Raw genomic sequence first — 57,671 nt, forward strand, 5'->3', positions numbered from 1 at the left:
CATAAAAATAAAACATCGCTAAGCGACTATAAAATTTGTGAATCAATTTTAAATATGAAAACAATAATTACGATCATTTTCACCAGACCAAGCATATTACAAGCTTATAGTCAAGACATTAAAGACTCAGTTGTAAATTTTTTAAAACAACTAAAGATAATGGAAGTCCCTTTTTCTTTAAATAATAATGTATTTAAAACAACATATTCTGCATTGTATCCTTGTACATGGCACAACGATACTTTAAAACATTTGAGCACACCATTTTTATTACAAATTCAAATTTTAAAGCAATCATAGTTTGGTTAACTTAATAAAGTTTAAAATGAAACATCTATACTGTCCTAAATTAAAAACACCTTCCATACTACAGTTAACCCTCGTGTTAATCATGGCACTAAGTATGGTTAGCTTTAACGCTTCTAGTCAAGTTTTAATCCCAAGAAACAAAAAGCCTTCAAAACTACAACAAGTACCTTCTGAGGATCTTAGTTTAACAAATGCTCGTTTTACTAACATTAATAGTTCAAGTTATAATGATTTAGAACAAATGCTCACAGGAGATGCTAATGAAACTTTCGATTGTGCAGACGGTTTTGGATATATACTAACAAATGTTAATAGCTCCAATGGTAATGTCACGGGGTTATATTCATTTGATTTATCTACAAACACGTTTGCTTTAATTAAAGACCCTATACTTGCTGACACATCAACATCTCAATTTATTAATGCTATTGGTTACAATATTGTTGACAATTATATATATGGCTTATTACAAGGCAGTAATAAAGTTGTTAAAATTGATAGCAATGGTGATATAGAACTAATGACGGTCACTGGTTTAATTGGAAATAATTATGCTTCAGGCGATGTTGATGCTAATGGCATTCTATATTTATATGGACAAAATCGGTTTGTTGCCATTGATTTAAATCCAACCAGCCCCGATTATTTAGTTGCTAATGTTGTATTACAATATTCATTAAATATTAATGATATGACTTTTAGCCCTGTTGATAATAATATTTACATGTTAACCAGCACAAGTACACGGTCATTGTTGAAATTTGATACAACGACAAATACCATAACTACTATAGGGCAAGTATCTGGTTTGGAATCAGAAAGCACCGATTCATTTGGTACAGCCTACATGGATGCTTTAGGTAATATGTATGTGGCAAATAATGTTTCAGGAAACACATATAAAATAGAAACCCCTCATTTAGGTGGTTTAACAGCAACTTACTATAGTAATTTACCAGGTGTTAGTCCAGGAGATGGTGCACGTTGCCCATCGCAACCTACCAAACCTATGGCTAATCCAGATGATATTTGTTATAGTACCGATATGGCAAATGTTGTAATAAATGTCGCTGCCAATGATTCTGAAGGAACTTACTCAATAGATATAACATCTGTTCAACTTATTGATCCTATAACTTCGGCACCTTCAAATTCAGTTACAGTTGCTGGTCAAGGAACATTTACTTTAGGAGCTAATGGAGACGTTACATTTGAACCATTATCAACATTTACAGGGACCTCTATAGCATATACCATTTTAGATATTATTGGGTATTCCTCTAATTTAGGTAGCATAACTATTAATTTAAATAATACTGAAGCACCAACAGGTGAGACTACTCAAGAATTTTGTGAAAACGAAAACACCACAATAGCAGATCTAAATGTTTCTGGAAATAACATAACATGGTATTCAAGTCCTAACAACAATACAGTACTTAATTCTAATACGGCTATACATAATGGGACTACTTATTATGCTTCACAAACAAGTACGGAAGGATGTGAAAGTACAGAACGATTAGCCGTTACGGTTCAATTTAATGATGAAATTTCTTTGGTGGATCCTGAGGAAACTAATTGTGTTGTTGTCCACGGAGCACTTTATACCATTGAAGCTTCGTTTACAGGTACGGCCCCCTTTACAGCTTCTGGAGTTGGACAACCTGGGGTTTTTACAAGCAATAATGATGGTACTACCACATGGGTTTCTAGCCCTATTGAAAGTACGGTTGAAACTTATAATGTTACAATATCTGATAAATGCGGATCAATTGACCTCATAGGTTCTTCACCAGCTGAATGTTTAAATACTCCTTTTGATTGTGAGAACGGTTTTGCTTACATTATTGTTAACGACAGAGATGATGAAAACAACTTTGTTTCAGGGTTATACTCTTATGATTTAGCTACACATGCCCAAACCCTAATAAAAGCGCCTTTAATTGAAGACAGTTCAATTTCTCAGTTTGTGAACGGTATTGGTTACAACATTTTAGATAATAATATCTATGGAATACAACAATTCACTAATAATATTGTAAAAATTGACTCCTCTGGAAATATAGAGTTTTTACCCATCCTTGGGCCATTTACTATTGGTGACTACAGTTCAGGTGATATTAATGAAAACGGTATCTTGTTCTTATATGGGGAAAACAAATTTATTTCTATCGATTTAAACCCAACAAGTCCTAACTATTTAAAATCAACAACATTATTAAACTACCCTGTTAGCATTAATGACATAACAGTTAGCCCAGTAGATGGTAACATTTATATGGTAACAAGTACTACTAACAGAAAGTTATTGCGTTTTAATGTTACTACAAATACAGTAGACGATCTTGGTTTAGTTACCGGACTAAATTCTGAAATCACTAATGCGTTTGGAACTGCATATATGGATGCACTTGGAAACATGTACATAGCAAATAATGCATCGGGAAATGTCTATAGGATTGCAACACCAAATACGGGAAATTTAGCAGCGACTCCTTATAATCAATTAATTAATATACTACCAGGTGACGGTGCACGCTGTCCTTCTCAGTTAATTGTTCCTATGGCTGAAGATGATTCTGTTTGTATTACGTCTAATGAAACAGAAATAAATATAAATGTTTTAGAAAATGATTCCGCCGGAACTTATAATATCGATGTAACTTCGGTACAACTGATTGACCCTTTAACATTGTTACCTACTAACACCGTAACGATTTCTAATCAAGGAACATTTACAGTAAATAGTGATGGTAATATACTATTTGAGGCCTTACCTGGTTTTTCTGGAGCTTCTATAGATTATATAATTTCGGATATCATTGGAATCTCATCGATACCAGCAACTATTACGATAAGCTTAAATGAAACTTCAATACCTACAGGGAATGCTATTCAAGAATTTTGTGCGTCTACTGCTCCTACCATTGCTAACCTAAATGCTACTGGCGAAAATATACAATGGTATGCTGATGAAACTGGTGCATCTTCTTTAGATTCGTCTGAATCATTAATAGATGGAGTTACTTATTACGCAACTCAAATTACCGCTGAAGGCTGTGAGAGTCAAGAAAGATTAGCTGTAACAGTTAATTTTACAGCTGACATTACTTTAGTAACTACAGAAACTTTAGAATGTTCAGATGATGGTTCTACTTATGTCTTGATTGCCACCTTTACAGGAACACCACCTTTTACTGTAAATGGTACAGGTCAACCAGGCAGCTGGGTTACAAATAATAACGATACATTTACTTGGACTTCTGATGCAATTTCAAGTAATGAATCCTATAATATTGAAATACACGATGTCAATTCTTGTAATACAATTACCCTAACAGGAGAAGCTGCTAAATGCTGTGAGTTTGAAGTAACATGCCCTACTTTCGAAACAACTACAGTAGCTTGTTACGCAGATTTACCTTCTCAAACAACTTATACTATCGAAGAATTTGAAGCTTTAGGTAATCAAGATGGTATTATAAGCAATAACACTTGTGGCGTTATTAGAATTACAGCTCAGAATGGTAGTGCTCAAAATAATTGTGACCAAATTATTACTCGTACCTATACAATCACATCATATGACGATACAAATGGAAACGGAATTTATGATGAAGATGACACAACGGTTTTAAATAGCACCGAATGCATTCAGCTCATTACTGTCCACGACACTATTCCACCAACGTTTAGTGCCCCTGCTGACATTACTATTGAATGTGATATAGACGCTACAGATCTAACAATTACTGGTGATGTTACTGATGAATCAGACAATTGTTCTACTAATCTTGAAGCGACATTTTCAGACCGTATAACTAATGGTTTATGTTTTGAGTCATACATTATCACACGAACTTGGTCTTTAACTGATGATTGTAATAACACAACCTCATTAATTCAAACGATAACTGTTGAAGATACAACTCCTCCAACATTTACAGTACCTGCTGATATTACGATTGAATGTGATGTGGATGCAACAGATTTAACAATTACTGGTAATATAACTGATAAAGCAGATAACTGCTCAACCGCTCTTATTACTTCTTATTCTGATAGTGTAGCTAATGGAGATTGCCCCAATACTTCTATAATTACCAGAACTTGGTATTTAACGGATGATTGTAAAAACACAACATCTCAAACCCAAACGATTACTGTTCAAGATACAACAGCACCTACATTTAGTGTTCCTGCAGATATTACTATTGAATGTGATGTAGATGTTACTGATTTAACCATCACTGGTGAGGTTACTGATGAAGCTGACAACTGTTCTAGCGATCTTGAAGCGACCTTTAGTGATAGTGTGATTGATGGCTCTTGTCCTAACGCTTCAATTATTACCAGAACGTGGACCTTAACTGATGATTGTGACAATACAACAACAGCTATTCAAACGATTACTGTTCAAGATACAACAGCACCTACATTTAGTGTTCCTGCAGATATTACTATTGAATGTGATGTAGATGTTACTGATTTAACCATTACTGGTGAGGTTACTGATGAAGCTGACAACTGTTCTAGCGATCTTGAAGCGACCTTTAGTGATAGTGCGGTTGATGGCTCTTGTCCTAACGCTTCAATTATTACCAGAACGTGGACCTTAACTGATGATTGTGACAATACAACAACAGCTATTCAAACGATTACTGTTCAAGATACAACAGCACCTACATTTAGCGTTCCTGCAGATATTACTATTGAATGTGATGTAGATGTTACTGATTTAACCATTACTGGTGAGGTTACTGATGAAGCTGACAACTGTTCTAGCGATCTTGAAGCGACCTTTAGTGATAGTGTGGTTGATGGCTCTTGTCCTAACGCTTCAATTATTACCAGAACGTGGACCTTAACTGATGATTGTGACAATACAACAACAGCTATTCAAACGATTACTGTTCAAGATACAACAGCACCTACATTTAGCGTTCCTGCAGATATTACTATTGAATGTGATGTAGATGTTACTGATTTAACCATTACTGGTGAGGTTACTGATGAAGCTGACAACTGTTCTAGCGATCTTGAAGCGACCTTTAGTGATAGTGTGGTTGATGGCTCTTGTCCTAACGCTTCAATTATTACCAGAACGTGGACCTTAACTGATGATTGTGACAATTCAACAACAGCTGTTCAAACGATTACTGTTCAAGATACAACAGCACCGATATTTAATGAAACTTTACCTATGGATCTTGATGCTGAATGTGATGCTGTTCCTACTGCTGAAACATTAACAGCAACTGATAGCTGTGGTACTGCTGAAGTGACATTTGAAGAAGAAATTACAAATGGTACTTGTATGGGCGATTATATCATTGAACGTACATGGACCGCTACTGATAGCTGTGGAAATGAAGCCGTACATACACAAATAATTACAGTGCAAGATAACACTGCACCAACTTTGGTTAGTGCTTTTGAGGACTCAATAAATGTGACATGTGATAGTATTCCTGAAGTTCCAAGTTTGGTATTTGAAGATTCTTGTTCAAATGACATAGAAGTTTCGTTTAACGAAGACTCTAATGCAACTGTTGATTCAAACAACTACGATATTCTTAGAACTTGGACTGTTACAGATGATTGCGGAAATCAGGCTGTATTTACACAAACAATTACAGTAGATATCAGTAATGTCTTTGATGCCATTGATACAACACGTTGTATTTTAGATTCTGAATTTGATTTATTTGAATTATTGACTGGTGATTTCAGTACCGATGGAACATGGACTGTAGTCTCTGGAGATGCAACCCTTAACGGAAGTCTCTTTGACCCGTCTTCTGCGGAAGTTGGTGTTTACACATTTAAATATGAAATTGTTGACGGATCTTGTTCTGTTTCAAAAGAAGTCACTGTAACTTTAGATGATGATTGTGTGGTATTAGCATGTGGTGAGGATGATGTTGTAATATCAAAAACAGTAACGGCTAATGGTGATGCTTATAACGAATTCTTTACCATAACTGGTATTGAAGATTGTGGATTTGTAATAGAACTACAGATATTCAACCGTTGGGGAGCTGAGATTTATAAATCTAACAACTACTTAAACGATTGGAATGGGGAAGCTCATAGTTCTTCTGTCGGAAGTTCTGGAAAAGTCCCAACTGGTACATATTATTATATTATTAACTTAAAAAATAGTGGTTTAGCACCTTTTGCAGGTCCTATCTACGTAGCTACAAATTAATTAAAACTTAACCAATGAAGTTATCAAAAATCATAAGTATTGCGATACTATTTTTGAGTGTTTCTTCTGCCTTTGCCCAGCAGTTACCTCAGTTTACGCAATATATGTTTAACACTATTTCTATTAACCCTGCTTATGCTGGTAGTAGAGAAACGCTAAGTGTTGTTGGATTACATAGAAGTCAATGGGTTGGTTTAGAAGGTGGACCAGAAACACAAACGTTATCTGTTCACTCTCCTTTACGTAACGAAAACATGGGATTAGGTATTTCCTTTATTAATGATAAGTTAGGTTATGAAAACTTCTCATACCTCTATGCAGATTATTCATATACCATTCAAACAAGCGAAACTACCAAATTGGCCTTTGGTATAAAGGGTGGTTTTACGCATTATACTTTAGATGAAGAATTACTTAACGATCCTTCTGTGACTAGTGATCCATTTTTTAATGATGTATCTAACCGTTGGAGTCCAAATATTGGTGCTGGTTTATATTTACATTCCTCACGTTGGTATGTTGGATTATCAGCTCCAAGAATCTTAAATACCGATTATAATAAAGGGAAAAATGGCACTCTTGATTATGTTGCCTTAGAAAGAATAAGTTATTACGTCACGGGTGGTTATGTGTTTGACCTTAGCGAAAACACAAAATTAAAACCTTCTGCTTTGTTAAAAGCAACAAACGGTGCACCTTTATCTTTCGATATTTCAGCAAACTTCCTATTCCATGACAAACTTTGGTTAGGTGGCGCTTATAGAGTTAATCAAAATACAGCTGCACTTGGAGGTATTGCCGATTTTCAAATATCAAAACAATTAAGAATTGGTTATGCTTATGAGTATCCCCTTTCTGATATCAGACCTTACACTAGTGGTACGCACGAAGTATTATTAATGTTTGAAGTCTTTAAAAGTAAACGTATTAAATCGCCTAGATATTTCTAAAAAGCCCTTATTATGAAAATCAAAATATTAGCGCTCCTTATAATTTTATACAGTTCATTCTCTTTTGCCCAAACGAAATTAGCAGATAAATTCTTTGATAATTATGGCTATGTGAAAGCCATAGAATTATATGAAAAAGCTGTTGAAAAAGGAGAAAATACGGCACACGTCTTAACACGATTAGGCGACGCATATTACAATAATTCTAATTCTGAAAAAGCTGTTTACTGGTATGGAAAGGCATTGTCTGAACATAAAAACATTGAAGCTGAATTCATATATAAATACATTCAATCGTTAAGAAGTATTGGAAAATATGAAGAAGCTGATGTTTGGTTTAAAAAGCTTAGTGAAGCACAACAAGGAGATAGTCGCCTAAATGGTTACAATCCTGATGAAGTTGATTTATTTGATAAATTAACCTCTAAGAATAATGATCTTATAGTCACTATTGAAAATTTAGAATTCAATTCTGAAAACTCCGATTTTGGATCTTATATGTTTAACAACACTTTATACTTTGCCTCAGGACGAGGTGATGCAAAAAAAGTGTACAATTGGAACAAAGAACCTTTTTTAGATATCTTTCAAATTGAAGTTAAGGATGACGAAAATGGTACCCGAACTTACGGCTCACCTTCTCAAATTAATGCAGCTAACGTAAATACAGACTATCATGAAGCTTCTATGGCTATCACAAACGACGGTAAAACTATGTATTTCACTAGAGATAACACTAGTAAACGCAATAGACTAAAATATGATAAACAAGGAACTACACATCTTAAAATTTATAAAGCAACATTAGTTGATGATGAATGGACCGCGGTTGAAGAACTACCTTTTAATGACGATTTATATTCTACTGGTCATCCTGCTTTAAGTCCAGATAACACAACTTTATACTTTGTATCCGATCGTGAAGGAGGCATTGGACAAACAGATATTTATTCTGTGACCATAAATGATGATGGTACTTATGGAACCCCTGAAAATTTAGGTGATGATATTAATACAGAAGGTCGCGAAATGTTTCCTTTTGTAAGTAAAGACAACACCTTCTACTTTTCTTCAGATGGGCATTTAAATTTAGGATTATTAGATATTTTTCAATCTAATATCTTAAAGGAAGAAGCCACAACGGATCCTGTAAATATTGGTGCCCCTTTTAATAGTGGCTATGACGATTTTGCATATTTTATTGATAGCGAAACTCAAAGAGGTTACTTTTCGTCTAACAGACCTGAAGGAAAAGGAAGTGACGATATCTATAGCTACAACATTACTGAATGTAAACAACAACTTACAGGTGTAGCTAGAGAGCAAAGAACAGATATTATATTACCAGGTGTTACAGTACAACTGATTGATGAAACTGGTAAAATTATAGAGGAAGTTGTAACTAAAGGCGATGGTGCTTATACATTTGACGTAGAATGTGATAAAACGTATACGATTTTAGGATCAAAACCAGACTATAAAGATGATAAAGGATCTATTACAACCAATAATGAAAATGAAAAAGTTAATACATTAGACTTATCATTAAGACCATTAATTCAAGATAATCAGATTGTTATTAATCCTATATTCTTTGATTTTGATAAATCAAATATAAGAACTGATGCGGAATACGAATTAGAGAATATTGTTGATGTTCTACGCAAACACCCTGAAATGATTATTAAAATTGAATCACATACCGATAGTCGAGGTCGCGATAAATACAATATGAAATTATCAGATAGACGTGCAAAATCTACTAGAGATTATATCTTATCTAGAGGTATTAGTGCAAATCGAATAGAAAGTGCAATAGGTTATGGTGAAACACAACTTTTAAATGATTGCGGAAATAATTCTAAATGTTCAGAAGAAGAGCACCAATTAAATAGACGTTCTTATTTCTATATTTTGGATAGAGATAAGGAATAAATCCAAATAACATCAATTAAAAAAGAGTAAGCTTGTAATAAGTTTGCTCTTTTTTTGTTAGTACTTTTAAGGCCTGTATTTGATTAAACAAAGCACCATAATGACATATGTATTATCATTATTCATACTATTCATAAACTTACCTTCCCATTCTCAAACCTTAAAAGGGAGTATCTCCAATAGCATCGCAAATAAAACATTAGCTTACGTCAATTTTGTTATTAAAAATAAAAATATGGTAAGTTATGTAATGAAGATGGTGGACACGTCTTAGACATCGCTAAAATAATTATTACAGACATATCTTAGTCATTATATTTAATCTTTAATTTTAAGTAGAAGAAAATCATATGATACTCATAAGACAAGTATTTCAACAAGCCCTAGAAAGCAGGTGTTTCCGGTATCTATTCCTTTTGGTTATGAAACGACCACTTTAATAGAAAACACTAAGCAACGCAACGCAGAGGAAAATTAATTCAACTCAAATTAAAATTTAAAGGTTCAAGTCGCGATACGAACAAAACGCACCAAACCTATTATAGATTTGCTTTTTATAAGCTAAATGACCTAGGATTTCCTGGTGAGCTTATGCATTATGAAAACCTTATTATTAAGCCACAAAAAAATGCTAAGAATTATAAATTAGATTTAGAGGATAAAATTATTCCGTTTGGTGAAAGTGGAATTTTTGTTGGTATAGAAACCATACAACAAGAACATATTGAACTCACAAATTCAATGTACTTAACTACACCAAGTATTCTGCATACACACAGCGTAAAACAATTAAAATATACACCTTTTCATTGAAATAATTGGTCTAAGCATTCTCGAAAATCTGTTTTTAAAAAGAGCTATTATGCAGTGCCTTTTATAAAAGTTAAAGTCGGGTATAAAAGCCAGTGAATACGGTCTACAAGTGAAGCAAACTATCGTTTAATAAATATATTAGTAAAGTACCACTTACCTTCACTATTCTGCTCTGCAGAGACATCAAAATCGGTATAATCACCTTGAATATTATCTCTATGGCTTGGACTCGCTAACCATGCATTTACAACCGATTCTGCAGAACTAAAACCATAAGCTACATTTTCTGTAACGATATTAGCATTAGCATTGGCCTGTAAACTTTGTTTTCTTAAATAGAAATGATCATGAGAGACATTATTAACTTCAATCATATAATCCGTGTGTGTAGAAGCTACAGCTTTAACTGTATTGTGATTATTTAAAGGATTTAATCCTTCAGTAATGCGATAAGCATTAATAAGCTCCATAATTTCAATCTCTATGGATTTGGCTTGAGGGGCCACTGGAATTTCAATTGAATTTAACGCTTCATCATCGGTAGTGTCTTTTGCACAAGAAGTGAAACTAAAAAGGGCAACAATAGCCAAAATTGGCAAGAGTCTAGCTGCATTCATAATGTAGGGTCTTTAGATTTGGGACTACTAAATTAACCGTACAGCTAAGCTAGACTGTTAAGAAAATGTTAAAATCGATAAACGACATACGGTTTATCGGTTTTTAATGTAAATCATCGATGAAATACACTTTAAAAAACAAAAAAACGACATTTAAACCTGTGATTATTGTATTTCATCGGCAATTAAACCCAGTCTGTTTGCTGTGAATTTTAGCTTTACAAAATCGGCTAAATAACTACAATCAGTATCACAATCGTTTTAAGGAGCTAGACGTTCCATTTTCCAATTATAATCCTCTCGAAGTTGATATCGGATTCTATCGTGTAGTCTATTGGGTCTACCCTGCCAAAATTCAAGCTCTACGGGTTTAATAATAAACCCGCCCCAATACTGAGGTCGTTCAATCTCTACTCCTTCAAATTTAGCTTCAAGGTCTTTTAGTTTATTATCTAATTCTTGTCTATTTGCAATCACTTCGCTTTGATTAGAAACAACAGCTCCTAATTGACTCCCTCTTGGTCGCGATTCAAAATACCCATCACTAAGGTTTTCTGAAATCTTTTCAGCTTTACCCTTAATAATAATTTGTCGTTCTGCTGCATGCCAAAAGAACGATAAACAGACATTAGGATTCTCTGCAATAGCTTTACCTTTTTCACTGTTGTAATTGGTATAGAATATAAATCCTTCGTGTGTATATTTTTTAAGTAACACTACTCTACTTTTAGGGTAACCATCTAAGCCAATCGTTGAGATGGTCATAGCATTTGTTTCATCCACATTAAAATGCGTATCAACTTCTATAAACCAATCTCTAAATAACTCCATTGGGTTTTCGGATATCGTGTCTAATAATAGCTGCCCCTTTTCGTAAGATTTTCTATAATCACCTAAGTCTGTTTCCATTACGTTTTTATTTTAATTTTTCTTCTTCTATTATTTTTTACATCGCAATTTTCCCTATAAATTTAAGGATTAAAATACAAAAATGAAGTTTGAGGACAGTAAATATTCTACACAATTAAAGTACACAAAAGAAGAATTTTCATTTGGCACCATATACGTAACAGAACATTTTTTATTATCTGAATTTAACGAAGGTATACATGTGGATTATACTATTGCTAGCGAATTAATTTCTAGATTTAGTGAATTAATCTCTGCCAATACTAAAATAGGTTATATTGCCAATCGTTATAACTCATATTCTTTTGACCCACAACTTTGGGTTGATTTTAACAAAGACTATGATGTCTTTGTAGCTTCGGCCATTGTAACTTATTCTAATTTTAGTTACCTCAATGCTTCTTTAGAAAAGCAATTTTTTAATAAAAGTCTAAAACGCTGCAAAAGTTTAGAAGAAGCCATAGAATGGACTATGAATTTAGAAGAATTTAAGACTGATGTTAATCAAAATTAAATGTTTTACCATCTTTAGATAGTAGTACATTGTCGAACACCATTTTAGCTTCCGTTTTAAATGCTTCGTAACCATTGTAACGTGTTGAGTAATGTCCTAAGATTAAAGTTCCTACATTAGCTTTCTTAGCTATCGTAGCAGCTTGTTTAGCTGTACTATGTTTTGTAGGAATGCAAAGGGCTTCATTTTTCTCTAAAAATGTAGACTCATGATACAATACGGTACAGTTCTTTATAATTGGAATAATGTCTTCATTATAGATGGTATCACTACAAAAGGCATAACTTTTTGCAGGAATTGGATCTTTAGTCACTTTTGCATTACTAATTAAAACTCCATCTTCGTTTTCAACATCAACCCCTTGTTTTAACTTTCTGAAATAGGCCTTATCAATATTAGCTTCATTAACTAAATTAATATCTATTTTACGTTCATTTTCTTTCTCTTTAAATAGAAAGCCATTAGTGTAAATACGATGCTTTAAAGGAATCGTATGTACTTCAACTTTATCATCTTCATATATTAATTCGGACTCTTTTGAACGTAACTCATGAAAAATCAGAGGATAGTTTGTCCAACTTTCTGATAATTTCATTTGAAGCGTTATCACCTCTTTTAAGCCTTTAGGTGCATATATATGAAGTTCCGTTTCTCGTGTCAACAATCCAAAAGTGCTCACCAATCCTGTTAAACCTAAATAATGGTCACCATGAAGATGCGAGATAAAAATATGCTTAATCCTTGAAAACTTTACCTTATTTTTTCTCAGTTGCACTTGTGTCCCCTCTCCGCAATCAATCAAAAACATATGGTTATTAATCTCTAAAACTTGTGCAGTTGGATTGATGTTAATACTTGGAGTGGCACTATGGCAGCCGAGAATGGTTAATTTCATTAATTATTTTTTGTGAAGTTCTTAAACTGCTAAATCGTTAGTTGTTAACGATGAACATCTTAAAAACCAACACTATTATTACAATTCTAAATCGCGTTCAATATCTTCCATTTCGATTATATCATAAGCTTCTTGTAGTGTTGGCACCACAACTATTTCATCTGGCATTTGCTCCAAATCTACATTTTCAGATACAATAACAAAACTCTTTTTATCTCCCCTATGATTATTACTCAATCGTAAAAACTCAATTATATCTTCTAATGAAACCTTATCTAAACTCGTTAAATTTACGATAAGGTGATCATTTTTATAAGTTTCATAAGCTTGTTCAATATTTTGAACTAACGTTTTTACAGCTGCTGCTTCTTGTGTAATTATGGTAATGTTACCGTCTCTATCTATTATCATAATTTATTGTTTTATTTTAGACGCTAAAAGATAAATCACGGCCATCCTAACCGCTACTCCATTTTCTACTTGATTTAAAATTATAGCTTGTTTAGAATCTGCAACATCACTTGTAATTTCTACTCCCCGGTTTATTGGTCCAGGGTGCATAATCACAATCTCTTTATCTAAGCTGTCTAATAGTTCTTTATTAACTCCAAATTGTTGTGTATATTCTCTTGTAGAAGGAAAATAACTAATATCCATACGCTCATTCTGTACGCGTAGCATATTAGCAACATCGCACCACTCCAACGCTTTTTTAAGATTGGTTTCTACTTTAACCCCTAAATCTTTAATATATTTTGGAAGCAAAGTTTTAGGTCCACACACCATAACATTAGCTCCTTGTAATTGTAAGGCATAAATATTTGAAAGGGCAACACGACTGTGTAAAATATCACCAACAATAACGACGTTCTTCCCTTTAACGCTTCCTAATTTCTCTCGAATTGAATACGAATCTAACAAAGCTTGTGTAGGATGCTCATGTGCTCCATCTCCTGCATTAATAATACTAGCGTTAACATGTTTTGAAAGAAAGACACCAGCTCCAGGATTGGGATGGCGCATAACCACCATATCCACTTTCATTGAAAGTATATTATTAACCGTATCTATAAGCGTTTCTCCTTTTTTAACTGAAGATTGCGAAGCTGAAAAATTAATCACATCTGCCGACAATCGTTTTTCGGCCAACTCAAAAGACAATTTTGTTCGTGTTGAATTTTCAAAAAATAAATTGGCAATAGTAATATCTCTAAGTGATGGTACTTTTTTAATAGGTCTATTTATAACCTCTTTAAACTGATCTGCAGTTTCAAAAATAAGGTCGATATCTCCTTTAGTGAGATACTTTATTCCTAATAAGTGATTGACACTTAATTCGCTCATTTTGTTTTGCTTTATTTAGCTTTTGGCTATTAGCTTTTGGCCTTTAGCGCTTCATTTTTAGTTTTCAACTTCGATTTCAAGTTCGAGTTCATCTTCTTACTTATCTACCAAATAAACAGCATCTTCTCCTTCATTTTCAACCCATTTCACTATGACTTTCTGATTATCGATAGCATCGACTTGACGTCCTCTGTAATTAGGTTGAATTGGTAAATGTCTGCTAAATCGTCTATCGATTAAGGTTAATAACTGAATATCTTTGGGCCTACCAAAAGATTGAATCGCTGTTAATGCCGACCTAATACTTCGTCCTGTATATAAAACATCATCAATAAAGACGACATTTTTATCTTCGACTATAAAATCTATTTTGGTTGTGTTAGCTTCTAGTGGTTTGTCTCCTCTTCTAAAATCGTCTCTAAAAAACGTGATATCTAAATGTCCTAATTGAATATTCTTAATCTTATAATCGTCAGTGAGTAGCTGTGCTAAACGATCTGCTAAAAATTTTCCTCGAGGTTGAAGACCAATTAATACCGTTTCAGAAAAATCATCATGATTTTCAATGAGTTGACAAGCCAATCTATGAAGGGTAATATTGACTTCTTTAGAGTTAAGTAGTACTTTCTGACTCATATCGTTTCCAAACGTTGTTGGCTTACAAAGTTAGGATAAATTATTTTGTTGGCAATGCTTTTTTCTTGCAAAGGCAGTGTACTGAGTAGATAACCAAACCATGGCATAAAAAAGCCTCCCGAAAAATCGAGAGGCTTTAAATTATAGATTAATGAGATTCCTTTTTTCAAAGGAATTGGGATTATTTCTTCCCGTCCATTTTATCTTTAAGCGCTTGTAAAGCATCATTTGCATCACCTAAAGTTGGTTTAGCTTCAGCCGCTTGAGCTTCCTGTTTTCTAACAGCTTGCTTAACGATTTTAGCTTCTTCTTCTCTAAATACTGCTGTATGAGATGCTACAACACGTTTGAATTCTTTGTTAAATTCAATGATTTTGAATTCTGCTTCTTCACCTTTAGCAAGTTTAGAACCATCTTCTTTCTCTAAGTGACGTGCTGGTACAAAGGCAATGATATCTTCGTTAAAATCAATTGTTGCTCCTTTATCTACCATCTCTGTGATAGCTGCTTTATGTACTGTATCTAAAGCGAACTCAGTTTCGTACTTATCCCAAGGGTTTTCAGTAGTTTGTTTATGACCTAAAGATAATTTACGTCCATCTACATCTAACTCTAATACAACGACATCTAAAGTATCACCTACGTTACAGAACTCAGATGGATGCTTAATTTTCTTAGTCCAAGATAAATCTGAGATATAAATTAATCCGTCGATACCTTCTTCTAATTCAACAAAAACACCAAAGTTTGTAAAGTTACGTACAATACCTGTGTGCTTAGAACCTACAGGATACTTAGTAGTAATATCAGTCCATGGATCTGGTGTTAATTGCTTAATACCAAGAGACATTTTTCTGTCTTCTCTATCTAAAGTTAAGATAACCGCATCGATTTCATCTCCAACAGACACAAAATCTTGAGCAGAACGTAAATGCGTAGACCAAGACATTTCACTTACGTGAACTAATCCTTCTACACCTTCTTCAACTTCAACAAAAGCACCGTAATCAGCGATAACTACGACTTTACCTTTTACTTTATCTCCTACTTTTACATCTTCACCTAAAGCTTCCCAAGGGTGCTTAGATAATTGTTTAAGACCTAATTGGATTCTTGATTTGTTTTCATCAAAATCAAGGATTACAACATTTAATTTCTGATCTAACTCAACAATCTCATTTGGATGGTTGATACGAGACCAAGATAAATCTGTAATATGAACTAAACCATCTACACCACCTAAATCGATAAACACACCATAAGAAGTAATATTTTTTACAATACCTTCTAAGACTTGTCCTTTTTCTAGTTGACCAATGATTTCTTTCTTTTGTTCTTCAATATCAGCTTCGATTAACGCTTTATGAGACACCACTATGTTTTTGAATTCGTGATTGATTTTCACAACTTTAAATTCCATAGTTTTGTTTACATACTGATCGTAATCTCTAATAGGCTTCACATCGATTTGAGAACCTGGCAAGAATGCTTCTATACCAAATACGTCAACGATCATACCACCTTTAGTTCTGCATTTTACAAAACCGTTTACAATTTCACCTGTATCGTGTGCGTTATTAACACGTTCCCATGCTTTAATTACACGCGCTTTTCTGTGAGATAATACTAATTGACCAGTTGCATCTTCACGCACATCAATTAATACTTCAACTTTATCACCTACTGCTAAGTTTGGGTTGTAACGAAATTCGTTAAGTGAAATTACACCTTCCGATTTTGCGTTAATATCAATAATTGCATCACGATCTGTGATAGTGATTACAGTACCTTCTACAACTTCGTCATCTAAAGTGTCAACGAAATTTTCTGATACTAGTTTTTCAAATTCTTCTAATTTAGTATCCGCTACTTGCTCAATTCCTTCTTCGTAATTGTGCCAATCGAATTCTTTTAAGAATTTTTCTGGGTTTGCTTGAGCTTCAGAGATTACTGGAGCTGCTGCTTGAGTTGCTTCAGTTGCTTCAACTTCAGCTTGGTTTGTTTCTTTTTCAGACATTTGTGCTGAATAAAAATTTGTATTCTGTATCTTTTGAAAGATTAGCGAAAAATTTACAGAAGTTATTAATTATGATTTTTCTTATTCCTTTTCTACTTTTCTTAACATCGCTAAAAAGGAGTGCAAAAGTACTATATATTATTCTGAAAACCAAACACTAAATAATGTGACTTTATATTAATGGATGTGTCTTATAAAATAGGATATCGATTTGATGCTTAGAACACTAACAATTGGCATATAAATTTGGTATCTTTACAAAGAGTATTAATTTTTAAAAATATAAAAAAATGGTTAGAGCTAAATATCAAGATGTATTAGATTTAGGAGAACAATTAAACATTCAAGACGGAAATGTTACTGAAGAGAATGGAGTATTAAAAGTTGTAGGAACTGCCGCAACACAATACGAAAAAAACTTACTTTGGGATAAAATAAAAGCAACTGGAGGTGACAATCCTTCAGATATAATGGCTGACATTAAAGTTGCCGATGACACCATTTACGCAAGACATACGGTGGCTTCTGGTGAAACATTAGGGAAAATTGCAAAACACTATTATGGTGATGCCATGAAGTACAAAGATATCTTTGCTGCCAATTCTGATATTTTAAAGAACCCTGATATGATTCATCCTGATCAAGAATTAATTATTCCTAATCTTTAATTAGGATATTTTTTATTATCTTTGATGTAACAAAGAGTGACTTCTTAATTACATCAAAAGACTTCTAAAAATTATTAAAGCGATAAACATAATGTTTATCGCTTTTTTATAGTTATTATTTTAAACTCGTAAGGCTACGATATAAGATCTTTAGCCCAACCAACAATAGTATCCAACTGCTCCTCTAGCGTCAAATTAGAGTTATCAATTTCAATAGCATCCTCTGCTTTTACTAAAGGGGAATCTTCTCGTGTAGAATCGATATGATCTCTTGTGGTTACATTTTCTAAGACATCTTCATAACTCAATTCGTGACCACGATCTAGCAATTCTTTGTAACGACGCTTGGCTCTTGTTTCGGCAGAAGCGGTCATAAATATTTTTAATTCTGCCTCAGGAAAAACTACAGTACCTATATCACGTCCATCCATAACAATGCCTTTATCTTTTCCCATAAGCTGCTGTTGCTCCACTAACTTTCGTCTAACTTCAGATAAAGTAGCTACAGGACTCACAAATTTTGAAACTTTAAGTGTTCTAATTGCCGCTTCTATGTTTTTACCATTTAAATAAACTTCAGCAAAACCTGCCAATTTATTAAACTTAAACGTAATTGTAATATCGTCTAAATGATTTATTAATTGGTCTTCTTTAAAAAAACCATCACCTATAAATTGGTTTTCCAAAGCAAAATAAGTCACAGCTCTATACATTGCTCCTGTATCTACATAAATATAGTTTAGCTTTTTAGCTAGCCGTTTAGCAACTGTACTTTTTCCTGTGGATGAAAATCCGTCTATAGCAATAATAATTTTATTCAATGTTGTCTTATTTAATTTACCTTCTTCGGCCATCTAAATCAATTTGAAGTCCGAAAAAACTAGTATTAGAAGCTCCTGTATACCTTGCATGCGTATAACTAAAACGCATTTTGTTTAATTTAATTCCAATACCGACAGAAAGTCCTGAAAAATTTCTTTGATCAACAATTCGTAATTCCTCTGCGCGTCTAAAGTTGTAACCTAATCTAACATTAAAACCTCCTTCTGGAAATAATTCTGCTCCCAAAATTAAATGTCGTAAGCCCTTATTTAAAAAGCCTACTTTTTCTTCTGTTTGGTTACCATCTAAATCGGTTGTTGCTCTAGCTGGATTGGACACTGCTATTGGCCATTTTTGTAGATTCTCTAACGTTAAATGCCAACGTAACGGCACATTTTCTAGCGTTTGTGACATTCCAAAATTAATTTCGAAAGGTAATGGTTCGTTTTGACCAGCGTAAGTTGTAAACTGTGTTCCTATATTTCTTATGGTTAATGCCGCATGAAAATCGAGTTTTTCATTAATATACATAGCGCCAAAATCTACCGCACCTCCAATAGAATTATATTGTTCTAATGCTGATGTAATCATCTTAACATTAGCACCAACATAAAAATCTGTATATGGAATATGATAATTATAACCTGCAGATATTGCGGTTTCATTACCATTAAAAGTCCCTGTAGAATTCCCATTAACATCATAACCATCAAAACTACCGTAATTAATGTAGGTAACACCAAAGTGAAAGGTTTGTACATGTCTATCCCAAGTATAAGCATAAGCCGCTGTACCATAACTAACACCACCTAAATAATTGGAATAATTGACAGCCAATTGATTACTCATTTGGTAATTAATAGAAGCAGGATTATAAAGAGCTTCCGTAACATCATGATCAAAGTTGGTAATAATCTTTCCACCCAAAGCTGCTTGTCTTGGAGACGACACCAAATTGAGAAATTGATACGTTGCCTCACCTCCCAATTGCGCAAACATTGGCAGAGACAAAAGCATTAAAAATAAGGTGGTAATCCTTTTAATCATAGATTTTGCAAAATAACTAAATCTATCTTAAAACGATGATATGATTTTTTTATTTTTTGAGTGTGGTTCTTTTCTATTTTAATTGCACCTTTTGACCAATTTTAATAACATCACTCTTTAAGCCATTGATGTCTTTAAGTGCTTTTACTGTTGTACCGTTTTCTTTCGCAATTCGGTATAAGTTATCTCCTTTTTTAACAACCCATACTAATGTATGTTCTTTCTCACTCATATTATCAAAATTACGGACTCTTAATTTTTGTCCTGCAGTTATAAGTGTGGTTTCTAAATTATTAGCTTTTTTTAATTCACCTAAAGTTGTCTTATACTTTACTGATAGTTTAAATAAATTATCTCCTTCTTTTACCATATGAAAATCAGAATCATTATCAGCCTCTAGATTTGTAGGTATTGATACATTAATAACGCTACGATTTGTCTCCAAAATCAATGTTGTTTCAACCGAATCTCTTGGGGTTTCAACCGTCTTATCTTCTAATTGCACAAGGGAAATTTCACCGGTGAGTATATTCAATCTTGCTGGCTTTCCATCTAATATAACATTTTTAAATTTTACTTCGTCTTGAGCACAAATACTCATTAACGAAGTAAAACTTATTAAAAATGTCAATATTAGTTTAAAGCTTTTTAGCATTCTGTACCTTCTGTTTTGTAAGCGCTAGTTTTAAAACATCGCTCATATCCTTAACATAGTGAAATGTTAAACCTTTTAAATATTCGGGTTTAATTTCTTCAATATCTCTTCGGTTATCTTCACAAAGTAAAATCTCTTTAATACGAGCACGTTTGGCTGCTAAGATTTTTTCTTTAATACCACCAACTGGTAATACTTTACCTCTTAACGTAATTTCACCTGTCATTGCCAAGCTCTTTTTAACTTTACGTTGTGTAAACAAAGATACTAAAGAAGTTAACATAGTAACTCCTGCACTTGGACCATCTTTTGGAGTTGCTCCTTCCGGCACATGAATGTGAACATTATACTTACTAAAAACCTCTGGATCAATACCAAATTCATCTGCATTAGCCTTGATATATTCCATAGCAATGGTTGCAGACTCCTTCATTACTTTACCTAAGTTTCCTGTAATAGATAAGGTTCCTTTTCCTTTAGATAAAATAGATTCAATAAAGAGAATATCACCACCTACGCTTGTCCACGCCAATCCTGTTACCACACCTGCAACATCATTGTTTTCGTATTTATCGCGCTCCATTCTTGGGCTTCCTAGAATTTCAATAACATCTTCATTGGTAACCTTAATGTTATACGCTTCTTCCATTGCAATATTTTTTGCGGCATAACGCACCATTTTTGCAATTTGTTTTTCTAAGCCTCTCACACCAGATTCACGCGTATAGCCTTCAACTATTTTTTCGAGTTGTGGCTTTGCTATCTTTAAAGCTTTATCATCTAAACCATGCTCTTTTAACTGCTTTGGCAGTAAATGACGCTTAGCTATCTCTACTTTTTCTTCAATAGTATACCCTGTTACATTAATAATCTCCATACGATCTCGTAATGCTGGCTGAATCGTGTTCAAACTATTAGCCGTCGCAATAAACATTACTTTAGATAAATCATATCCCATTTCTAAGAAATTATCATAAAACTCATTGTTTTGCTCAGGATCTAACACTTCTAACATGGCAGAAGACGGATCACCTTGATGACCAGTAGACAATTTATCTATTTCATCTAACACAAACACAGGGTTAGACGTTTGTGCTTTCTTTAAACTCTGAATAATTCGTCCTGGCATAGCACCAATATAGGTTTTTCTATGACCACGGATTTCAGCTTCATCACGTAAACCACCTAATGAAATACGCACATACTCTCGCCCTAAAGCTTCGGCAACAGACTTTCCTAAAGAGGTCTTACCAACACCTGGAGGTCCATATAAACAAAGAATTGGTGACTTCATGTCATTTCTAAGCTTTAAAACAGCCAAATACTCAATAATTCGTTTTTTTACATCTTCTAATCCAAAGTGGTCACGATCTAAAATTTTCTGTGCTCGTTTTAAATCGAATTTATCCTTGCTAAACTCATTCCAAGGCAAATCTAAAAACAGATCTAAGTAATTACGTTGAATAGAATACTCAGCAACCTGAGGATTCATACGTTGCATTTTTGCTAATTCTTTATCAAAATGCTCTTTTACTTTAGCGTCCCATTTTTTATTCTTAGCACGCGCTTTCATGTCTTCAATTTCTTCACCAGAAGACACTCCTCCACCCAATTCTTCTTGAATGGTTTTCATTTGTTGATGTAAGAAATATTCGCGTTGCTGTTGGTTCATATCACTCTGAACCTTAGATTGAATATCATTTTTAAGCTCTAACTTTTGAAATTCGAGATTCATGAATTTCAATGTTTGAAGCGCACGGTCTTTAAGATCATTGATCTTTAATAGCTCTTGCTTCTCCTCTACATTTAGATTCATGTTAGAGGACACAAAGTTGACTAAGAACGAATCACTTTCAATATTTTTAATCGCAAAGCTAGCTTCAGACGGAATACTCGGACTTTCCTTAATGATGTCTAACGACAAATCTTTGATAGAATCAATAATTGCTCTGAACTCTTCATTCGTTTTTTCTGGTTTTACTTCAGGAATATCAGAAATTGTTGCCTTCAAATAAGGCTTTTCAACAATGACTTCATTAATAACAAAACGCTTTTTACCTTGTATGATAACGGTAGTGTTACCATCAGGCATTTTTAAAACTTTTAAGATTCGAGCAACAGTACCTGTTTTATAAATGTCTTTTGCCGTAGGATTTTCAACCGCTTCATCCTTTTGCGAAACCACACCAATTACTTTTCCACCATTATTAGCATCATTGATTAATTTGATCGATGCATCTCTACCTGCTGTTATCGGAATGACAACACCTGGAAATAAAACGGTATTTCGCAACGGTAAAATTGGTAACGATTCTGGTAACGATTCGTTATTTATTAACTCTTCATCTTCTGGTGTCATTAACGGAATTAATTCTGAATTCCCATCAAAATCCTGAAATGACAGATTGTCTAAATTTAAAAAATTTGATTTTCCCATATATATTTTCTAGCCATTCTGTCATTATTACAAACAGAACAACATTATTTTAAATGTATTAAAAATTAACTTCATATTGAATATCAAAGCATTACAAGATATTCAAAGTTATTCACACTACAGTAATTTCAATTGTTATGCCATTACCTTTATAACGCCATATTTTTTTTTCATTTTAACTGTAACAAAAAATAAAAGTAGTTCTCTATAAATAAAAGCAATTGTTTTTTTGACATCAACCAATCAAAATATCGAACAGTTATTGCAGCTTTGTCAATCTGGAAACCAACGTGCACAGTTGGAAATTTACAACAGATATAACAAAGCCATGTACAACACAGCCTTTAGAATTGTAAAAAACTCTTTTAAAGCTGAGGACATTATGCAAGAGTCTTTTTTAACCGCTTTTACAAAATTGAACACGCTACAAGACACCAATTTATTTGGCGCATGGTTAAAACGTATTGTTGTAAATAACAGTATTGGGTATTATAACAAAGCGGTTAAACAAAATGAAGTGCCTTTAGATAGTGTTATCTATAAAGCTGAAGCTGATAATGGCATTAACGACAATGAGCAGACTAACGAAAAAGTAAAACGGATTTTAGACGCTATGAAAACCCTAAAACCTAATTATAATTTGGGCTTATCATTGCATTTAATTGAAGGCTATGATTATGAAGAAATCTGTGAGATCATGAATATCTCTTATGCGAATTGTAGAACTTTAATATCGAGAGCAAAAGAAAGTTTGCGAAAAAAATTATTATTAAATTAATTATGAAAGACAATAAATTAGAAGGCTTATTTGATGATTTGAAAGGTGAATTTAATATTGAAACACCCAACAAAAACCATGAGCAACGTTTTTTAGACAAATTGAACGCTCAGGACAGGGCTGCAACCGAAACAAAAAAAACAATCTGGCATTAACTGGAAACCTTTTTTAGCCATTGCCGCCTCTATAATGATTTGTTTAGGACTTTTTACAACATTGCAACAACAGCCTGAATATTTAGACTTAGCAAGTGTATCCCCTGAAATGTCTGAGACCCAAGACTTTTTTACAGTCACCATAGAAAACGAATTAAAGAAACTTAATAAGGAACGTTCCCCATTAACAGAACAAATAATTAATGATGCATTAGTCCAAATTCAACTTTTAGAAACCGATTACAAAAAATTAAAAACAGATTTAACCGAAAGCGGAAAAAACCAACGTGTTATTTATGCGATGATCTCTAACTTTCAAACTAGAATAGACATTCTAAACACCGTATTAGAACAAATTGAAATCGTTAAACAATTTAAATCCAATTCAAAATGAAAATATTTTATAACATATGCTTTCTTTTATTACTGATGCCAACCTTTATTTTGGCCTCAAATGAGACACCAAAAGCCGCAAAACATGAAAAACAGAAAACTATAGAAAAATCCTTTAATGTAAATGCTGACGCTACATTTAATATTACCAATCGTTATGGGAATATTGATATCATTACATGGAATGAAAATCGTATTGATATCCAAGTCATCATAAAAGTAGAAGGTAATAATCAAAGTAAGGTAAACGAAAAATTGAACGAATTAGATGTCGCTTTTCAATCTGCACCTCATAAAGTTTCAGCAATTACAGCAATTGATGGTAATAGTTGGGATACCTCATGGTGGAATAAAAAATTGGGCAATAATGTAAAAATTGAAGTTAATTACGTGGTTAAAATGCCTATAACAAACAATGTTAGGTTATTTAACGATTATGGCTATATAAATTTAGACAAGCTCGAAGGCAACGCCTATATAAAATGTGATTATGGAAAAGTAACCACTAAAGAACTCATGGGTAAATCTAATTCACTTCACTTAGACTACACTAGAAACAGTTATTTTGAATATATAAACAACGGAACCATTGAAGCCGATTATAGCGAATTTACCGTGGCAAAAGCTAAAGATTTAAACTTAGAAGCAGATTATACAACTTCCGTAATTGAAATCGCAGAAAATGTTGTTTATGAATGTGAGTATGGGTCTCTTAAAATAAACAGCATTAACAATTTAGACGGAAAAGGAGACTATTTATCTTTAAGACTTGGCACCATTTATAAAACAGCAAAAATAAGAGCCGATTATGGTTCTATAAAAATTGACCGCTTAACTCCAAACACTAAAACATTAGATATTGATACTGAATTTGTTGGGATTACTATCGGAATTGATAGTGATTACAATTTCGATTTTAATATCGATATTGACTTTGGGTCGCTAAGAGAATCTGATGGTTTCAATTTTACAGAAAAAAACACAGACAACTTTGGAAAGAAATACATTGGATATCACGGCACTCCAAATTCTAACAATTCAGTACTCATAAAATCTGAATATGGCAGCATTACTTTTAAAAACAATTAAGAAAAACAATCAAATATTAAATCAATCAAAATTAAACACTCATGAAACTATTAAAATCAATTACAATCTTAACGCTTCTTTTAAGTACTACATCAGCTTCTGCCCAATGGGGAAAATTTAAAAAGATTAAAGGAAATGGAAACATGACTACAACAACCGTTTCTACAGACTCTTATGACGACATTAAAGCCTCTGGTTCTATGGACTTTAAACTGGTTAAAGGTACAGAAGGCGAAATTTTAATTAAAGGAGATTCTAATTTAATAGCGTATATAATTACAGAAGTTAAAGGTAATTCGCTTCATGTTAAAATTAAAGACGGGTATAATTTAAAACCTAGCGAAACTATCCTTATCACTATACCTTATGAATCTATTAGTTCTTTGTCGTTAGCTGGTTCTGGTGATGTTGAAAATTCTGGCACGATAAAAGCTGACAAATTTAAAGTGTCTTTAGCCGGTTCTGGAGATATCGATTTAAATATTGAAGCGCACGCCCTAGAAAGCAATATTGCGGGCTCAGGAGATATCTCGCTTAAAGGCATAACCCATAATCTAACAACTATTGTAACCGGTTCTGGTGACTTTGATGGGAAGGCTTTAAAAAGCACCAACGTAAACGCTAAAATTGCGGGTTCTGGAGATATCAATGTTGTTTGTAACGGTGAACTCAATGTAGCAATAGCAGGCTCTGGTGATTTAAAATATTCAGGAAAACCCACAAAAAAGAATACGAATATCTCAGGATCTGGTAGTATAAGCCATTAAGTCTTATAATGACATATAAGACAGAAAAGGATACGTGTTTACTTATCCTTTTTTTATGCAATCTTATACCTCATCTTTTTATCCGACAACGACTATAACTTAGTATACACATAAGTGACACGCTCTGAAATATCAGCACCACCTTCTACAGTACTTGTTGCAAAAAAGCCATCATTTAAAGCTACAAAAAGCGAATTACCATTTCTAAAATAGTTAATTGACGTTCCATCGGACATTATGATATTAACTGTATTACCGAATTGGGACCACGTAAATGCATTATCTTCACTAATTTCAATACAGGTTACAGAAAAATCAACATCTGTACTAGAGCCTTCAACTGGAGTATAAGTTATATCTGCTTTAGATCTTAAAAAGAACGTACCCGTACCATTCGGATTAAAGGTTAACGTTTCATTATTATAGCAATCTATTTCATCCAAATAAAACCCCGTCTCAACTCCATCATTATTAATATCTCTAAATAAATCGGTGTTCCAATTCACCAATTTCCAAGTTCCTATGGTCTCTACAGTTGCTATTTGACAATCACCTAAACTTTCAATAATGCCTAATAATGTGCCATCATCACCACATACATCTATTTGATATAGTAAAGCATTTTTATATGCTATACATAATTCTTCAAAAGTACTATTGGTTGCTGACGTAAAGACAAGTTGTGCAAATTGTGTAGCTGCAATAGCTTCATCACAAAGCTCATTAGACATTGAACAATCTCCTAAACCATCTATAATAAGTTGTAAAACATTATTATCATCTCCACAAACATCTATCTGATGCTGTAAGGCCTCTATATATGCCTGGCAAAAAAGACTAAAATTATTGTCGGTGGCTGTGTTGTAATTCGCTAAAGCATCAGCTGAAGATTGGATTGCTAAAGCACAAGAATTATCATTAATTATAAATTCACCTTCGTAAGGCTCATTATCACAATTGAACAGCAGCATAAATACTATAAGCGAATATAGTACTGGAATTTTATTTATCATAGCGTGATAAATTTACGCTTTATTTTCCAATTGAGTTTTTGGAACCCTAAACAAGAGTATAATTCCTGCTACAAAAAAGATAACTAAAAACAAAATCGCATTTCTTATACTTCCAGTAATTTGGTCTATAGTCGCAAAAATGACCATTCCAATAACAATTCCTATTTTTTCTGCGACATCATAAAAACTGAAATACGAGGTGGTATCTTCCGTTTCTGGTAAAAACTTAGAATATGTAGATCTTGCTAAAGCTTGCACTCCCCCCATAACTAAGCCTACAAAACCCGCTGCTATATAAAATTGAAATGGGGTTTCCATAAAATAAGCATAAAAACAAAGTGCCATCCAAAAGAAATTAATAACGATCAGTGTTTTAATATTTCCAAATTTTGACGAAGCATAGGAGGTTATGAGCGCACCTACAATTGCCACCAATTGAATCACTAAGATACTGACAATAAGACCAAAGGTTTTAGCTTCAGAATCTCCCCAAGCAATTTCTTCTTCTCCAAAATAAACAGCCACCAACATTATGGTTTGAACTGCCATACTAAACACAAAAAAAGCAACTAAGTAGCGTTTTAATCTTAGGTTTTCGTTTAATTGAAGCCAAACTTGCTTCAACTCCTTTATCCCATTGAAGACAACATCTTTTGTGACTTTACCTCCTTTTTTAACACCCTTAGGGAGCACATAAAATGTATACTGACTAAATAAGATCCACCATAAACCTACCATTATAAAAGAATACCGCATTCCTACTTGTGCGGCAGTTTCTATTACTATTCCATCTTCACCGATATTATCAGTGATAAGAAAAAAGTTTGGAAACATTACCATTGCTAAATTCAATACTAACAGTAAAACACTCCCTAAATATCCTAAACTAAAACCTTTAGCACTAACACTATCTTGCTGTTCTGGATAGGCAATATCTGGCAAATACGAATTATAAAACACTAAACTTCCCCAATAACCTATTAATCCCATAAAATAAAACAACAGACTTAAATGGATTCCATCTGGCTCTATACTAAACCAATACAAGCCAATACAACCTGCACCACCAACGTAACAAAAGAATTTCATAAAATTCTTTTTATTACCAACATAATCCGCAATACCAGAAAGAATGGGTGATGTAAATGCAACGACCAAAAAGGTAAACGCAGTGACATAAGTAATCAATGCTGTACTTTTAAAAACCATCCCAAAAGCAGTAACATTTTTTTCGACTTGAGATACAAATAATGCGGAATAAAATATTGGAAATATCGAGGATGCAATCGTTAAGGTATAAACTGAATTTGCCCAATCATAAAAGGCCCATGCGTTAAGAAGTTTTTTACTTCCTTTTTTAAGTTCACTCATAAATACACGTTAGTTAACTTTGTCTATTATTAAAATAATCACGTCTTATTATCTAATAATTAAATCATTATAAATAAAGCCGTTTAATAAAAAAAGCTGCTCAAATTGAGCAGCTTCTAAAGTAAACAAATATATTTATAATCTTAGTTTATTGGTCTAAATGATGTTATTCCAAATTTCTTAGCTTCCTCTTTTGCTTTAGGTGCTAATTCTTGTAAATTTTTAATTCGAGTATCATTACTTGGGTGTGTACTTAAAAATTCTGGAGGTGCTTCACCTCCACTAGCGGCTTTCATTCGTTTCCAAAGTTCTGCAGCTTCATCTGGATTATATCCTGCAATAGCCATAATAATTAACCCTACTTTATCTGCTTCAGTTTCATGAGCTCTACTGAATGGTAACATTCCAGCTACGTTAGAAACAATACCGAAAGACTGATTAAAAAGCCCTAATGATTGCTCATCATTAGATAATGCTAAATTACCTGCAAGCGCTAAACCTTGTTGTACCATACCAGCACTCATACGTTGTTGACCGTGGTTTGCAAGTGCGTGTACAACTTCGTGACTCATAATGGCTGCAACTGCCGTTTCATTTTCTGCAATTGGTAAAATTCCTGTATAAAAGGCTATTTTTCCACCAGGCATACACCATGCATTTACTTGATCTGATTCTATAAGCGTATATTCCCAGGCATAATCATCTAAATAGCCATGATTGCCATTTGCAACTAACCAACGCTCAGCAGCAGAAGCAATACGTTGTCCTACGCGTTTTATCATTTCAGCATCCGCAGTACCTGTAATCACTTTATTTTCTGACAATACTTCATTGTATTGCGCAAATGCTGCAGGAAAGAGTCTACTATTCTCTGTTCCTGGAAATGCCATTGTCTTTTTCCCTGTAAAAGGATTTGTTGCACACGAAGCCACAAAAGCAACAATTGAAAGACCACATATTAATTTATTAAATTTCATAGCTAATCATTTTGTTAAACATTACTAAAATACTAATATTTATTTTATACTAAATAGGACACAAAATTAAGTTAATGGTCACTATGAATTTACCTTAATTCCTTTTATATGTAACTCAGAAAAGTTCTTATCGACAACAATAGACTCTATACCATTTACTTTCAATATCTTATGAGCTATCTTTTCATTATCTAATTGTACCTCTACAATATCAAATGGTAAGCCGTGAAATTGAATATTAAAGGTCTCATATGGTGTAATGAATTTCCCTTCTTTATGCTGATTAATAATTAGTTCAGTAGATTTACCGGTAAGTTTAAAGTTTCTAAAACTATAACGTCCTTTGGTATAATCGAATCCATCATTAGCATCACTAAAAAGCTCACTTTCCTCCTTACCATTCTTGTAATAAACATCTAACGTAATTTCTGAAATTTCCTTTTCACCAACGTATTGTTGAATTGGAAATTTAGGAATAATAGCACCTTCTTTCACAAAAATTGGCATACTATCAATATCGGCATCGACCCACATTTCTTTCCCTCCTTTGATGATGTCATCGGTCCAAAAATTATACCAATTTCCCTGTGGAATATACATTCTTCGACCTTTAGCATTAGGCTCTAAAACAGGACAAGCTAATATTTGCTCACCAAAAATAAATTCGTCGGTTCTATAGTGCGTTTGCACATCAGCTTGATCATACAACACTAATGATTTTAGTATTGGTGTTCCATGATCTGTATAGTTCCAAAATGCAGTGTATAAATACGGTAATAATTGGTAACGAATTTCAATAAACTTTCTAACAATATCGGTTACATCTTCATCAAAAGCCCAAGGTTCTTGATCTCCATGATCTCCAGATGAATGCACTCTAAAGAAAGGATGAAAGATCCCTAATTGAATCCATCGTGTAAATAACTCTCCTTGTGGTTGCTCTGCAAACCCTCCAATATCACTACCTGCAAAAGAGAAACCAGACATTGCCATACGTTGTGCTTGTATATTTGCAATCCATAAATGCTCCCAAGTGGCGACATTATCACCTGTCCAAGTAGATGTATAACGTTGCGTCCCCGAATAAGCCGCACGTGTAATAACAAAAGGACGTTTAGGATAAGAATATTTTTTTAACCCTTGGTAGGTTGCTCTAGCCATCTGCATACCATAAATATTATGTGCTTTTCTATGGCTACATGGATTTCCATCATAATCATGGCGTACATCGTCTGGAAATGTTTTATTAGGCACTTCCATTACGGCTGGCTCATTCATATCGTTCCAAACACCTTTTATACCAATGTCTTCAATCAATTCTTTGAATAATCCAGACCACCATTCTCTTACTTCTGGGTTTGTGAAATCTGGAAAATAACATTCTCCAGGCCAAACTTTCCCCTTCATATAATCTCCATCAGCGCGTTTACAGAAGTAATCGTTTTCTAAAGCTTCCTCAAAAACAGAATACGCTTTATCAATTTTAATTCCTGGATCTATAATGGCAACCGTTTTAAATCCGTCATCCATTAATTCCTTTACCATACGTTTGGGATCAGGGAAATAGTCTTTATTCCAAGTAAAACAACGAAAGCCTTCCATATAATCGATGTCTAAATAAATAGCATCACAAGGAATCTTTAATTTTCTAAAAGTTGATGTAATCTCTTTTACTTTACGCTCTGGGTAATAACTCCACTTACATTGATGAAAACCTAAAGCCCAAAGCGGTGGTAAATGATGTGGCTTTCCGGTTAAATCGGTATAACTTTCTACAACATCCGTCATTTTAGGACCATAGAAAAAGTAATAATTCATTTCACCACCTTGTGCCCAGAAACTCGTAACATTTCTGCGTTCTTGAGCAAAATCAAAAGAAGTTCTAAATGTATTGTCAAAGAAAATCCCATAGGCTTTACCATGGTGTAAACCAGTATAAAATGGAATTGTTTTATATAAGGGATCGGTATCTTTTCCGTAAGCATAGGAATCGGTAACCCAATTATTATATCGTTTTCCTTTTAAATTTAAATGATTGGGTTTGTCACCAAGACCATAATAACTTTCACCATCGTTTGATGCTTTACTCATCTTAACAATGTTTCCACCATGCTCATAACTTTCTTCCCAATGAAACCCATTTTCATCTTCGTTAATAAGCATACCATCAATGGCATCGTAAATAGAGACTCGCATATCTTCCTTAGAAATCTCACATCTCAATTTTGAAGTAAGCACTTCAAAACAATCTTTTTTCTCTTCAATCTCTAGCTTATTATATCCTATACTGGCGTATTTGGTAATGGCATAAGAAAAATCATTATCAAAATTACCAACTGTGGTATATCTAAAACGAAGCAAACTATCTCTTACAACAGTTAACTCAAGAATCACATCATTATCTGCTATAAAATATAATTTATCAACATCTTTTTTAAAATCTATTATTTTTGAAGGAAATAAATTCCCTTTATTTTCTAATTCAGTATTTATAATCATAGGACAATATATTGGCGAAAATCACCCGCAAAAAAACGGAAAAAATCCATCTTTTGAAAGGTATAGCGCTGGTTATTGGTAATTGTTGTTAACTATATCGTTTTCGGCATACGCTTTTGCGATTATATGAATTTTAAAGCGATATTTAGCAGAATTCGCAAAGCATAAAGCGCCTTAAGATTTCTTACATTATCCCCTACTTACAAATCAAATAAAAATTACAAAACGAAGTTCATTTCACTGTTAATGCCTCCATTATGAGTGCCAATATTTGTTAATTTATTCGAAGCAAAAACCTTTCTGATTTAGTTTACCAGAAAGGCTCTAATAACAATTACTTCTTTGTGGTTTTATATTGCGTAGCGAAAAACAACCATTCCCAAAGGAGGAATATCGATTTCTACTGAATGATCTCTAAAATGCCATGCATCTGCCTTGGTCTTGACTATTTTATTTTTATATTGACCACTACCGAAGTATTTTTTTAAATCACTATTAAACACTTCTTTTAGTATTCCTTTTCTAGGAACACCAATTTTATAATTTTCTTTTGGAACTGGTGTCATATTACAAGCCACAATAAGATCGTCTTCTTCCTTATGTCCTTTTCTGATATAGGTAAACACAGAATTTTTAGAATCGCCATAATCAATCCACTCAAAACCTTCTACTGAAAATTGCTTTTCGTACAATGCTGGTTGTTTTCTATAAAGCGTATTCAAGTCTTTCATTAATTCTTGAACTCCTTTATGTGGACTATATTCTAACAAATGCCAATCGAGACTTTTCTCAAAATTCCACTCGCTACTCTGACCAAATTCAGCCCCTTGAAACAACAATTTAGTTCCTGGATGAGTAAACATATAACTATATAACAATCTTAAATTAGCAAAACGTTGCCATTCATCTCCTGGCATTTTACCTAAAATAGATTTTTTACCATATACAACTTCATCGTGACTTAAAGGCAACATAAAGTTTTCCGTGAACGCATAAGTCATTGAAAAGGTTAAATCATCTTGATGGAATTGTCTATATATTGGTTCTTTTGCAAAATATTGAAGTGTATCATGCATCCAACCCATCATCCATTTCATTCCAAAACCAAGTCCACCTATAAAAGTAGGTTTTGATACCATTGGAAACGCCGTAGATTCTTCAGCTATAGTTTGTACATCTGGAAATGAAGCATACACCGCTTCGTTCATTTCTCTTAAGAATGATATGGCTTCTAAATTTTCATTTCCACCATACATATTAGGCTCCCATTGTCCATCCTCTCTACTATAATCTAAAAAGAGCATTGAGGCCACAGCATCTACTCGCAAGCCATCAACATGGTACTGATCCATCCAAAAAATAGCATTACTAATTAAAAAGGACTTGACTTCATTTCGGCCATAATTAAAAATTAAACTCTTCCAATCGTTATGATAACCTCTTCTCGGATCGGGATGTTCATATAATGCGGTACCATCAAAACCACCAAGTCCATGTACATCTTCTGGAAAATGCGACGGTACCCAATCTAGAATAATTCCGATATCATTTTGATGAAATTTATCAACGAGGAATTTAAATTCTTCTGGATAGCCAAAACGTGATGTTGGCGCAAAATAACCTGTAACCTGATAGCCCCAAGAAGGATCATACGGAAACTCCATTATTGGCATAAGCTCTACATGTGTAAAATTCATGGCTTTGACATAGGTCACTAATTCGTCGGCCATTTCAACGTAAGACATAAAACGTCCTTCTTCAACTTTCCTTTTCCAAGACCCTAAATGCACTTCATAAACCGAAAATGGTGCCTCTAAAGCATTATGCTTTTTCCGCTTTTTCATCCATTTGCTATCTTTCCAAGTATATGGCTCATCCCAAACAATAGATGCTGTTTTAGGATTATGCTCTGCACGTCGAGCATAAGGATCTGCTTTTTCAGTTTCAATATCGTTATTACTACTCAGAATCTTATACTTATACTTGCTCCCTTTACCTGCATCGGGAATAAAGCCTTCCCAAATGCCACTAGAATCCCAGCGTACATTTAATTTATGCTCGCCTTCGGTCCAAAAATTAAAATCACCAATTACAGAAACCATTTTAGCCGAAGGAGCCCAAACCGCAAAATAAACGCCTTCTACTCCATCTAAGGTTGTAATATGAGACCCAAATTTTTCGTATAAACGATAGTGTTTTCCCGATTTAAAAAGAGCGATATCAAAATCCGTAAAACGACTATGTACTATTACATTTGCCATATATTAAAGTACAAATCCTTTAGTAATTATAGCGTCTTTCTTAATAACAACGATACCGTCTTTAACAATATATTCATTGGTTTCTGTATCTGCCAAATGCGCTCCTCCATTAATTCTTACATCATCACCAATCCGTACATTTTTATCAATAATGGTATTCTTAATAAAGCAGCGTTCTCCAATACCTAAAAGTATTTCTGTGTGTTTGTTATTAATATCTTCTAAAGACTCATAATCATCATTCCCCATCATATAAGTATTAATGATTGTAGAATCTTTACCTATTCTAGATCGAATTCCGATAACAGATTTCTCAATCTTAGCTGCATTTATTAAACAACCTTCGGCGATGACCGCTTTATGCAAAGCTGTACCTGTTATTTTTGAAGTTGGAAGAATTCTCGCATTGGTATAAGTACGCTGTTTAGAATCGTATAAGTTAAATTGCGGTAAATCATCCGTAAAACCAAGATTAGCCTCAAAAAATGAGTCTATATTTCCAATATCCGTCCAATACCCTTCATACTGATAACTCAAGGTTTTATGCTTATCGATAGACTGAGGAATAATTTCTTTACCAAAATCATTAGTTTCTGGATTATTCATTAAATCAATCAACAACTGTCTATTAAAGATATAAATTCCCATTGAAGCTAGGTGATTTCTCCCCTGTGCCTTCATCTCCTTACTTGTCTCAGACGTCCAATCTGGTAACAACTCAGCATCTGGTTTTTCAATAAATGACGTGACCACATTATTTTCATCTGTCTTAAGAATACCAAAGGAAGTAGCGTCTTTTTCATTAACTGGAATGGTTGCTATTGAGATTTCTGCATTGGCATCAACATGTGCCTGAATCATTGCATTAAAGTCCATTTGATACAATTGATCACCAGACAAAATTAAAGCATACTCAAATTTATGCGCTTTAATATGATGCATACTTTGTCTTACCGCATCTGCTGTGCCTTGAAACCAAGATTTACTTTCTGGTGTTTGTTCTGCTGCTAATACATCTACAAACGCAGAACTAAAAAAACTAAAATGATAGGTGTTTTTTATATGTCTATTTAAGGATGCTGAATTAAACTGGGTTAACACATACATCCGTTTAATATCAGAATTAATACAATTAGATATAGGGATATCTACTAATCTATATTTTCCAGCTATTGGTACGGCAGGTTTAGAACGTTTTTCCGTTAATGGATATAATCGAGATCCTTGGCCTCCTCCTAGTATAATGGACAATACTTTATCGTTTATCATAGCTTTAGTTTAGTTTTAGTTTATTGAATTGTATAAGTTTATGTATGCTTTAGCTGAAACCTTCCAAGAATGATCAATGCTCATTATGTGTTTTCGGTTAGTTTTAAATTCCTTTTGTTGTTTGTAAAAATCTTTGCCTCTATGGATAGCCTCAACGATATCTTGAACAGATACGTCATTATGACAAATACCAAAACCATGGTCTATAATATCGACAACCGTATCTTTTAAGCCTCCAATACGACGCACCACTGGCACGGTTCCATATCTTAATGCATACATCTGGTTTAAGCCACAAGGCTCTACACGTGATGGCATTAACAAGAAATCGGCTCCTGCATAAATAATATGAGACAGTTTTTCATCATAACCAATAAATGCATTATAATTTCCGCTGTGCCTTGTTGTAAGCTCCAATAATTGGTGCTCTGTTTCTTTAGCACCAGATCCTAACACAATAACTGATATCTCTTTAGAACGCAAGGCATAATCAAGTGCAAATGGTAAAAGCTCTGCGCCTTTTTCTCCTACTAAACGTCCTATAAATGCAAATAGAGGCTTGCTTTTATCTAAATTAAATTCAGTACACAACCATTCTTTATTCGCCTTTTTTCCAGAGTCTACAGATGTTTTTTTATAATTTTTTATAATGTATTTATCGGTATCAGGATTCCAAACATCTGAATCTATACCATTTAATATACCTATTGCTTTAGAACTTTCATGAGACAATAGCGACTCAAGACCATTAGCATTAGATTTTAATTCTTCCATATAACTTGGTGAAACCGTAGTTACACGCCAAGCACACTTTATTGCGGCTGCTAATGGATTTATCATGCCATCCCACATTAATAAACCGACATTCTCAATATTAAATCTTGGCAACTTATACAAGTTATCATAAGGCATCCAACCTTGGTATTGTGCATTATGAATTGTCGTTATTGTAGGAATGGTATTTAAAGCCTCATACTTATAACATTCTTGAGTCATAAATGGCATTAACCCAGTATGGTGATCATGACAATGCAAATAATTGGGCTTCTCTTCTAAAGTTAGTATCCAATCTAGAGCTGCGATTTGAAACGCTAAAAAACGATCCGTATCATTTTCGGAATACACATAATCGGTATAAAGTAACTCTGCAACATCCACAAAGTAAATATCGAATTCTAAATCCGAGTCATCAACTTTTAAAATTTTAAACTTCACCTCATCATTCCCTAAGTTTAAATAGGCCTGATAAATGGACGTAAATTCATGAGTTTGTGTAAACTTATTATTATAAAATGGCATTATAACCGAACTATTAGCACCTATTTCGTTTTGGTACTTTGGCAAAGCTCCTACTACATCTGCTAAACCACCAACTTTGGCTATTGGATAACACTCGGCACTAACGTGCATAATTTTCATTGACATAGACTAATTAATTGTTAATGCTGTTAAATTTAACAATAAAAAAAATAAAGACAACCATAAAACAGTAATTGTTACCCAAAAATAACTTTACTCTATTACCGTAATTAATCAAATGTTAATACGACCTATAGAGCAAGCAAAAATTTGTAATTTTAAAATATGAAAAAGATCGCATTACTTACAATTATTGGTTTGTTTTTGAGCTGTAACAGTTCAGCTCAAAAAACAGAAACCAAAGCAAAAGAAACATTTACCGTGACTAAAACTGAGGCTGAATGGAAAGCGCTACTTAGCGACATACAATATCATGTTTTAAGAGAAGCTGGTACCGAAAGACCATTTTCAAGTCCTTTAAATAAAAACACAGAAAAAGGCACTTACCATTGTGCTGCTTGTAACACTCCTTTATTTAAGAGTGAACACAAGTTCGATTCAGGAACCGGTTGGCCAAGTTTTGATCGTGTTATAGAAGGCAACGTCTCCTTTGGAACAGATACTAAAATTGGTTACACTAGAGATGAAGAGCATTGCGCAACATGTGGTGGTCATTTAGGACATGTCTTTAGTGACGGCCCAAAAGAAACCACTGGAAAACGTCATTGTATAAACGGAGCCGCTTTAAAATTTGTAGCTTCCGAATAAGTTAATTTTAAATTTATTAAAAGCTAAATAGCGCTATTACATCTATCTATATCATAACATAGATTATCAGATACTATATCGCTATTTTTATAGAAACTAAATTCTATCTCATGGATCAGTCTTATTTACCTAGTGCTATTAAACAATTTGAATACTACAAATCTCTTGGAGACAAAACCATAGCACAACTGTCTTTTGATGAATTACAAAAGGAGTTTGCTAAAGATTCTAATTCGGTTGCTGTAATTATAAAACATCTTGTGGGCAATATGTTGAGTCGCTGGACCAACTTTTTAACTGAAGATGGTGAAAAAGAATGGAGAAAACGTGACGAAGAATTTATTGCTGATTTTAAGTCGAAAGCAGCTATTTTAACCGCTTGGAATAAAGGTTGGAATTGCCTATTTACGGCTATAAAACCTTTATCTCAAAATGATTTAGAACACATAATCTACATTCGAAATCAAGGCCATTCCGTAACTGAAGCCATCAATAGACAAATGATGCATTACGCCTACCATGTGGGGCAGATGGTATTTATTGGCAAATTGGTAAAGGGTGCGGACTGGGAATCGTTATCTATAGCCAAAGGACAGTCTAAATTTTACAACAACGATAAATTTCAACAAGATAAAATTCGCAAACATTTTACAGACGACCTATAGCTTTTACAGTACAAATCAGGACTATAAATGCTTAATTTCCACTAAAAAAAACACCACAATTGCAGTTGCCTTTTAGAATTTAGAATTTGGGTTTTGTAATTTCTAAATTGTTATTTGAATTTCATACTTTTGTAACTTCAAAAATTCAATTTAAAAACTTACTCATGAGTAAATACGATATTATAGTTTTAGGAAGTGGTCCAGGTGGTTATGTTGCTGCAATTCGCGCTTCACAATTAGGTTTTAAAACAGCCATTATTGAAAAAGAAAGCCTTGGAGGTATCTGCCTAAATTGGGGTTGTATCCCAACAAAAGCGCTTTTAAAATCTGCTCAGGTTTTTGAATACCTTAAACATGCTGACGATTACGGATTAAAAGTTTCTGATTACGATAAAGACTTTGATGCCGTTGTAAAACGTAGTCGTGGTGTTGCCGATGGTATGAGTAATGGCGTTAAATTCTTAATGAAGAAAAATAAGATTGACGTTATTGAAGGTTACGGAACACTTAAAACCGGAAAGAAAATTGACGTCGATGGTAAAGAATATTCTGCTGACCATATTATTATTGCTACAGGAGCACGTTCTCGCGAATTACCAAATTTACCTCAAGATGGTAAAAAAGTAATTGGTTACAGACAAGCGATGAGCTTAGAGAAACAACCTAAGAAAATGATTGTGGTTGGTTCTGGTGCTATTGGTGTTGAGTTTGCTTATTTCTATAACGCTATGGGTACTGAAGTAACGATAGTAGAATATTTAGATAAAATTGTACCTGTTGAAGATAATGACGTTTCTAAACAATTAGAACGTAGCTTTAAGAAAAGTGGTATCAAGATAATGACCTCGGCTGAAGTGACTTCTGTTGATACTTCTGGTACTGGTGTAAAAGCCACTGTAAAAACTAAAAAAGGAGAAGAAGTACTAGAAGCTGATATTTTATTATCAGCTGTTGGTATTAAATCTAACATTGAAAATATCGGTTTAGAAGATGTTGGTATCGCTGTTGATAGAGACAAAATCTTAGTTAACGATTTTTACCAAACTAACATTCCTGGTTATTATGCTATTGGTGATGTTACTCCTGGACAAGCCTTAGCACACGTTGCTTCTGCTGAAGCTATACTTTGTGTAGAAAAAATTGCAGGACAACATGTTGAAGCTTTAGATTACGGAAATATTCCAGGTTGTACGTATTGTACTCCTGAAATTGCATCTGTAGGTTTAACAGAAGAACAAGCCAAAGCAAAAGGTTTAGATATCAAAATTGGTAAATTTCCTTTCTCTGCATCTGGTAAAGCAAGTGCAGGTGGAAACAAAGACGGTTTTGTTAAAGTCATTTTTGATGCCAAATATGGCGAATGGTTAGGCTGCCATATGATTGGTGCTGGTGTAACCGATATGATTGCTGAAGCTGTACTAGGTCGTAAATTAGAAACTACAGGACACGAAGTCTTAAAAACAGTGCATCCTCACCCAACCATGAGTGAAGCCGTTATGGAAGCTGTTGCTGATGCTTATGGTGAAGTGATTCATTTATAATCCCATCCCAAAAAGTAGGAGTTCTTACTCGGATGGTTCAATATATCATAAATGCGATTCAAAATTGAATCGCATTTTTTTGTTTAAAACTTAATTCCGGATTTTAAAATAAAACTAGACTTGTTTCCATAGTTATAATTGTAACCATGACCTGTATTATTTATTTGATAATTAAACCCTGCATTAATAAAAGCATTCTTATTTATATCGTATTGTAAGCCCGTAGATATTGAAACACCTACATCAGAAGACAGACGTTGCTGTACTTTGTAAAAGTCTATTTTAGCACCAGACAGAAGACTCAATTTTTCTGATATCTTCACTTTAAATAGTAAAGGAACCTCTATTAAGCTCGCTTCAGCATTTAAAAATTCAAACTGACTTGCAGTAAAAGAAACATTTTTAGTTAAGAAAATTCCATTAACTGCTAAATCCCAATTTTGTGATGCTAAATCTTCTTGAAAGGTAGCAAATTGTGAGCTCTGCTGTCCAAAACATTGTGAAGTCGACATTAGATAGACGCCTAAAAAAGCAATAAGGCATATCAGGTGTTTTACAGAAGATGTCATGGCGTCAATAGTTATAGTACTATCAAAAATAGCTCATTTTCAATTATATTAAATAACTACTTAGTTATAAATTAGTTAAATAATCTTAATGTTGAAATGGAACTTTAACACCTCTGTTGATCTATTATCGAATAGTGACCTTTCACTTATACTAAAATCGTGTCGTCTACTCCAAAACCTATGATTCTACTTTTACCAAATTAGAAGGATAATATTTCAATTATATTCAAAAGGTTAAGCTATAAAAACAAAAAAAATCCAGAATTAACTGGATCTTTTTTATGCTATTATTCAGAATAACTAGATTAAAACATAAATCCTAGACCAACTTGCAAGACTTCATTTTTACCATCTACATTTTCAAAAAGCGTATCGTCTTTAAAGATGCTTGTTAATCCCATGGTGTAACGTGCGCTTACAAAGAAACCGCTATCAAACTTATACGACGTCCCTACTGCTAAACTTGTGTCGAAATCTTTAACGTAAGAATCGTCTTCATCAATTTCAAAATCACCACCATCTGAGTTCGGCTCCGAATCAAATTCTTCATGGATTTTAAATCCAAATTGAGGACCTGCCTCAACACTTAATCCTTTTATTATATACGCTTTAAATAATAATGGAACTTGGATGTAGTCTAACTGATATTCTACATCTTCACTGGTATTAAAAATTCTATCTTCACTTTGTACAATATCAAAACCTTGACCGGAATAAAATACCTCTGGTTGAAAAGAAATACGTGTTGAAAGTGGAATTTCGGCCACTAAACCAACATTAAAACTTGTTCTTGCATCCACATCCTCAAAATCGTCTCCACTTAGCTTAGAAAAGTTAAGCCCTCCCTTAGCTCCGAGTTGAACTGTTTTTGAATCTGATTGTGCATAAACGGATGTTAATGCAAATAAAAATACTCCTGTAAAAACTATTAAATTTTTCATCATTTTTGTTATTTTATTTGGTTTAAAACAACAAAGCTAACAACGCAAAACGCTCTATACACAAGGCTTAACAGCAGTTTAACTAGTTTTCTATTTTTGTAAAAAAACAATCGGAAAAGTATATAATTTAGGTCAACGCAATCCCGAAAAAGATTGACGCTATCGAAAAAAAATATAGAACTTACAACTTATAACCTAGACCTAAAAATAATCCATTCGGTGTTATCTCTTCAAAACCGATAGTGTATTTCATATGTAAGTCTAAAGATGAAGACATATTATAAGCAAACCCTAAATCTGCTCTTATTTTAAGTTTAGCATTAAAAAAATCGAAGAAATAATTGACACTTGGACCTACGAGAATATTAAAACGGTTGTTGATATAATACTTCAAATATATTGGTGCGTTCAAAAACTTAAAATCTCCTAGTCCAATATAAAGTAATTCGGGTTGTAAATGAAAATCATTTTCTATTTCAAAACTCGCAAAAACACCTGCATAATACCCTAATTGCACATCAGTATTCTCACCAAAATTAGATTCTACAACTTTAAAAAAGGTAAGATTGAGTCCACCTTTAATACCAACATCGGTTTGCGCATGAAGGTTTAGAGAACTACAAATGGTGATAAAAACTAAAACAACTAGACTTCGCGTTTTCATCTTAAAAGTATTAACCTTTCACATTAAAGAAACCTTTTCATTAAACACGATCTAAGCGTTTTAGTTTGAAATAAAACTTTCAATTGCCAAATCATAACTCTGCAAACCAAAACCTAAAATAACACCTTTCGCATTTGCAGAAATATAGGATTGATGTCTAATAGACGCTCTAGAAAACGTATTAGAAATATGCACTTCTACAACAGGTGTTTCAATTGCTTTTACCGCATCTCCAATACCTACAGAGGTATGTGTATAAGCGGCAGCATTAAGAATAATACCGTCATAAGAAAAACCAACCTCTTGTAATTTACTAATAAGCTCTCCTTCTATATTAGATTGGTAATACTGAATTTTGACTTTAGGGAATTTTGATTTTAAGACTTCAAGATAGTCTTCAAATGTTTGATGTCCATAAATCTCAGGTTCGCGCTTACCTAAGAGATTCAAATTAGGACCGTTAATAATAATAAGTTCCTTCATCCTGTAAATATATTAAATTATGCGCATAAAAAAACCGAAGCTAATCCTTCGGTTTTTTTATTTTTAAACTATTGTAAGTTCTAGAAATGTAAAGCAAAACCAACATTAAATTGAAGGACCCCTTCATCGGTATAATCTTCGTTTAAAGAGACATTGTATCTTAGACCTGGTTCAATAGAAACGTTATCGCTAATAAACCATGCATACCCTGCACCTACACCTAACCATAATGGTGTTTCGCCTGCATAGTTTTCAGCGCCATCACCTGAAGCCCCTGTTAAATCTACAGTTACAGGAATCATGCTGTTAAAGTAGTACTTTGCCCCTAAACGGTAAGAAAAGGAACTTGTAGAATCACCTTCATCAGGGCTAAAGCCACCATAACCTAAACCCGCTTTAATAGCAAGATCATCCATAATAAAATAGCCACCATCTAAACCGATATTGTAGCTAGAACTACCATCGCTCGTTGAGAAATAAAGTCCGGTAGTCCCTAACATTTGATTACCTGTATTGGCCTCAATTAACCATTTACCTTCCGATGTTTGTCCACCTGAAGTATCGTCTTGAGCATTTACATTTGTGAATCCGAAAACTGCGAGTGCAGCCATTAACATTAATTTTTTCATGATATATAATTTTTAATATTTAAGTTTTGGACATTATGCCAAATTCGTTGATACAAAATTATAGCTATTAAACAATAGGATTAATGACGTGGATCATTTTGAATTAGTTTTTATAATCCTAAAAAAATGGCATAAAAAAAACCGAAGCTAACGCTTCGGTTTTTTTTATATAGTAAATTTTGTATTCACTAGAATTTGTATACGATACCAAAGTTGATATCAGATAAATCGATGTTTAATCCAAAATCATTTGTTGCATCATCAGCACCATCAACTTTAGTACTTTCGTAAGATAAAGCACCTACTGAAGCTCTTAAAGCAAATTTATCTGAAACAAAATAATGTACACCTGGTGCAACAGTAAATCCAAAAGAATCTACTTTTGTTTCATCAAAACCATCTGGCTCTACTTTGCTATTTTTGTAATCGAAACCAGCACCAACAGTAAATGAAAATTGACTAGCAGGAGTAAAGAAATAAGTTGCACCTAAACCAGCACCTAAATCTGTAGTTTTAGTATCGAATTCGTCTTCACCAGAACCAATCATAAGATTAACTTCTAAAGCAATGTTTTCAGAAATAAAATAACCTACAGATGGAGAAAAGTTTAAATCGTTACTTTTAGCATCACCAGTTTTAGAACTGTTAAAACCAACAGAACCACTAACAAAAAGGTCTCCTTGTTCAAAACCACCTGTTGCTGCTTCATCTTGTGCACTTACATTTGTAAATCCTAATACTGCAACTGCAGCTGTAAATAATAATTTTTTCATAATTTTAGTTTAAATTTGATTATTAATTGGTTCGCAAATGTAGACTTTAGTTCCATAGTTGAAATTCTATTTGTGTTAAAATTTAGTGCATTTCATCGATATTAACCGCACTTAAACCGTTAAACGTGTTGATCACCTCATTTTAAAATATCAAAAACACTAATACAGAACAATTAATAAGCTAAAGTTAACCGATAATTAACCTTAGCTTTATAATACTTATAGCGTGTTCTTTCGACAAAAAAAGAGAGGCATATTGCGTCTCTTTGATATTTAAATAGTTAAACTTATAATCCAAACTCAACTCCCAAAGAAATTGTATCAAAAGAACCTCTATCTGTACTCACACCTTTATATGTCTGAACCATATCAAGGCTTTCATTAATTTTACATAGTACTCTTGGCATTACATAACCTCCAAAACTAATTTCATCAAAATGATTAAGTTTAAAAATGACTACTACAAACTATAGCGCTTCTAGTCTCATATTAAAATGTCCCAGCATTGTTAATTTAGTATTACAACAAAAAACTAAGACAAAATACACCCTTCTATACCTTTATATACCATAAATCACTATTTTTAACCATGAATTGGGAGCAAGCTATTACGGATTACACACATTATCTTAAAATAGAACGCGGGCTATCTCATAACTCTATTGAAAATTATAGTTATGATATTAAAAAGCTCGTATGCTATACTGAAGTTTATAGCATTAAAGATTCACCCATAAATATTGACACCAATACTGTTAAAGATTTTATTTATTCTGTTTCCAAAACACTTAATCCACGATCGCAAGCCCGTTTAATTTCTGGACTTCGTAATTTTTTTGATTATCTTATTTTTGAAAACTACCGAACAACCAATCCTTTAGATTTAATAGAATCTCCAAGAATTGGCAGAAAACTACCAGATACGTTATCGATTTCTGATATTGACAATTTAATTAAAGCTATAGATTTAAGTCATCTATATAATGGAGTCAATTTAGGCGAACGGAATAGAACTATTATCGAAACCTTATATAGTTGTGGTTTGCGTGTAAGTGAATTAATAGAATTAAAAGTATCAGATTTATTTTTTGAAGAAGGCTTTATTAAAGTTACTGGAAAAGGAGACAAACAACGTTTTGTGCCTATTGGAGAAACCACTCAAAAATTCATTAACATTTGGATAGGTATAAGAAACCACATAGATGTGCAACCTAATTCTAAAGACATTCTCTTTTTAAATCACAAAGGAGGAAAACTAACGCGAGCCATGATTTTTACAATTATAAAGCAACTCGTAGAAAAAACTGGTTTAAATAAAAAGGTATCTCCGCACACCTTTAGACATTCCTTTGCAACCCACTTATTAGAAAACGGTGCAGACCTTAGAGCTATACAAATGATGCTTGGCCATGAAAGTATTACCACAACTGAAATATATATGCATGTTGATCGTTCTCATTTAAGCGACATTTTAAATAAGTTTCACCCAAGAACATAGTGCAAAAAAACATCACTATTTTTGTGACTTACAGATTGTTTTTGTGTCTTAAAAAAAAGAGAAAAAGAATGAAACTCCCTAGCATAAGCTTAAAAAATTACAGGTCAGGCTTTTATAAAAACGACGACACCACACAATCTACACTCGAAGAAGAGAAGCACAAAATTGCATTAGAACTTTCTAATGTTGGTCTTTGGGATTGGAATATTACGACCAATAAGGTCTTCTACTCTAAAGAATCTAAACAAATTATTGGATATTCTGATAGCGAGTTAAAAAACACCTCTAAGTTCTGGGATGATAAAGTCCATTTGGATGACAAGGACACTTACTACAGTGAATTTAATTCCTTGTTAAAAGGCCATATCGAATTGTACCAAAATGAATATAGAATTCAATGTAAAAATGGCAGCTATAAATGGATCTTAGATAAAGCCAAAGTTGTAAAACGAGATTCTAAAGGGAAGCCTTGTCATATTATTGGTACACATACAGATATAACCAATTCTAAAGACAAGGAAGCACAACTAAAAAACAACCTGCAACTCATAACTAGCCAAAACAAACGCTTATACAGTTTTACGCATATTGTTTCTCATAATTTAAAAACGCATATTGGGAATCTTAAAAACCTATTAGAGTTTTATGATGAAGCAACTTCTGAAACTGAAAAAACAGAACTTATTAATCATTTAAAATCCATATCAAAATCTTTAACAACAACTATTGTTGATCTTGATGATATTGTAAGTATAAAATCTAAAATCAATATCAATCAACTCAATGAACGCGTTGATCTGCATGATTTTACAAATAAGATAATTGAAAGTTTAAAAATAGACAGCGAAAAACAAGGTGTTACTATACACAATGCTTTAAGAAAAGATGAATCCATGCTAACTAATAGATCTTATTTAGAAAGTGTGCTATATAATCTAATTTCTAATGGTATTAAGTATGCTGATCCCAATAAAAAATCTCAAATTGTCATTCAATCTATTCATTCAAAGGATACAATTAAGATTTTAATTTCTGATAATGGTATTGGTATTGACATGAAGACATATAAAGATCAAATATTTCAAATGTATAAAACCTTTCATGGCACAGAACGCTCAGATTCTAGAGGTATTGGTCTTTATATCACAAAGACGCAAGTAGAAGCTTTACAAGGAGAGATTTTAGTGGAAAGTACACTCAACGAGGGTACTGCTTTTTCTATTACCTTTAAAAAGCAAAAAGCACTTTAATTAATACCTCACTAACGATTCTATATGATATCGTAGTTATTTTAAAATAAGGCATAAAAAAATCCGGTGATATACCGGATTTTTTATTTTATATATACTTAAGATTACTTTGCAATATTTACTGCTCTCGTTTCTCTAATCACAGTAACTTTAACTTGTCCTGGATAGGTCATATCCGTTTGAATCTTTTGAGAAATCTCAAAGGATAAACTTGCTGCTCTGTCATCAGTTACTTTTTCGCTTTCTACAATAACACGTAATTCTCTACCTGCTTGTATAGCATAAGCTTTCTTTACACCTGTAAATCCAAAGGCTACATCTTCTAAATCCTTTAATCTTTGGATGTAAGAATCTAAAACCTGACGTCTTGCCCCTGGTCTTGCTCCAGAAATAGCATCACACACTTGAATAATTGGCGCTAATAATGTGGTCATTTCAATCTCGTCGTGGTGAGCTCCAATAGCATTACAAACCTCTGGTTTTTCACCATGCTTCTCCGCCCATTGCATTCCTAAAATAGCGTGTGGAGTTTCAACATCTGTTTCAGATGATGGTACTTTTCCGATATCGTGCAATAACCCTGCACGTTTTGCTAACTTAGGATTTAAACCTAATTCTGCAGCCATTACGCCACAAAGTTTAGCAACTTCACGCGAGTGTTGTAATAAGTTTTGTCCGTAAGACGAACGGTACTTCATACGACCAACCATTTTAATTAATTCAGGATGTAAACCATGAATTCCTAAATCGATAACCGTACGTTTACCAACTTCAATAATTTCTTGTTCTATTTGTTTTTCAGTTTTCTTAACGATTTCTTCAATTCGCGCAGGGTGTATTCTTCCATCCGTTACTAATTTGTGTAATGATAAACGTGCAATTTCACGTCTTACAGAATCAAAACACGATAAGATAATAGCTTCTGGTGTATCATCAACAATAATTTCAACACCTGTAGCAGCTTCAATAGCTCTAATATTTCGACCTTCTCTACCTATAATTCTACCTTTAACATCATCAGATTCAATATTAAAAACAGAGACACAGTTATCTACCGCTTCTTCTGTACCGATACGTTGAATGGTATTAATAATAATTTTCTTAGCCTCTTGTTGTGCTGTTAACTTAGCTTCTTCAATATGGTCTTGTATAAAGGCCATAGCATCCGTTTTCGCTTCTTCTTTAAGAGACTCTATTAATTGTTCTTTTGCTTCTTCGGCAGACAAAGACGAAATCACTTCCAATTGCTTCACTTGGTTTTTGTGCGCCTTTTCTATTTCCTCTTGTTTCTTATCTAGAAATTCGAGTCTAAAGTCGTAATCCTTAATTTTATCTTCAAGCGCTTGATTGGCTTTTTTAGATTTAGATAGTTCATTAGAAACATGCGATTCTTTATCTCTAATGCGCTTTTCTGCTTCTGCCATTTTTTTGTCACGAGAAAAAATTACTTTTTCGTGTTCTGATTTTAGCTCAATAAATTTTTCTTTAGCCTGTAGAATTTTATCTTTTTTAATAGATTCTCCATCTAATTTTGCTTGTTTTAAAATCGATTGAGATTCACTTTCTGCATTTGCAATTATTTTTGAAGCTTTTCCTTTTTCTAAAGATTTAGCTATAATATATCCTAGTATTACTCCTATTACTACTCCCCCAACAATATATAAAATTGTGTTCGTGTCCATGTTTATTATTTAGTTTTAGTGTATAAAAAAAGCCTACATCAGTTATCGGTTTTGTATAAACTCCTTAAAAACAAGTTTAGGGCTAACAAGCTGATCAAAAATCTGTCTAAGATACTGAAACGAGTTCAGCACTAACAGCACGATTTTACAACTAAAACTCACCCTTTTTAAAGAATTGATCGTTGAGTTTATCAAAAAATGTAACTAATGTAGGCAGTAACCTTATGTATTTTAAAGAACGTACGAGTTAAATATGCTGATTTAAAAGTTCGTTTAAAGCTTCTAACTTTTCCTGAACCTCTTCATTAACATACTCTTTATCTATTGACTTTTGCTCTACTTGAGCGGCAAATTGCAAGGCACACATGGCCAAAACATCTTGCTTATCTCTTACAGAATAATTCTGCTCAAATTGTCCAATCATAGCCTCAATTTTTTTTGAGGCCTTACGTAAACCTTCTTCCTGACTTGGATTTATCGTCAACGGATAAACTCTATTTGCAATAGAAAGTTTAATTTTTAATTGTTCTGACATTATAATCTAAATTTACAATATTATTCTGATAATTGTCCTATACAATGGTCAATATCTCTAATAAGTGCATTTATTTTGAGCTTCGTTTCTCGTTTATTTTCGTCACTACCAAGCATCGAATTTGCTATTTTGAGTGTATCATGTTTTTCTACCCAGGCAGAAATTTCTTCTTGCTGTTCTAAAAGCCTTTGTTGCTGCTGTTCTATTTGAGCTGAGAGTTTAGCGTTGGTTTGTTTCAAAACCTCTTGCTTATGTAAAATCTTACTGATTTTATTCTCTAACGCATCAACAATGTCTTCTATTTTACTCATTAAGGCAATTCAATACTATTGAAACAAAGTTAACATACCAAATGAAAAAATACAATTCTTTTACATTTATTTTTTAATAATATAAGTTCAACCCAATTAAACCGTTAATAAAAATAATACGGTTTTAGAATTTGCAAATCGTAATCAAATTGATATTTTAGCTGTAATAGTTGATTTTATGAAACAATTTTTGATCCTTTTTTTAATAACATGTTCAGTATATGGACAATCTGAATATCCTCAAGATTACTTTAGATCTCCTTTAGACATTCCATTGGTGCTTTCGGGCACATTTGGTGAATTAAGATCTACTCATTTTCACGGTGGATTAGATATAAAAACACAACAAAGAGAAGGTTTAAGAGTCTATGCGGCTGCAGAAGGCTACATCAGTAGGATAAAAATCTCTCATTTTGGTTACGGAAAAGCCATCTATATTACACATCCTAATGGTTATACCACCGTTTACGGTCATCTTCAAAAATTTTCTAAACGTTTAGAAAACTATATTAAACAATGCCAGTATGATAAAGAGAGTTATGAAGTAGAAGTGTTTCCTCATAGTGAAGAACTCTTAGTTGAACCTGATGAAATCATTGCCTTTTCTGGGAATACAGGAGGATCTGGTGGTCCGCATTTGCATTTTGAAATAAGAGACAATGAAGAACGACCATTGAATCCCTTACTATTTGGTTTAGAAGTTAAAGATTCTAAGGCGCCATTTGTATCTGCCGTGTTTGCCTATCCTAAAGATGACAATGCGACCATTAATGGAAAAAATGAACGTGTCCCATTACGATTAATTCCTCAAAAAACAGGAGACTACGAAGTTGAAGAAATCAAAGCCTATGGTAATATTGGTTTTGGTGTGACCTCTTATGACAAACAAGATTTAGCTCCTAACACCAATGGAGTCAGCAATATTCAAACCTTTTTTAATGGGAATAAAAGCTTAGAAATAGATTTTAAACGTATTAGTTTTGAAGAAACTAAACATATAAAACGTTTAGTCGATTATGAGTATTACATCAGTAAAAAATCTAGAATTCAAAAACTATTTATTGAAAAGAACAATCCTTTAAGTATCTATAAAGATGCGTATGACAATGGTTATGTTTCAATAAAAGACAGCACCTCTTCGGTATATAAGGTAAGAATAAGAGATTACCACCAAAATGAAACTTGGGTCATTATACCCATAAATGGAGAATTTGAAACAATTAAAAGAGACCATAGTATTGAAACATCTCAAAAATCTCTTGTTTATAGTGATAAAGCAACACACCTAAGCTCTGGGAATATTTCAGTTGACTTCTACAAAAACACATTATATGACGATTCTTATATTGATTTTAAAGTCAGCTCAGACACACTGTTTTTAGGCGAAGATAGGATTGCTATGCAGAAGAATTTCTATATTAATTATGATTTAAGCCATTTTAAATCAGAACACCAAGACAAACTTTATGTGGCACGCTTTTACGGAAATTATAAAAAACCGTATTATGTTTCTACCACACGAAAAGGCCATATTTTAACAGCTAAAACTAAAGCTCTTGGCACCTATGCTTTAGCCATAGACAACACTCCTCCGGTTATTACACCTGTTAATTTTAAGGATAAAAAATGGATAAGCAATTATCGCTATCTTAAAGTTAAAATTGACGATGAGTTAACAGGTATCAGTAAATACCGAGCTACCGTTAATGGACAGTGGATTTTAATGGAATACGATTATAAAACAAAGACCCTAACACACGATTTTAATGATAATATCGTTAAAGACACTAAAAACGAATTAAAAATAATTGTAACAGATAATGTGGGAAATAGTTCTACATTTGAAGCAACGTTTTTTAGAAAATAAATAAAAAAATAGATTTAAGACCGCTTTACTTTTAGAATCAAGAAGTAAGACGCATTGTGTTCCTATCAAAATTTAGGTTTAGATTTATAGTTTTAATAAAAAATAAAATTATAATCTAAAAAAGTTTCTTCTATAAATTATCCCCTTTAGGGGACATTAGGGGTGTTTTTTTTAGGACAAAGTAAAATATAATAACAACCATAATATATAAGATTGAAATATAAACTCTAATTTCAACTTAACTAAAAAAAATCAGAACCATTTGAAACGCTTACATTATATAGTCTTAATAAGCTTACTGTTTAGTTTGCTTTCCTTTTCGCAATCCGCAATTATTAGAGGTGTTATATTAGATGAAGGTAATTTACCTATTGAAGGAGTTAACATAAAAGCGAGTACAGGCGAAGGTACCGCAACCAATAGTAATGGGTTTTATGAACTTAAAATTCCTTTTGGTTCTGAAGTAACCATAATTTTTACACACGTTTCACACAAACGCGTCCAACAAAAGTTTAACCTTAAAAATGGCCAAGAGATTGAGTACAATCCGGTAATGCTCATTGAGGTTGAACAAATTGCCACGGTTGTTATTAATACAAATACCAGACAATCTGTTGATGGAGTTACCTCAATTTCTCCACAAATGATTAGAACCATAAAAGGAGCACAACCTGGAGTTGAGAATATTCTAAAAACCTTACCTGGTGTTAATATTTCTAATGAATTAAGCACACAATACTCTGTAAGAGGCGGTAATTTTGATGAAAACCTCGTTTACGTTAACGAAATTGAAGTGTACAGACCATTTTTAATTCGTTCGGGTAATCAGGAAGGTTTGAGTTTTGTAAATACCGATATGGTTCATAATGTTGATTTTTCAGCTGGTGGATTTCAAGCGAAGTATGGAGATAAACTATCCTCTGTTTTAGATATTACCTATCGTAATCCTGTTAATTTTGGAATAAGAGCTGATTTAAGTTTACTTGGAGGAAGCCTTACAGCAGAAACCGTTTCTAAAGATGGTAAATTTTCTGGTATTGCAGGTGTACGCTATAGAGACAATAGTTTATTGTTAAACAGTTTAGAAACAGAAGGCAATGTAGAACCTGTCTTTGCAGATGCGCAAACCTATTTAACCTATCGCTTTTCTAGTAAGTTTCATTTAAACTTTTTGGGAAATATCTCTTCAAACAAATACAACTTTCAACCTCAAAATCGACAAACTAATTTTGGAACGTTACAAGATCCTGTGGCATTGTTAGTGTTTTATGATGGTCAAGAGAAAGACGAATACCAAACTTATTTTGGAGCCTTTAAAGCTAATTATTTTGCTAGTGATGACCTCACGCTCAAACTTGTTGCTTCGGCTTACCATACTACAGAACAAGAGTACTTCGACATTTTAGCACAATACCGTTTAGGTGAAGTTAATACGAATATTGGAGATGAAAATCTGGGGGAAGTGGAATTTAGTGAAGGTATTGGTAGTCAACTCACCCATGCTCGTAACGATTTAGATGCCTTCATTATTAATGCCGAACACCGAGGAGATTATAAAATTGACGATGAAAGTACTGTAGAATGGTCTGTAAAATACACCCATGAAGATATTAGAGATCGTTTGGTAGAATATGAAGTTATTGATTCTGCTGGTTTTTCAATACGACCTCCTCGATTTAGTGAACCTAACACACAACCTTATGATCCTTTTTCAGGACCATTAGCTGCCTTTGAAAATACGAGAGCAACGAATCGTGTACAAATCAATAGATTTCAAGCCTTTGTGCAATACAGCAAACGAACCGATTGGAATGGTAATGAGGTATTTTATAATGCTGGTGTTCGAACACATAGTTGGACGGTAAATGGAGATGGGATTACAGATAATAAAATACAAACGGTGATTAGTCCAAGAGCACAATTTGCCATTAAACCTAACTGGGAAAAAGATATGCTCTTTAGAGTTGCTGCAGGTTTGTACTACCAACCTCCATTTTATAGAGAATTAAGAGATTCTGAAGGTACCGTGCAACCTAACGTAAAAGCGCAAAAATCGTTTCATGTAGTATTAGGAAACGAATATAGTTTTGAACTATGGGACCGACCATTTAAATTGGTTAGCGAAGCCTATTATAAAGGGATGACAGATGTTAATCCTTATACATTAGAGAATGTTAGAATTCGCTACAGTGCAGATAATAATGCTAAAGCCTATGCTTATGGTTTAGATTTAAGGCTTAATGGAGAGTTTGTACCAGGAACAGAATCTTGGTTTAGCTTTGGTTATTTAAAAACGGAAGAAAACATTGATAATCGTGGTTATATTGCAAGACCAACGGATCAGCGTTTAAAATTTGGAGCATTATTTCAGGATTACGTGCCTAACATGCCAGATTTAAAAATGTATTTGAATTTAGTCTACAACACAGGAGTACCTGGCGGATCACCTAGTTATGCCGATCCTTATAATTATCAATTGAGACTGCGTGATTATAGACGTGCCGATTTGGGGATTTCATACGAGATAATTAATCCAGAAAAAACATACAATTCTAAATGGAAAGAAGCCTTTAGAGAATTATCTATCGGCTTTGAAATCTATAATATGTTTAATAACCAAAACTCTATTACGAATACTTGGGTGAGAGATGTTTATAGTAAAAACCAATATGCTATTCCAAATTATTTAACACCTCGTGTTTTTAATGTAAGATTGTCTGCTCGTTTTTAGATTATACGCTTGTTTTAGAGCGAAATGAGTATGCTTTTAGATGAATTCAGCAAAACAAAATCATTTTATTTACTTAAATTTGATGAACTAAAGCTTTTAGAAGACTCTAGACTGCGCTTTTTAAACTTTAGTTCAAAAATTAAGAATTATGAAACTTTCCCTCAGTTCATTTCTGCTCCTTTGCTGTAGCATTTCTTTTGCTCAACTTAGTGTTCAAAATGACGCCTATCTCTTTGTAAAAGACCAACAAGTATATGTTACAGATGCTGTTAATATTGATGATGCCAATTCTAAAATATACCTAAGAGATGAAGCTCAGTTGCTTCAAGGTGATGGAACTACTGGTAATTCTGGTTTGGGTCAATTAAGTGTCTACCAAACGGGAACCGTAAACCAATGGAGTTATAATTATTGGTGTTCGCCTGTTGGAAATAATTCAGCCGCTTTTGGAAATGAAGATGCACGCGTTAATTTAATTGATGATGCTACAGGAATAATCTCTAGTGCTGATGCTTTATTTACCTCTAGTTATGATGGCTCTTCTAGCCCATTAACTATAGCTCAACGTTGGTTATGGACGTATCAAACATCCGATCAATATCTCGATTGGGTTTTTGTTGGTTCTACTGGCAATATCAAACCAGGTCTTGGTTTTACAATGAAAGGCAATGGAACGGGTTTAACAGGTAGCCAATTATATGATTTTAGAGGCAAACCAAATAATGGCACTATTACGAATGATGTTGCAAATGGCTTAAATACTTTAGTCGGCAATCCGTATCCTAGTGCTATGGATGCTGCTGCATTCATTCATGATGCAGATAACCAAGCATCAATTAATGGCACACTACAATTCTGGGAACAAGATGGTAATGTGCCCTCGCATGTATTACAAGATTATATTGGAGGGTACTCTTTATTTACAATAGATGCTGCTGGTGCAATTATAACTAGCACTCCTGCTGTTTTCTTTACTTATGACGAGCAGGATAATGGACCATTTCCTTTACCACCTGGTCCAGGAGGCTCTGGAACAAAACTAGCCTCACGCTATATACCAATCGGGCAAGGCTTTATGGTTGAAGGTATAGCAGGCACACCTAGTGTTCCGGCAAAAGTATATGCAAGAAACTCACATCGTACGTTTGCAAAAGAATCTGATGGTGATAGTTATTTTTTTAGAAGCAACTCGAATGATTCTAATACTTCTGAAACGACTGAACCCTCAGGAATTCAATACCAAGACAATGGCCTCTCTATTATACCTGAAGATTATAAGCGCTTTAGAATTAATGTCGATTTTATTGATGATGCATCACAATACACAAGGCAATTGATTTTGAATTTTCATGATTCTGCAACTGCCGGATTTGATTATGGATTAGAATTAATCCGAACAGAAAGCTATAACTCAGACGCCTATTTTTCTTTAGATGACAAGGTGTATTCTGGTCAGGCGTTTCCATTTGAAGACGCATTAGTAATTCCTGTAGTTATTAATATTGAGCAACAGCAGCCGTTACGCTTTAGAATTTTTGACATTCAGAATTTTGATGATTCTCAAGGGATTTACATTCATGATAACAACACTGATTCTTATACTAACTTAAGGAATTTAGATTATGAATTAAATATTGAACCAGGAAGCTATACCGATCGTTTTGAAATTGTATTTACAACAGAAAACACTCTAGGTATTGATGAGTTTGATGTCACATCTTTAAATATTCTACAAGATAATAGCAAACATCAACTGATGGTACAAAACCCAAATAGCTTAGATGTTAAAACTATTGAAATAGTTGATATTACTGGTAAGCGTATATTACAGTCTAACTTTGATGGTATTGAAAACGAGTATGATATTTCTACGTTGCGATTAAGCGATGGTGTTTATGTTGTTAATGTTTCAACTCAAACAAACACAGTTGGAAAGTCTCAAAAAATCATTATTAAGAACTAACTCCAATTACAAATTCTTTTAAAACACTGACCACATAGTCCAATTCTTCTTTTGTATTATATATACTGAAAGAAAAACGGACAGAAGGTTGTTTTAATTTCTCATCATTTAAAATTGCCGATAACACGTGTGATTGTTGACTGCTTCCACTTTGGCAAGCACTTCCTTTTGAACATGCAATCCCTTTTAAATCGAGTTGAAACTGTAACATCGGAGCTTTTGCTGGCGCAATAGGCAAACAGACATTAACTAAGGTGTATGTGCTATTTTCTGAAGCCTCACAACAACCGTTAAAGCTAACCTTAGGTAAATGACTTTTTAGTTCTTCAATAAAATAGTCCTTTAAACCTAAAACGTATGTCTTATCAGTTTCAAGATTGGTATAGGCTATTTTTAGGGCTTCATCCATACCTACAATATTGTGCGTCGCTTCTGTACCAGCTCTATAACCGCGTTCTTGTTCTCCACCAAAAATCAACGGTTTTAAACCTGATTCTTTTCGTATAAAACAAAATCCAACCCCCTTTGGTCCATGAAACTTATGCGCACTCGCCGCCATAAAATCAACTTGAATATCTTTCAAATCTATTTTGTAATGCCCCACAGACTGCACCATATCCGAATGAAACAAGGCTTTATATGTTATACAAAGATGGGCTACTTTTGAAAGATCTAAAACATTACCAACTTCATTATTCACATGCATTAAGCTTACTAATGGCTTGCTCGCAGATTGCAATAATTCCTCTAAATGTATGAAATTTACGAGACCACAATCGTCTAAATCCACGTAGCGTATGTCTATGTTGTATTCTTTTTGTAGTTGTTCTGCTGTATGCAAAACGGCATGATGCTCAATTTTAGACGTAATTATTTCGGTAACACCTAAATCTCTTACAGCGCTTCGCATCGCCAAATTATCAGCTTCTGTGCCTCCAGATGTAAAAACAATCTCTGAAGCCGAAACATTAAAATAAGAAGCAATATTTTTTCTACACTGTTCTAAAAGCGCTTTTGACGAGCGCCCAAAACTATGTGTAGACGATGCATTTCCATAACTTTCGTTTAAGACTTGCGTCATACGCTCAACAACTTCTGGTCGTAAAGCTGTGGTTGCTGCGTTATCTAAATATACTGAGGTCATATGTTTTTATTATTGTTTCATAGCCATACTTCGGCTTCAAGAGACGCAAACAAGTCTTTCATTTCAAATCATTTCTTTGAATGATATAATTTTAAACATGCCGATTTCCTGATACAAAAATATTGTAAATAAAATTATTTAGATAATGGAGTGTTATAATTTTACAAATCCGTTATTTTTGTTAAAAATTGAATCTATGATCCGTCGTTTTTTTATACTATGTTGTTTTGCGTTTTTAACCACCTGCGATGATGGTGATATCTTAACAGTAGACTTAGAGTTTGATGAAGAATTAGCATACTGTGATAATTTTGAAGACTATCATTTAGTCTATGACACACGAGATGATCCTAATGAAGCGCTTATTTTAATATTCCCAAAGTCTACCACTAATGATGCGCTATTTACATCAGCTACCACAGTAGACGTACCTACAGAATTAACGATTAACGAAGAAACAATTCGTTTCATATATAGAACCTACAATAGAGAATTAAGTGCTAGTGATATTTGTGCTGTAGTCCCGCCTTATAATTTAACCATACGAGAAGACTATGAAGCGGGTTCTGGAACTGTGGAAGTAATCTCTACCTTTGTAGATGATGATAATGATGGCGTTCCGAGTATTTTTGAATACGGTCCAGGCGGTATAGACAACCCTCAAGATACAGACGGAGATGGTATACCAGATTATCTCGATATCGATGATGATGGCGATAATGTATTAACAAAAAATGAACTTGACGAATTAGATGAAGACGGAGATGGTGATCCTTTAACGAATCCTTTAGATACAGATGGAGACGGTATACCAAATTATTTAGACCCTGATGACGATGGCGACGGAATTCCAACACGTTTAGAAGACGCTAATGGAGAAAATGGTCCTGGTGATGATCGTATAGCTGTTAATGGGGTTTTAGTACTACTTTATCTAAATCCGTTGGAAGACACCCCCTATGACTTTGAAGATTATGATGCTTTTGAGAATAAATATACAAGAA

49 protein-coding genes and 1 other RNA gene (1 of these 50 cut by a window edge) are annotated in these 57,671 nt (G+C 33.4%); 21 read left to right on the top strand and 29 right to left on the bottom strand.

Annotated features, from left to right (window positions below; translation table 11 throughout):
• The first annotated feature begins 54 nt into the window (after positions 1-54).
• The 5 genes from ACXGSQ_RS14830 to ACXGSQ_RS14850 all read left to right on the top strand — a co-directional run bounded on the left by ACXGSQ_RS14830 (position 55) and on the right by ACXGSQ_RS14850 (position 10,221).
• Positions 55-300 carry a hypothetical protein gene (locus ACXGSQ_RS14830; RefSeq protein WP_458626929.1) on the top strand — a complete coding sequence of 82 codons (246 nt, stop codon included), beginning with the start codon at positions 55-57 and terminating at the stop codon, positions 298-300.
• A gap of 25 nt (positions 301-325) precedes the next feature.
• A complete protein-coding gene (locus tag ACXGSQ_RS14835; protein WP_458626930.1) occupies positions 326-6,523 on the top strand; it encodes an HYR-like domain-containing protein in 6,198 nt (2,065 codons plus the stop codon).
• Positions 6,524-6,537: 14 nt separating this feature from the next.
• Entirely contained in the window at positions 6,538-7,473 is a 936-nt protein-coding gene (locus ACXGSQ_RS14840; RefSeq protein ID WP_458626931.1) for a PorP/SprF family type IX secretion system membrane protein, read from the top strand.
• A 12-nt stretch (positions 7,474-7,485) separates the two neighbouring features.
• Positions 7,486-9,408 carry an OmpA family protein gene (locus ACXGSQ_RS14845; protein WP_458626932.1) on the top strand — a complete coding sequence of 641 codons (1,923 nt, stop codon included), beginning with the start codon at positions 7,486-7,488 and terminating at the stop codon, positions 9,406-9,408.
• Between the two features lie 591 nt (positions 9,409-9,999).
• Positions 10,000-10,221, top strand: a complete 222-nt coding sequence (locus tag ACXGSQ_RS14850; RefSeq protein WP_458626933.1) for a hypothetical protein — start codon at positions 10,000-10,002, stop codon at positions 10,219-10,221.
• 119 nt (positions 10,222-10,340) lie between these two features.
• On the opposite strand, the gene ACXGSQ_RS14855 is transcribed toward ACXGSQ_RS14850, so the two are convergent.
• Entirely contained in the window at positions 10,341-10,838 is a 498-nt protein-coding gene (locus tag ACXGSQ_RS14855) for a CAP domain-containing protein (protein ID WP_458626934.1), read from the bottom strand.
• A 261-nt stretch (positions 10,839-11,099) separates the two neighbouring features.
• Positions 11,100-11,747, bottom strand: a complete 648-nt coding sequence (pdxH, locus tag ACXGSQ_RS14860; protein WP_458626935.1) for a pyridoxamine 5'-phosphate oxidase — start codon at positions 11,745-11,747, stop codon at positions 11,100-11,102.
• 82 nt (positions 11,748-11,829) lie between these two features.
• On the opposite strand from pdxH, the gene ACXGSQ_RS14865 reads away from it, so the two are divergent.
• Positions 11,830-12,261 carry a hypothetical protein gene (locus ACXGSQ_RS14865; protein WP_458626936.1) on the top strand — a complete coding sequence of 144 codons (432 nt, stop codon included), beginning with the start codon at positions 11,830-11,832 and terminating at the stop codon, positions 12,259-12,261.
• Here ACXGSQ_RS14865 and ACXGSQ_RS14870 read toward each other — a convergent pair.
• From ACXGSQ_RS14870 to rpsA, 5 genes are all read right to left on the bottom strand, one after another.
• Positions 12,248-13,156, bottom strand: a complete 909-nt coding sequence (locus ACXGSQ_RS14870; protein WP_458626937.1) for a ribonuclease Z — start codon at positions 13,154-13,156, stop codon at positions 12,248-12,250. The two genes, ACXGSQ_RS14865 and ACXGSQ_RS14870, sit on opposite strands and share 14 nt — an antisense overlap.
• A 78-nt stretch (positions 13,157-13,234) precedes the next feature.
• On the bottom strand, positions 13,235-13,567 hold the full coding sequence (locus tag ACXGSQ_RS14875; RefSeq protein ID WP_458626938.1) for a ribonuclease Z: 333 nt from the start codon (positions 13,565-13,567) through the stop codon (positions 13,235-13,237).
• 3 nt (positions 13,568-13,570) lie between these two features.
• The gene (locus ACXGSQ_RS14880; RefSeq protein ID WP_458626939.1) at positions 13,571-14,500 is read right to left on the bottom strand and encodes an aspartate carbamoyltransferase catalytic subunit; all 930 of its coding nucleotides are present in this window, start codon (positions 14,498-14,500) and stop codon (positions 13,571-13,573) included.
• A 96-nt stretch (positions 14,501-14,596) separates the two neighbouring features.
• A complete protein-coding gene (pyrR, locus tag ACXGSQ_RS14885) occupies positions 14,597-15,136 on the bottom strand; it encodes a bifunctional pyr operon transcriptional regulator/uracil phosphoribosyltransferase PyrR (RefSeq protein WP_458626940.1) in 540 nt (179 codons plus the stop codon).
• 181 nt (positions 15,137-15,317) lie between these two features.
• Positions 15,318-17,153, bottom strand: coding sequence for a 30S ribosomal protein S1 (rpsA, locus tag ACXGSQ_RS14890; protein WP_458626941.1), 1,836 nt, complete (start codon positions 17,151-17,153; stop codon positions 15,318-15,320).
• A 290-nt stretch (positions 17,154-17,443) separates the two neighbouring features.
• On the opposite strand from rpsA, the gene ACXGSQ_RS14895 reads away from it, so the two are divergent.
• Entirely contained in the window at positions 17,444-17,821 is a 378-nt protein-coding gene (locus ACXGSQ_RS14895) for a LysM peptidoglycan-binding domain-containing protein (protein ID WP_458626942.1), read from the top strand.
• A gap of 134 nt (positions 17,822-17,955) precedes the next feature.
• Here the strand turns inward: ACXGSQ_RS14895 and cmk are convergent, their stop codons facing one another.
• From cmk to lon, 4 genes are all read right to left on the bottom strand, one after another.
• A complete protein-coding gene (gene cmk / locus ACXGSQ_RS14900; protein ID WP_458626943.1) occupies positions 17,956-18,642 on the bottom strand; it encodes a (d)CMP kinase in 687 nt (228 codons plus the stop codon).
• 16 nt (positions 18,643-18,658) lie between these two features.
• Positions 18,659-19,690, bottom strand: a complete 1,032-nt coding sequence (gene porQ, locus ACXGSQ_RS14905) for a type IX secretion system protein PorQ (RefSeq protein WP_458626944.1) — start codon at positions 19,688-19,690, stop codon at positions 18,659-18,661.
• 73 nt (positions 19,691-19,763) lie between these two features.
• Positions 19,764-20,291, bottom strand: coding sequence for a LysM peptidoglycan-binding domain-containing protein (locus tag ACXGSQ_RS14910; RefSeq protein WP_458626945.1), 528 nt, complete (start codon positions 20,289-20,291; stop codon positions 19,764-19,766).
• Between the two features lie 37 nt (positions 20,292-20,328).
• Positions 20,329-22,782 carry an endopeptidase La gene (gene lon / locus ACXGSQ_RS14915; RefSeq protein ID WP_458626946.1) on the bottom strand — a complete coding sequence of 818 codons (2,454 nt, stop codon included), beginning with the start codon at positions 22,780-22,782 and terminating at the stop codon, positions 20,329-20,331.
• Positions 22,783-23,011: 229 nt separating this feature from the next.
• Here lon and ACXGSQ_RS14920 point away from each other — a divergent pair, with 229 nt between their 5' ends.
• The 5 genes from ACXGSQ_RS14920 to ACXGSQ_RS14940 are packed head-to-tail and all read left to right on the top strand — an operon-like array spanning position 23,012 to position 25,964.
• Positions 23,012-23,560 carry an RNA polymerase sigma factor gene (locus tag ACXGSQ_RS14920; protein ID WP_458626947.1) on the top strand — a complete coding sequence of 183 codons (549 nt, stop codon included), beginning with the start codon at positions 23,012-23,014 and terminating at the stop codon, positions 23,558-23,560.
• A gap of 2 nt (positions 23,561-23,562) precedes the next feature.
• Positions 23,563-23,715: a hypothetical protein gene (locus ACXGSQ_RS14925; RefSeq protein WP_458626948.1), complete on the top strand. Its 153-nt coding sequence runs from the start codon at positions 23,563-23,565 to the stop codon at positions 23,713-23,715.
• Positions 23,716-23,749: 34 nt separating this feature from the next.
• The gene (locus ACXGSQ_RS14930; RefSeq protein ID WP_458626949.1) at positions 23,750-24,109 is read left to right on the top strand and encodes a hypothetical protein; all 360 of its coding nucleotides are present in this window, start codon (positions 23,750-23,752) and stop codon (positions 24,107-24,109) included.
• Positions 24,106-25,197 (top strand): hypothetical protein, encoded by a 1,092-nt coding sequence (locus ACXGSQ_RS14935; protein WP_458626950.1) that lies wholly within the window; start codon positions 24,106-24,108, stop codon positions 25,195-25,197. The genes ACXGSQ_RS14930 and ACXGSQ_RS14935 overlap by 4 nt, the downstream gene beginning before the upstream one ends.
• 41 nt (positions 25,198-25,238) lie before the next feature.
• Entirely contained in the window at positions 25,239-25,964 is a 726-nt protein-coding gene (locus ACXGSQ_RS14940; protein ID WP_458626951.1) for a head GIN domain-containing protein, read from the top strand.
• Positions 25,965-26,056: 92 nt separating this feature from the next.
• On the opposite strand, the gene ACXGSQ_RS14945 is transcribed toward ACXGSQ_RS14940, so the two are convergent.
• From ACXGSQ_RS14945 to ACXGSQ_RS14975, 7 genes are all read right to left on the bottom strand, one after another.
• Positions 26,057-26,977 carry a hypothetical protein gene (locus ACXGSQ_RS14945; RefSeq protein WP_458626952.1) on the bottom strand — a complete coding sequence of 307 codons (921 nt, stop codon included), beginning with the start codon at positions 26,975-26,977 and terminating at the stop codon, positions 26,057-26,059.
• Between the two features lie 12 nt (positions 26,978-26,989).
• A complete protein-coding gene (locus ACXGSQ_RS14950; RefSeq protein WP_458626953.1) occupies positions 26,990-28,348 on the bottom strand; it encodes an MFS transporter in 1,359 nt (452 codons plus the stop codon).
• Positions 28,349-28,491: 143 nt separating this feature from the next.
• Positions 28,492-29,325, bottom strand: coding sequence for a M48 family metallopeptidase (locus ACXGSQ_RS14955; protein ID WP_458626954.1), 834 nt, complete (start codon positions 29,323-29,325; stop codon positions 28,492-28,494).
• Between the two features lie 81 nt (positions 29,326-29,406).
• Complete coding sequence (locus tag ACXGSQ_RS14960) at positions 29,407-31,824, bottom strand: glycoside hydrolase family 31 protein (protein WP_458626955.1); 2,418 nt, start codon at positions 31,822-31,824, stop codon at positions 29,407-29,409.
• 350 nt (positions 31,825-32,174) lie between these two features.
• Positions 32,175-34,085 carry a 1,4-alpha-glucan branching protein GlgB gene (gene glgB / locus ACXGSQ_RS14965; RefSeq protein WP_458626956.1) on the bottom strand — a complete coding sequence of 637 codons (1,911 nt, stop codon included), beginning with the start codon at positions 34,083-34,085 and terminating at the stop codon, positions 32,175-32,177.
• A gap of 3 nt (positions 34,086-34,088) precedes the next feature.
• On the bottom strand, positions 34,089-35,354 hold the full coding sequence (locus tag ACXGSQ_RS14970) for a glucose-1-phosphate adenylyltransferase (RefSeq protein WP_458626957.1): 1,266 nt from the start codon (positions 35,352-35,354) through the stop codon (positions 34,089-34,091).
• 15 nt (positions 35,355-35,369) lie between these two features.
• Positions 35,370-36,773 carry a glycogen synthase gene (locus tag ACXGSQ_RS14975; protein WP_458626958.1) on the bottom strand — a complete coding sequence of 468 codons (1,404 nt, stop codon included), beginning with the start codon at positions 36,771-36,773 and terminating at the stop codon, positions 35,370-35,372.
• A gap of 165 nt (positions 36,774-36,938) precedes the next feature.
• Here ACXGSQ_RS14975 and msrB point away from each other — a divergent pair, with 165 nt between their 5' ends.
• The 3 genes from msrB to lpdA all read left to right on the top strand — a co-directional run bounded on the left by msrB (position 36,939) and on the right by lpdA (position 39,627).
• Positions 36,939-37,421, top strand: a complete 483-nt coding sequence (gene msrB, locus ACXGSQ_RS14980) for a peptide-methionine (R)-S-oxide reductase MsrB (protein WP_458626959.1) — start codon at positions 36,939-36,941, stop codon at positions 37,419-37,421.
• A 110-nt stretch (positions 37,422-37,531) separates the two neighbouring features.
• The gene (locus ACXGSQ_RS14985; protein ID WP_458626960.1) at positions 37,532-38,086 is read left to right on the top strand and encodes a DUF1572 family protein; all 555 of its coding nucleotides are present in this window, start codon (positions 37,532-37,534) and stop codon (positions 38,084-38,086) included.
• A 164-nt stretch (positions 38,087-38,250) separates the two neighbouring features.
• Positions 38,251-39,627: a dihydrolipoyl dehydrogenase gene (gene lpdA / locus ACXGSQ_RS14990; RefSeq protein ID WP_458626961.1), complete on the top strand. Its 1,377-nt coding sequence runs from the start codon at positions 38,251-38,253 to the stop codon at positions 39,625-39,627.
• An 83-nt stretch (positions 39,628-39,710) separates the two neighbouring features.
• Here the strand turns inward: lpdA and ACXGSQ_RS14995 are convergent, their stop codons facing one another.
• From ACXGSQ_RS14995 to ACXGSQ_RS15020, 6 genes are all read right to left on the bottom strand, one after another.
• Positions 39,711-40,139: a hypothetical protein gene (locus tag ACXGSQ_RS14995; RefSeq protein WP_458626962.1), complete on the bottom strand. Its 429-nt coding sequence runs from the start codon at positions 40,137-40,139 to the stop codon at positions 39,711-39,713.
• Between the two features lie 362 nt (positions 40,140-40,501).
• Positions 40,502-41,137 (bottom strand): porin family protein, encoded by a 636-nt coding sequence (locus ACXGSQ_RS15000; protein ID WP_458626963.1) that lies wholly within the window; start codon positions 41,135-41,137, stop codon positions 40,502-40,504.
• Between the two features lie 181 nt (positions 41,138-41,318).
• Positions 41,319-41,801, bottom strand: a complete 483-nt coding sequence (locus tag ACXGSQ_RS15005; RefSeq protein WP_458626964.1) for an outer membrane beta-barrel protein — start codon at positions 41,799-41,801, stop codon at positions 41,319-41,321.
• Between the two features lie 60 nt (positions 41,802-41,861).
• On the bottom strand, positions 41,862-42,284 hold the full coding sequence (locus tag ACXGSQ_RS15010; RefSeq protein ID WP_458626965.1) for a type II 3-dehydroquinate dehydratase: 423 nt from the start codon (positions 42,282-42,284) through the stop codon (positions 41,862-41,864).
• Positions 42,285-42,364: 80 nt separating this feature from the next.
• On the bottom strand, positions 42,365-42,913 hold the full coding sequence (locus ACXGSQ_RS15015; RefSeq protein ID WP_458626966.1) for a hypothetical protein: 549 nt from the start codon (positions 42,911-42,913) through the stop codon (positions 42,365-42,367).
• 188 nt (positions 42,914-43,101) lie between these two features.
• Complete coding sequence (locus tag ACXGSQ_RS15020; protein ID WP_458626967.1) at positions 43,102-43,686, bottom strand: porin family protein; 585 nt, start codon at positions 43,684-43,686, stop codon at positions 43,102-43,104.
• A 589-nt stretch (positions 43,687-44,275) separates the two neighbouring features.
• Here ACXGSQ_RS15020 and xerA point away from each other — a divergent pair.
• Together xerA and ACXGSQ_RS15030 are read left to right on the top strand one after the other, a co-directional pair.
• Complete coding sequence (gene xerA, locus ACXGSQ_RS15025; protein WP_458626968.1) at positions 44,276-45,184, top strand: site-specific tyrosine recombinase/integron integrase; 909 nt, start codon at positions 44,276-44,278, stop codon at positions 45,182-45,184.
• A 68-nt stretch (positions 45,185-45,252) separates the two neighbouring features.
• Positions 45,253-46,434 (top strand): PAS domain-containing sensor histidine kinase, encoded by a 1,182-nt coding sequence (locus ACXGSQ_RS15030; protein ID WP_458626969.1) that lies wholly within the window; start codon positions 45,253-45,255, stop codon positions 46,432-46,434.
• A 104-nt stretch (positions 46,435-46,538) separates the two neighbouring features.
• Here ACXGSQ_RS15030 and rny read toward each other — a convergent pair whose 3' ends face one another.
• The 4 genes from rny to ACXGSQ_RS15050 form a co-directional block, all read right to left on the bottom strand.
• Entirely contained in the window at positions 46,539-48,116 is a 1,578-nt protein-coding gene (rny, locus tag ACXGSQ_RS15035; RefSeq protein ID WP_458626970.1) for a ribonuclease Y, read from the bottom strand.
• Positions 48,117-48,173: 57 nt separating this feature from the next.
• A non-coding RNA gene (gene ssrS / locus ACXGSQ_RS15040) (6S RNA) lies at positions 48,174-48,304 on the bottom strand.
• A gap of 59 nt (positions 48,305-48,363) precedes the next feature.
• A complete protein-coding gene (locus ACXGSQ_RS15045; RefSeq protein WP_458626971.1) occupies positions 48,364-48,651 on the bottom strand; it encodes a cell division protein ZapA in 288 nt (95 codons plus the stop codon).
• 20 nt (positions 48,652-48,671) lie between these two features.
• Entirely contained in the window at positions 48,672-48,962 is a 291-nt protein-coding gene (locus tag ACXGSQ_RS15050) for a hypothetical protein (RefSeq protein ID WP_458626972.1), read from the bottom strand.
• Positions 48,963-49,140: 178 nt separating this feature from the next.
• Between ACXGSQ_RS15050 and ACXGSQ_RS15055 the strand changes: the two genes are divergently transcribed.
• From ACXGSQ_RS15055 to ACXGSQ_RS15065, 3 genes are all read left to right on the top strand, one after another.
• The gene (locus ACXGSQ_RS15055) at positions 49,141-50,829 is read left to right on the top strand and encodes a M23 family metallopeptidase (RefSeq protein ID WP_458626973.1); all 1,689 of its coding nucleotides are present in this window, start codon (positions 49,141-49,143) and stop codon (positions 50,827-50,829) included.
• 262 nt (positions 50,830-51,091) lie between these two features.
• Positions 51,092-53,560: a TonB-dependent receptor gene (locus tag ACXGSQ_RS15060; RefSeq protein ID WP_458626974.1), complete on the top strand. Its 2,469-nt coding sequence runs from the start codon at positions 51,092-51,094 to the stop codon at positions 53,558-53,560.
• Positions 53,561-53,708: 148 nt separating this feature from the next.
• Positions 53,709-55,523, top strand: coding sequence for a T9SS type A sorting domain-containing protein (locus ACXGSQ_RS15065; protein WP_458626975.1), 1,815 nt, complete (start codon positions 53,709-53,711; stop codon positions 55,521-55,523).
• On the opposite strand, the gene ACXGSQ_RS15070 is transcribed toward ACXGSQ_RS15065, so the two are convergent.
• Positions 55,513-56,667 (bottom strand): cysteine desulfurase family protein, encoded by a 1,155-nt coding sequence (locus tag ACXGSQ_RS15070; RefSeq protein WP_458626976.1) that lies wholly within the window; start codon positions 56,665-56,667, stop codon positions 55,513-55,515. The genes ACXGSQ_RS15065 and ACXGSQ_RS15070 overlap by 11 nt on opposite strands.
• Positions 56,668-56,845: 178 nt before the next feature.
• Between ACXGSQ_RS15070 and ACXGSQ_RS15075 the strand changes: the two genes are divergently transcribed.
• Positions 56,846-57,671: the 5' portion of a hypothetical protein gene (locus ACXGSQ_RS15075; protein ID WP_458626977.1), read on the top strand. The gene runs 116 nt beyond the window's last position; 826 of the gene's 942 nt are visible here — the first part of the coding sequence; the start codon lies at positions 56,846-56,848; its stop codon lies beyond the right edge, outside the window.

It is taken from the genome of Winogradskyella sp. PC D3.3 (assembly GCF_054366245.1).

What these genes read in the sequence shown, in the direction of transcription:
- ACXGSQ_RS14830 (WP_458626929.1), top strand. Translation starts at nt 55, where the DNA reads ATGAAAACAATAATTACGATCATTTTCACCAGACCAAGCATATTACAA.
- ACXGSQ_RS14835 (WP_458626930.1), top strand. Translation starts at nt 326, where the DNA reads ATGAAACATCTATACTGTCCTAAATTAAAAACACCTTCCATACTACAG.
- ACXGSQ_RS14840 (WP_458626931.1), top strand. Translation starts at nt 6,538, where the DNA reads ATGAAGTTATCAAAAATCATAAGTATTGCGATACTATTTTTGAGTGTT.
- ACXGSQ_RS14845 (WP_458626932.1), top strand. Translation starts at nt 7,486, where the DNA reads ATGAAAATCAAAATATTAGCGCTCCTTATAATTTTATACAGTTCATTC.
- ACXGSQ_RS14850 (WP_458626933.1), top strand. Translation starts at nt 10,000, where the DNA reads ATGCATTATGAAAACCTTATTATTAAGCCACAAAAAAATGCTAAGAAT.
- ACXGSQ_RS14855 (WP_458626934.1), bottom strand. Translation starts at nt 10,838, where the DNA reads ATGAATGCAGCTAGACTCTTGCCAATTTTGGCTATTGTTGCCCTTTTT.
- pdxH (WP_458626935.1), bottom strand. Translation starts at nt 11,747, where the DNA reads ATGGAAACAGACTTAGGTGATTATAGAAAATCTTACGAAAAGGGGCAG.
- ACXGSQ_RS14865 (WP_458626936.1), top strand. Translation starts at nt 11,830, where the DNA reads ATGAAGTTTGAGGACAGTAAATATTCTACACAATTAAAGTACACAAAA.
- ACXGSQ_RS14870 (WP_458626937.1), bottom strand. Translation starts at nt 13,156, where the DNA reads ATGAAATTAACCATTCTCGGCTGCCATAGTGCCACTCCAAGTATTAAC.
- ACXGSQ_RS14875 (WP_458626938.1), bottom strand. Translation starts at nt 13,567, where the DNA reads ATGATAATAGATAGAGACGGTAACATTACCATAATTACACAAGAAGCA.
- ACXGSQ_RS14880 (WP_458626939.1), bottom strand. Translation starts at nt 14,500, where the DNA reads ATGAGCGAATTAAGTGTCAATCACTTATTAGGAATAAAGTATCTCACT.
- pyrR (WP_458626940.1), bottom strand. Translation starts at nt 15,136, where the DNA reads ATGAGTCAGAAAGTACTACTTAACTCTAAAGAAGTCAATATTACCCTT.
- rpsA (WP_458626941.1), bottom strand. Translation starts at nt 17,153, where the DNA reads ATGTCTGAAAAAGAAACAAACCAAGCTGAAGTTGAAGCAACTGAAGCA.
- ACXGSQ_RS14895 (WP_458626942.1), top strand. Translation starts at nt 17,444, where the DNA reads ATGGTTAGAGCTAAATATCAAGATGTATTAGATTTAGGAGAACAATTA.
- porQ (WP_458626944.1), bottom strand. Translation starts at nt 19,690, where the DNA reads ATGATTAAAAGGATTACCACCTTATTTTTAATGCTTTTGTCTCTGCCA.
- ACXGSQ_RS14910 (WP_458626945.1), bottom strand. Translation starts at nt 20,291, where the DNA reads ATGAGTATTTGTGCTCAAGACGAAGTAAAATTTAAAAATGTTATATTA.
- lon (WP_458626946.1), bottom strand. Translation starts at nt 22,782, where the DNA reads ATGGGAAAATCAAATTTTTTAAATTTAGACAATCTGTCATTTCAGGAT.
- ACXGSQ_RS14925 (WP_458626948.1), top strand. Translation starts at nt 23,563, where the DNA reads ATGAAAGACAATAAATTAGAAGGCTTATTTGATGATTTGAAAGGTGAA.
- ACXGSQ_RS14930 (WP_458626949.1), top strand. Translation starts at nt 23,750, where the DNA reads ATGATTTGTTTAGGACTTTTTACAACATTGCAACAACAGCCTGAATAT.
- ACXGSQ_RS14935 (WP_458626950.1), top strand. Translation starts at nt 24,106, where the DNA reads ATGAAAATATTTTATAACATATGCTTTCTTTTATTACTGATGCCAACC.
- ACXGSQ_RS14940 (WP_458626951.1), top strand. Translation starts at nt 25,239, where the DNA reads ATGAAACTATTAAAATCAATTACAATCTTAACGCTTCTTTTAAGTACT.
- ACXGSQ_RS14945 (WP_458626952.1), bottom strand. Translation starts at nt 26,977, where the DNA reads ATGATAAATAAAATTCCAGTACTATATTCGCTTATAGTATTTATGCTG.
- ACXGSQ_RS14950 (WP_458626953.1), bottom strand. Translation starts at nt 28,348, where the DNA reads ATGAGTGAACTTAAAAAAGGAAGTAAAAAACTTCTTAACGCATGGGCC.
- ACXGSQ_RS14955 (WP_458626954.1), bottom strand. Translation starts at nt 29,325, where the DNA reads ATGAAATTTAATAAATTAATATGTGGTCTTTCAATTGTTGCTTTTGTG.
- ACXGSQ_RS14960 (WP_458626955.1), bottom strand. Translation starts at nt 31,824, where the DNA reads ATGATTATAAATACTGAATTAGAAAATAAAGGGAATTTATTTCCTTCA.
- glgB (WP_458626956.1), bottom strand. Translation starts at nt 34,085, where the DNA reads ATGGCAAATGTAATAGTACATAGTCGTTTTACGGATTTTGATATCGCT.
- ACXGSQ_RS14970 (WP_458626957.1), bottom strand. Translation starts at nt 35,354, where the DNA reads ATGATAAACGATAAAGTATTGTCCATTATACTAGGAGGAGGCCAAGGA.
- ACXGSQ_RS14975 (WP_458626958.1), bottom strand. Translation starts at nt 36,773, where the DNA reads ATGAAAATTATGCACGTTAGTGCCGAGTGTTATCCAATAGCCAAAGTT.
- msrB (WP_458626959.1), top strand. Translation starts at nt 36,939, where the DNA reads ATGAAAAAGATCGCATTACTTACAATTATTGGTTTGTTTTTGAGCTGT.
- ACXGSQ_RS14985 (WP_458626960.1), top strand. Translation starts at nt 37,532, where the DNA reads ATGGATCAGTCTTATTTACCTAGTGCTATTAAACAATTTGAATACTAC.
- lpdA (WP_458626961.1), top strand. Translation starts at nt 38,251, where the DNA reads ATGAGTAAATACGATATTATAGTTTTAGGAAGTGGTCCAGGTGGTTAT.
- ACXGSQ_RS14995 (WP_458626962.1), bottom strand. Translation starts at nt 40,139, where the DNA reads ATGTCGACTTCACAATGTTTTGGACAGCAGAGCTCACAATTTGCTACC.
- ACXGSQ_RS15000 (WP_458626963.1), bottom strand. Translation starts at nt 41,137, where the DNA reads ATGAAAAATTTAATAGTTTTTACAGGAGTATTTTTATTTGCATTAACA.
- ACXGSQ_RS15005 (WP_458626964.1), bottom strand. Translation starts at nt 41,801, where the DNA reads ATGAAAACGCGAAGTCTAGTTGTTTTAGTTTTTATCACCATTTGTAGT.
- ACXGSQ_RS15010 (WP_458626965.1), bottom strand. Translation starts at nt 42,284, where the DNA reads ATGAAGGAACTTATTATTATTAACGGTCCTAATTTGAATCTCTTAGGT.
- ACXGSQ_RS15015 (WP_458626966.1), bottom strand. Translation starts at nt 42,913, where the DNA reads ATGAAAAAATTAATGTTAATGGCTGCACTCGCAGTTTTCGGATTCACA.
- ACXGSQ_RS15020 (WP_458626967.1), bottom strand. Translation starts at nt 43,686, where the DNA reads ATGAAAAAATTATTATTTACAGCTGCAGTTGCAGTATTAGGATTTACA.
- xerA (WP_458626968.1), top strand. Translation starts at nt 44,276, where the DNA reads ATGAATTGGGAGCAAGCTATTACGGATTACACACATTATCTTAAAATA.
- ACXGSQ_RS15030 (WP_458626969.1), top strand. Translation starts at nt 45,253, where the DNA reads ATGAAACTCCCTAGCATAAGCTTAAAAAATTACAGGTCAGGCTTTTAT.
- rny (WP_458626970.1), bottom strand. Translation starts at nt 48,116, where the DNA reads ATGGACACGAACACAATTTTATATATTGTTGGGGGAGTAGTAATAGGA.
- ACXGSQ_RS15045 (WP_458626971.1), bottom strand. Translation starts at nt 48,651, where the DNA reads ATGTCAGAACAATTAAAAATTAAACTTTCTATTGCAAATAGAGTTTAT.
- ACXGSQ_RS15050 (WP_458626972.1), bottom strand. Translation starts at nt 48,962, where the DNA reads ATGAGTAAAATAGAAGACATTGTTGATGCGTTAGAGAATAAAATCAGT.
- ACXGSQ_RS15055 (WP_458626973.1), top strand. Translation starts at nt 49,141, where the DNA reads ATGAAACAATTTTTGATCCTTTTTTTAATAACATGTTCAGTATATGGA.
- ACXGSQ_RS15065 (WP_458626975.1), top strand. Translation starts at nt 53,709, where the DNA reads ATGAAACTTTCCCTCAGTTCATTTCTGCTCCTTTGCTGTAGCATTTCT.
- ACXGSQ_RS15070 (WP_458626976.1), bottom strand. Translation starts at nt 56,667, where the DNA reads ATGACCTCAGTATATTTAGATAACGCAGCAACCACAGCTTTACGACCA.